Source organism: Rhizobium sp. UFLA01-1127 (genome assembly GCF_059803845.1).
Genome location: NZ_JAUQTZ010000035.1, coordinates 1 through 53,491, shown reverse-complemented (window position 1 = coordinate 53,491; position 53,491 = coordinate 1). Strand labels below are relative to the sequence as shown.

Annotated in this window: 49 protein-coding genes; 31 read left to right on the top strand and 18 right to left on the bottom strand. The window is 60.0% G+C overall.

Features of this window, described 5'->3' with window-relative positions; translation table 11 throughout:
• The 10 genes from Q4Q11_RS11565 to Q4Q11_RS11520 all read left to right on the top strand — a co-directional run.
• The coding region (locus tag Q4Q11_RS11565; RefSeq protein WP_498569554.1) for a M81 family metallopeptidase at window positions 1-1,155 on the top strand (1,155 nt) is incomplete at its 5' end.
• Between the two features lie 181 nt (window positions 1,156-1,336).
• Window positions 1,337-2,074, top strand: coding sequence for a FadR/GntR family transcriptional regulator (locus tag Q4Q11_RS11560; RefSeq protein ID WP_112512655.1), 738 nt, complete (start codon window positions 1,337-1,339; stop codon window positions 2,072-2,074).
• 87 nt (window positions 2,075-2,161) lie between these two features.
• Window positions 2,162-3,670, top strand: a complete 1,509-nt coding sequence (locus tag Q4Q11_RS11555; protein WP_498569553.1) for an ABC transporter substrate-binding protein — start codon at window positions 2,162-2,164, stop codon at window positions 3,668-3,670.
• A 62-nt stretch (window positions 3,671-3,732) separates the two neighbouring features.
• Window positions 3,733-4,680 carry an ABC transporter permease gene (locus Q4Q11_RS11550; RefSeq protein ID WP_498569552.1) on the top strand — a complete coding sequence of 316 codons (948 nt, stop codon included), beginning with the start codon at window positions 3,733-3,735 and terminating at the stop codon, window positions 4,678-4,680.
• On the top strand, window positions 4,677-5,555 hold the full coding sequence (locus tag Q4Q11_RS11545; protein WP_498569551.1) for an ABC transporter permease: 879 nt from the start codon (window positions 4,677-4,679) through the stop codon (window positions 5,553-5,555). Before Q4Q11_RS11550 ends, Q4Q11_RS11545 begins: the two co-directional genes overlap by 4 nt.
• A gap of 22 nt (window positions 5,556-5,577) precedes the next feature.
• Window positions 5,578-7,365, top strand: a complete 1,788-nt coding sequence (locus tag Q4Q11_RS11540; protein ID WP_498569550.1) for a gamma-glutamyltransferase family protein — start codon at window positions 5,578-5,580, stop codon at window positions 7,363-7,365.
• Window positions 7,366-7,370: 5 nt separating this feature from the next.
• The gene (locus Q4Q11_RS11535) at window positions 7,371-8,123 is read left to right on the top strand and encodes a DUF1028 domain-containing protein (protein ID WP_112512660.1); all 753 of its coding nucleotides are present in this window, start codon (window positions 7,371-7,373) and stop codon (window positions 8,121-8,123) included.
• A gap of 13 nt (window positions 8,124-8,136) precedes the next feature.
• On the top strand, window positions 8,137-9,987 hold the full coding sequence (locus tag Q4Q11_RS11530; protein ID WP_498569549.1) for an ABC transporter ATP-binding protein: 1,851 nt from the start codon (window positions 8,137-8,139) through the stop codon (window positions 9,985-9,987).
• A 74-nt stretch (window positions 9,988-10,061) separates the two neighbouring features.
• A complete protein-coding gene (locus Q4Q11_RS11525) occupies window positions 10,062-10,613 on the top strand; it encodes a glutathione peroxidase (RefSeq protein WP_498569548.1) in 552 nt (183 codons plus the stop codon).
• Window positions 10,614-10,792: 179 nt separating this feature from the next.
• Window positions 10,793-11,854 carry a class I SAM-dependent methyltransferase gene (locus tag Q4Q11_RS11520; RefSeq protein ID WP_112512663.1) on the top strand — a complete coding sequence of 354 codons (1,062 nt, stop codon included), beginning with the start codon at window positions 10,793-10,795 and terminating at the stop codon, window positions 11,852-11,854.
• A 40-nt stretch (window positions 11,855-11,894) separates the two neighbouring features.
• On the opposite strand, the gene Q4Q11_RS11515 is transcribed toward Q4Q11_RS11520, so the two are convergent.
• The 4 genes from Q4Q11_RS11515 to Q4Q11_RS11500 all read right to left on the bottom strand — a co-directional run bounded on the left by Q4Q11_RS11515 (window position 11,895) and on the right by Q4Q11_RS11500 (window position 16,153).
• Complete coding sequence (locus tag Q4Q11_RS11515) at window positions 11,895-12,980, bottom strand: ATP-binding cassette domain-containing protein (RefSeq protein WP_112512664.1); 1,086 nt, start codon at window positions 12,978-12,980, stop codon at window positions 11,895-11,897.
• 3 nt (window positions 12,981-12,983) lie between these two features.
• Window positions 12,984-13,892, bottom strand: a complete 909-nt coding sequence (locus Q4Q11_RS11510; protein ID WP_112512665.1) for a carbohydrate ABC transporter permease — start codon at window positions 13,890-13,892, stop codon at window positions 12,984-12,986.
• Window positions 13,892-14,758, bottom strand: coding sequence for a carbohydrate ABC transporter permease (locus tag Q4Q11_RS11505; protein ID WP_498569555.1), 867 nt, complete (start codon window positions 14,756-14,758; stop codon window positions 13,892-13,894). The genes Q4Q11_RS11510 and Q4Q11_RS11505 overlap by 1 nt, the downstream gene beginning before the upstream one ends.
• A 147-nt stretch (window positions 14,759-14,905) precedes the next feature.
• Window positions 14,906-16,153 carry an ABC transporter substrate-binding protein gene (locus Q4Q11_RS11500; RefSeq protein WP_498569547.1) on the bottom strand — a complete coding sequence of 416 codons (1,248 nt, stop codon included), beginning with the start codon at window positions 16,151-16,153 and terminating at the stop codon, window positions 14,906-14,908.
• A 676-nt stretch (window positions 16,154-16,829) separates the two neighbouring features.
• Here Q4Q11_RS11500 and Q4Q11_RS11495 point away from each other — a divergent pair.
• The gene (locus tag Q4Q11_RS11495; RefSeq protein WP_498569546.1) at window positions 16,830-17,624 is read left to right on the top strand and encodes an SDR family NAD(P)-dependent oxidoreductase; all 795 of its coding nucleotides are present in this window, start codon (window positions 16,830-16,832) and stop codon (window positions 17,622-17,624) included.
• Between the two features lie 62 nt (window positions 17,625-17,686).
• On the opposite strand, the gene Q4Q11_RS11490 is transcribed toward Q4Q11_RS11495, so the two are convergent.
• The 3 genes from Q4Q11_RS11490 to Q4Q11_RS11480 all read right to left on the bottom strand — a co-directional run bounded on the left by Q4Q11_RS11490 (window position 17,687) and on the right by Q4Q11_RS11480 (window position 21,084).
• Window positions 17,687-18,682 carry an aldo/keto reductase gene (locus Q4Q11_RS11490; RefSeq protein ID WP_498569545.1) on the bottom strand — a complete coding sequence of 332 codons (996 nt, stop codon included), beginning with the start codon at window positions 18,680-18,682 and terminating at the stop codon, window positions 17,687-17,689.
• A 171-nt stretch (window positions 18,683-18,853) separates the two neighbouring features.
• On the bottom strand, window positions 18,854-20,074 hold the full coding sequence (locus Q4Q11_RS11485) for an MFS transporter (protein ID WP_498569544.1): 1,221 nt from the start codon (window positions 20,072-20,074) through the stop codon (window positions 18,854-18,856).
• 362 nt (window positions 20,075-20,436) lie between these two features.
• Window positions 20,437-21,084, bottom strand: a complete 648-nt coding sequence (locus Q4Q11_RS11480; RefSeq protein ID WP_498569543.1) for a hypothetical protein — start codon at window positions 21,082-21,084, stop codon at window positions 20,437-20,439.
• A gap of 21 nt (window positions 21,085-21,105) precedes the next feature.
• On the opposite strand from Q4Q11_RS11480, the gene Q4Q11_RS11475 reads away from it, so the two are divergent.
• Window positions 21,106-21,255, top strand: a complete 150-nt coding sequence (locus Q4Q11_RS11475; RefSeq protein ID WP_498569542.1) for a hypothetical protein — start codon at window positions 21,106-21,108, stop codon at window positions 21,253-21,255.
• A 151-nt stretch (window positions 21,256-21,406) separates the two neighbouring features.
• Here the strand turns inward: Q4Q11_RS11475 and Q4Q11_RS11470 are convergent, their stop codons facing one another.
• Both Q4Q11_RS11470 and Q4Q11_RS11465 read right to left on the bottom strand, forming a co-directional pair.
• Window positions 21,407-22,198, bottom strand: coding sequence for an aldolase/citrate lyase family protein (locus Q4Q11_RS11470; protein ID WP_112512670.1), 792 nt, complete (start codon window positions 22,196-22,198; stop codon window positions 21,407-21,409).
• A gap of 312 nt (window positions 22,199-22,510) precedes the next feature.
• On the bottom strand, window positions 22,511-22,909 hold the full coding sequence (locus Q4Q11_RS11465; RefSeq protein ID WP_498569541.1) for a VOC family protein: 399 nt from the start codon (window positions 22,907-22,909) through the stop codon (window positions 22,511-22,513).
• 100 nt (window positions 22,910-23,009) lie between these two features.
• Here Q4Q11_RS11465 and Q4Q11_RS11460 point away from each other — a divergent pair, with 100 nt between their 5' ends.
• Window positions 23,010-23,720, top strand: coding sequence for a helix-turn-helix transcriptional regulator (locus tag Q4Q11_RS11460; RefSeq protein ID WP_112512672.1), 711 nt, complete (start codon window positions 23,010-23,012; stop codon window positions 23,718-23,720).
• A gap of 42 nt (window positions 23,721-23,762) precedes the next feature.
• Here Q4Q11_RS11460 and rhaI read toward each other — a convergent pair whose 3' ends face one another.
• A complete protein-coding gene (gene rhaI, locus Q4Q11_RS11455; protein WP_498569540.1) occupies window positions 23,763-25,055 on the bottom strand; it encodes an L-rhamnose catabolism isomerase in 1,293 nt (430 codons plus the stop codon).
• A gap of 228 nt (window positions 25,056-25,283) precedes the next feature.
• The gene (locus tag Q4Q11_RS11450) at window positions 25,284-27,380 is read right to left on the bottom strand and encodes a bifunctional rhamnulose-1-phosphate aldolase/short-chain dehydrogenase (protein WP_112512674.1); all 2,097 of its coding nucleotides are present in this window, start codon (window positions 27,378-27,380) and stop codon (window positions 25,284-25,286) included.
• A gap of 207 nt (window positions 27,381-27,587) precedes the next feature.
• Between Q4Q11_RS11450 and Q4Q11_RS11445 the strand changes: the two genes are divergently transcribed.
• The 7 genes from Q4Q11_RS11445 to Q4Q11_RS11415 all read left to right on the top strand — a co-directional run bounded on the left by Q4Q11_RS11445 (window position 27,588) and on the right by Q4Q11_RS11415 (window position 34,896).
• On the top strand, window positions 27,588-28,400 hold the full coding sequence (locus tag Q4Q11_RS11445; RefSeq protein ID WP_112512675.1) for a DeoR/GlpR family DNA-binding transcription regulator: 813 nt from the start codon (window positions 27,588-27,590) through the stop codon (window positions 28,398-28,400).
• 55 nt (window positions 28,401-28,455) lie between these two features.
• Entirely contained in the window at window positions 28,456-29,451 is a 996-nt protein-coding gene (gene rhaS / locus Q4Q11_RS11440) for a rhamnose ABC transporter substrate-binding protein (RefSeq protein ID WP_112342357.1), read from the top strand.
• Window positions 29,452-29,525: 74 nt separating this feature from the next.
• Window positions 29,526-31,061 carry a sugar ABC transporter ATP-binding protein gene (locus Q4Q11_RS11435; RefSeq protein WP_498569539.1) on the top strand — a complete coding sequence of 512 codons (1,536 nt, stop codon included), beginning with the start codon at window positions 29,526-29,528 and terminating at the stop codon, window positions 31,059-31,061.
• 112 nt (window positions 31,062-31,173) lie between these two features.
• Window positions 31,174-32,178, top strand: coding sequence for an ABC transporter permease (locus Q4Q11_RS11430; RefSeq protein WP_498569538.1), 1,005 nt, complete (start codon window positions 31,174-31,176; stop codon window positions 32,176-32,178).
• Window positions 32,175-33,191 carry an ABC transporter permease gene (locus Q4Q11_RS11425; protein ID WP_112512677.1) on the top strand — a complete coding sequence of 339 codons (1,017 nt, stop codon included), beginning with the start codon at window positions 32,175-32,177 and terminating at the stop codon, window positions 33,189-33,191. The genes Q4Q11_RS11430 and Q4Q11_RS11425 overlap by 4 nt, the downstream gene beginning before the upstream one ends.
• Window positions 33,188-33,514 (top strand): L-rhamnose mutarotase, encoded by a 327-nt coding sequence (gene rhaM / locus Q4Q11_RS11420; protein ID WP_112512678.1) that lies wholly within the window; start codon window positions 33,188-33,190, stop codon window positions 33,512-33,514. Before Q4Q11_RS11425 ends, rhaM begins: the two co-directional genes overlap by 4 nt.
• Window positions 33,511-34,896 (top strand): FGGY-family carbohydrate kinase, encoded by a 1,386-nt coding sequence (locus tag Q4Q11_RS11415; RefSeq protein ID WP_112512679.1) that lies wholly within the window; start codon window positions 33,511-33,513, stop codon window positions 34,894-34,896. The genes rhaM and Q4Q11_RS11415 overlap by 4 nt, the downstream gene beginning before the upstream one ends.
• 47 nt (window positions 34,897-34,943) lie before the next feature.
• On the opposite strand, the gene Q4Q11_RS11410 is transcribed toward Q4Q11_RS11415, so the two are convergent.
• Both Q4Q11_RS11410 and Q4Q11_RS11405 read right to left on the bottom strand, forming a co-directional pair.
• On the bottom strand, window positions 34,944-35,771 hold the full coding sequence (locus Q4Q11_RS11410; RefSeq protein ID WP_112512680.1) for an aminoglycoside phosphotransferase family protein: 828 nt from the start codon (window positions 35,769-35,771) through the stop codon (window positions 34,944-34,946).
• Window positions 35,772-35,780: 9 nt separating this feature from the next.
• Entirely contained in the window at window positions 35,781-36,200 is a 420-nt protein-coding gene (locus tag Q4Q11_RS11405; RefSeq protein WP_162701528.1) for a hypothetical protein, read from the bottom strand.
• Window positions 36,201-36,234: 34 nt separating this feature from the next.
• Between Q4Q11_RS11405 and Q4Q11_RS11400 the strand changes: the two genes are divergently transcribed.
• Window positions 36,235-37,341, top strand: a complete 1,107-nt coding sequence (locus tag Q4Q11_RS11400) for a branched-chain amino acid ABC transporter substrate-binding protein (protein WP_112512681.1) — start codon at window positions 36,235-36,237, stop codon at window positions 37,339-37,341.
• A 776-nt stretch (window positions 37,342-38,117) separates the two neighbouring features.
• On the top strand, window positions 38,118-38,627 hold the full coding sequence (locus tag Q4Q11_RS11395; protein ID WP_162701538.1) for a L,D-transpeptidase: 510 nt from the start codon (window positions 38,118-38,120) through the stop codon (window positions 38,625-38,627).
• An 85-nt stretch (window positions 38,628-38,712) separates the two neighbouring features.
• Here the strand turns inward: Q4Q11_RS11395 and Q4Q11_RS11390 are convergent, their stop codons facing one another.
• Both Q4Q11_RS11390 and Q4Q11_RS11385 read right to left on the bottom strand, forming a co-directional pair.
• On the bottom strand, window positions 38,713-39,324 hold the full coding sequence (locus Q4Q11_RS11390) for a Pr6Pr family membrane protein (RefSeq protein ID WP_498569537.1): 612 nt from the start codon (window positions 39,322-39,324) through the stop codon (window positions 38,713-38,715).
• Window positions 39,325-39,503: 179 nt separating this feature from the next.
• Window positions 39,504-40,511 carry a GntR family transcriptional regulator gene (locus Q4Q11_RS11385; RefSeq protein WP_498569536.1) on the bottom strand — a complete coding sequence of 336 codons (1,008 nt, stop codon included), beginning with the start codon at window positions 40,509-40,511 and terminating at the stop codon, window positions 39,504-39,506.
• 103 nt (window positions 40,512-40,614) lie between these two features.
• Between Q4Q11_RS11385 and Q4Q11_RS11380 the strand changes: the two genes are divergently transcribed.
• The 9 genes from Q4Q11_RS11380 to Q4Q11_RS11340 all read left to right on the top strand — a co-directional run bounded on the left by Q4Q11_RS11380 (window position 40,615) and on the right by Q4Q11_RS11340 (window position 49,969).
• Window positions 40,615-41,751: a mannitol dehydrogenase family protein gene (locus tag Q4Q11_RS11380; protein WP_112512685.1), complete on the top strand. Its 1,137-nt coding sequence runs from the start codon at window positions 40,615-40,617 to the stop codon at window positions 41,749-41,751.
• A complete protein-coding gene (locus Q4Q11_RS11375) occupies window positions 41,748-42,431 on the top strand; it encodes an amino acid ABC transporter permease (protein WP_112512686.1) in 684 nt (227 codons plus the stop codon). Before Q4Q11_RS11380 ends, Q4Q11_RS11375 begins: the two co-directional genes overlap by 4 nt.
• 11 nt (window positions 42,432-42,442) lie before the next feature.
• Complete coding sequence (locus Q4Q11_RS11370) at window positions 42,443-43,096, top strand: amino acid ABC transporter permease (RefSeq protein ID WP_112512687.1); 654 nt, start codon at window positions 42,443-42,445, stop codon at window positions 43,094-43,096.
• Complete coding sequence (locus Q4Q11_RS11365) at window positions 43,080-43,808, top strand: amino acid ABC transporter ATP-binding protein (RefSeq protein ID WP_112512688.1); 729 nt, start codon at window positions 43,080-43,082, stop codon at window positions 43,806-43,808. The genes Q4Q11_RS11370 and Q4Q11_RS11365 overlap by 17 nt, the downstream gene beginning before the upstream one ends.
• A gap of 44 nt (window positions 43,809-43,852) precedes the next feature.
• On the top strand, window positions 43,853-44,656 hold the full coding sequence (locus tag Q4Q11_RS11360; RefSeq protein WP_498569535.1) for a transporter substrate-binding domain-containing protein: 804 nt from the start codon (window positions 43,853-43,855) through the stop codon (window positions 44,654-44,656).
• Between the two features lie 102 nt (window positions 44,657-44,758).
• A complete protein-coding gene (locus Q4Q11_RS11355) occupies window positions 44,759-45,769 on the top strand; it encodes a zinc-binding alcohol dehydrogenase family protein (RefSeq protein ID WP_112512690.1) in 1,011 nt (336 codons plus the stop codon).
• Window positions 45,770-45,773: 4 nt separating this feature from the next.
• Window positions 45,774-47,297, top strand: a complete 1,524-nt coding sequence (locus Q4Q11_RS11350) for an altronate dehydratase family protein (protein WP_112512691.1) — start codon at window positions 45,774-45,776, stop codon at window positions 47,295-47,297.
• Between the two features lie 647 nt (window positions 47,298-47,944).
• Window positions 47,945-48,343, top strand: coding sequence for a hypothetical protein (locus tag Q4Q11_RS11345; protein WP_498569534.1), 399 nt, complete (start codon window positions 47,945-47,947; stop codon window positions 48,341-48,343).
• Window positions 48,344-48,751: 408 nt separating this feature from the next.
• Window positions 48,752-49,969, top strand: a complete 1,218-nt coding sequence (locus tag Q4Q11_RS11340) for an SfnB family sulfur acquisition oxidoreductase (RefSeq protein ID WP_112679290.1) — start codon at window positions 48,752-48,754, stop codon at window positions 49,967-49,969.
• A gap of 81 nt (window positions 49,970-50,050) precedes the next feature.
• Here the strand turns inward: Q4Q11_RS11340 and ftsZ are convergent, their stop codons facing one another.
• The 3 genes from ftsZ to Q4Q11_RS11325 form a co-directional block, all read right to left on the bottom strand.
• The gene (gene ftsZ / locus Q4Q11_RS11335; RefSeq protein WP_498569533.1) at window positions 50,051-51,058 is read right to left on the bottom strand and encodes a cell division protein FtsZ; all 1,008 of its coding nucleotides are present in this window, start codon (window positions 51,056-51,058) and stop codon (window positions 50,051-50,053) included.
• Between the two features lie 369 nt (window positions 51,059-51,427).
• Entirely contained in the window at window positions 51,428-52,633 is a 1,206-nt protein-coding gene (locus Q4Q11_RS11330) for an acyl-CoA dehydrogenase family protein (protein WP_113214620.1), read from the bottom strand.
• A gap of 185 nt (window positions 52,634-52,818) precedes the next feature.
• Window positions 52,819-53,491: substrate-binding domain-containing protein (locus Q4Q11_RS11325; protein WP_498569532.1), on the bottom strand; the 673-nt coding region annotated here is incomplete at its 5' end.

Sequence of the window (53,491 nt, the reverse complement as noted above, 5' to 3'; positions counted from 1 at the left end):
TATGTCGAGGGCATGGAAGACGCCGAAGGCGACTGGATCAGTGCGGCGCGCGCCGTCGTCGGCGATGACTGTATGGTTTCGGCGAGCTATGATCTGCACGGCAACGTCACCCAGCGCATCATCGACGCGCTCGACATGTACTCGACCTATCGCACGGCGCCGCATATCGATGTCGAGGAGACCATGCGCCGCGCTGTCAAGATGCTGACGGAAAGCCTAAAGACCGGCGTAAAGCCGATCCTGCTTTGGGCGCCTATCCCCGTGGTTTTGCCCGGCGAACGCACCAGCACCGTCGATGAACCGGCCAAGAGCCTTTACGACATGCTGCCTGCAATCGATGCGATCGACGGCGTTTGGGATGCATCGCTCATGGTCGGCTATGTCTGGGCCGACGAGCCGCGCGCAACGGCCGCCGCCATCATGACCGGCACGGAGCGCACGGTGCTCGAGCGGGAAGCAAAACGCCTGGCGCAAGCCTATTGGGACGCGCGTAAGGATTTCATTTTCGGCTCTGAGACCGGCTCGATCGAGGGATGCGTCGCAAAAGCGATTGCTAGTTCGACCGCACCGGTGGTTCTGGCGGAATCCGGCGACAATCCGACAGGCGGCGGTGTCGGCGACCGGGCCGATGTGCTGGCAGAACTGATTTCCAAAGAAGCCGATGGCGTAATCTTCGCAGGCATTGCCGACAAGGCGGCCACGCAGGCCTGCTATGCTGCCGGCGTCGGAGCCACCCTCGATCTTTCCGTCGGCGCATCGCTGGACACCAAGGGCAGCAAGCCGGTAAAGGGCAGCTTCACCGTCAAATTCCTGCTCGATGCAGCAGAGGCGAGCGATGCGCAAGCTGTCGTATCCATCGGCGGTATCGACCTTGTTCTGTCCGCCAAACGCCGCCCCTATCACAACATCGCCGATTTCACCCGCCTCGGTCTCGATCCGCATGAGGCGAAGATCATTGTCGTCAAATCGGGTTATCTCTCGCCGGAATTGGCGCCGATCGCCAACCCGAACCTAATGGCGCTGTCGCCCGGCGTCGTTGACCAGTTCGTCGAACGCCTGCCGCGACTGCGCAAGCAGAAGCCGACCTACCCCTTTGATAAGGATTTCGATTTCATCCCCGTCACGGGCATTTCGGCTCGCGCCATCGGTCGCTGAACGTCCCGGGCGAGCGACCAAAAGCCGGTTCAAGATTCCGAGGGCGGTTCGTTTTTTCACGGGCCGCCTTATACATCGCGCACAAACATTGTGCATCGCCAAAATTGCACAAAAAAGCGCTTGACGCTGTGATCGAGTTAATTTTCTATTGAACCAATCAAAAATTGGTTCACTCCTTATCATGACAGCCAGCAACCTTCCGGAGAATTCGGTTCACGCCCTGGAAAGGCTCCGCGTGCTTTTGAATTCCGCCGATCTGCCAGCGGACGGAAAGCTGCCGACCGAGAGGGCGCTTTCGGAAACGCTCGGCGTCAGCCGGCGCGCGATCCGAAGAGCGCTCGAGGTGCTGGAAGCGGAAGGCCGCGTCTGGCGACGCCAGGGGTCCGGAACCTATGTCGGGCAACGCCCGGACGATTGGAGCCGGCATGTCAGCTCGCTTGTCGCCGGCACGGATCTCATGGAGGTCATGGAAGTCCGCCTGCGCATCGAGCCGCAGCTCGCCCAGCTCGCCGCCATGCGCGCCAAGCCCGACGACATCGACCGCATGTACGAACTGGCAAGAAAAATCACCGCCAGTGACGATGCCGACAGCCGGGAACTCTGGGATGGTGCATTGCACCGGCTGATTGCGCAAAGTGCCGGGAACCAGTTCTTTCTGACCATTTTCGACGTGATCAATCATGTCCGCCAGGACGAATCCTGGCAAACCATTCGCGAATTGGCCCGCAGCATCAACAAGACCCGCCCGGTCTCCTATGCGCAGCATAGAGCGATCATCGATGCGATTGCGGTGCGCAACCCGCTGAAAGCGGCAGAAGCCATGCGCGAACATCTTCTGATGCTTCAGGAAAGTCTGATCCGCATCACCTCGCTCGACGGACAAACCTCGCAACGGCAATTGTCCGAGGAGGTCGGCTGAGCATCCGCACGACACCGTGATGAATAACGGCCGAAGAGGAAAACGGTCGAGGACGCGGTGAACGACAATGATAAACAGGAGAACGAGATGAAGATCGCCAAATTCGTGACATCGCTTGCCGCCGGCGCCCTGATCGCGCTTCCGTCCCTAGCCGTCGAGCTGAAGATCGGCCTGCAGGACGACGCCGACGCGCTGGACCCCGCCCAATCCCGCACCTTCGTCGGCCGCATCGTCTATACCGCGCTCTGCGACAAGCTCGTCGACGTGACACCGGACCTGAAATTCGTGCCGCAGCTTGCCACCTCCTGGAAATGGTCCGCCGACGGCAAGCAGCTGGTCATGGAGCTGCGCCAGGGCGTCAAATTCCAGGATGAAACACCATTCAACGCCCAAGCCGTCGTCGACAACATCCAACGCTATCAGACCATGCCGGAATCGCGCCGCAAGAGCGAGCTTTCCTCCGTCGCCAAGGTCGAAGCGACAGGCGAATACGAAGTCACCTTCACCCTGAAGGCACCTGACGTCACGCTGCTTGCCCAGCTTTCCGACCGCTCCGGCATGATGGTCTCACCGGCAGCCGCAAAGGCTGCCGGCGCCAAATTCGGCGATCATCCCGTCTGCTCCGGTCCATTCAAATTCGTCGAGCGTGTGCAGCAGGACCGCATCGTGCTGGAGAAATTCCAGGACTACTGGAACAAGGACAATATCTTCATCGACAAGGTGACCTACCTGCCAATCCCCGATACGACGGTGCGCCTCGCAAACCTGCGTTCCGGCGATCTCGACATGATCGAGCGCGTCGCGGCATCCGATGCCGGCACGGTCAAGAACGATCCCAGTCTCGTCTATGCCGATGCTGTCGGCACCGGCTGGCTCGGCGTCTACGCCAATATCGGCAACGGTTCGCGCGCCGACAATCCGATCGGCAAGGACAAGCGCCTGCGCCAGGCCTTCTCGCTGGCAATCGACCGTGAAGCCGCCATGCAGATCGTCTTCGACGGCACCGGGCTTGCCGGCAACCAGCCTTTCGCACCGAACAGCCCCTGGTTCGACAAGAATATTCCGGTGCCGGCCCGCGATCTCGACACGGCCAAGGCGCTGGTGAAGGAAGCCGGTTTCGACCGCATCCCGGTCGAGCTCGCCGTCACCAACAATCCCGTGTCGATGCAGATGATGCAGATCATCCAATCGATGGTTGCCGAAGCCGGCTTCGATGTGACGCTGAAGACCACCGAATTCGCAACCCTGCTCGACGCGCAGTCGAGCGGCAATTACCAGCTCAGCCGCTCCGACTGGTCCGGCCGCTCCGATCCCGACGGCAATATCCAGCAGTTCGTGACGACTGGCGCCGGCCTCAACGATTCCAAATACAGCAATCCGGAAGTCGACAAGCTGCTGCTCGAGGCGCGTCAGTCGCAGGACAATGCCGTTCGCAAGCAGAAATACGACGCTGCCGAGGCAATCCTCAACCAGGATTTGCCGATCATCTTCCTCGGGCATCAAGCCTGGATCTGGGCCTATAACAAGAAAATATCCGGCTTCGTGCCCTCCCCCGACGGAATGATCCGCCTCGTGGGCGTCAAGAAGAGCGGCTGACCGACCAGCGCCATGCGGGTTCCTTCCCGCATGGCCCTTTTTCCTTCGGCAAGGATCTGCCCATGTATAGCTATATCGGAAAGAGGCTGCTCGTCGCCATCCCGACGCTGCTGATCATTTCGATCTTCGTCTTCTCCCTGCAGAAGCTTCTGCCCGGCGATCCAGTACTTGCCATGGCCGGCGAAGAGCGCGATCCGCAAGTCCTGGAGCAACTCCGCGAGAAATATCGGCTGAACGACCCAGTCATCTATCAATATGGCTATTGGCTGCAAGGTGTCGCCAAGGGCGATCTCGGCGTTTCGCTACGCACCAATCAGCCGGTTCTGACGCTCATTGCCGAAAAGCTGCCGGTGACGATCCAGCTCGCCGTCATGTCGATGATCTTCGCTTTCGCAATCGGCATTCCCATGGGCATCCTGGCCGCCGTGAAGAAGAACACCTTCATCGACTTTCTCGCCAATATCGTCGCCCTGTGCGGGCTGTCGGTGCCCAACTTCTGGCTCGGCATCATGCTGATCCTGCTGGTCTCGGTGAAGCTCCATTGGCTGCCGGCCTCCGGCTACCAACCGTTCTTCAACGACCCATGGCGTTCGATCCAGACGATGCTGATGCCATCCTTTGTCCTCGGCAACGCGCTGGCGGCGACCTTGATGCGCCACACGCGGTCTTCGATGCTGAGCGTGCTGAGCGCGGACTATATCCGCACAGCCCGCGCCAAGGGCCTGCCGGAAACCGCCGTCGTGCTTCAGCATAGTTTCCGCAACGCCATCCTGCCCGTCGTCACCGTCAGCGCCCTGCTGTTCGGCGAGCTTCTGGCCGGTGCCGTGCTCACCGAGCAGATATTCACCATCCCGGGTTTCGGCAAGCTGATCGTCGATGCGGTCTTCAACCGGGATTACGCCGTCGTCCAGGGCGTGGTGCTCTGCACCGCCATCGGCTTCATCGCCATGAACCTCATCGCCGATATTCTCTACGTCCTCCTCAATCCGCGCATGAGGGCAGCCCTATGAGCACGATCGTTCAGGCGACTGCCGCAGACGCTTCCGCAAAACGCGCTCCCAACCGCGCCTGGCGCAAGCTGCGAGCCAACAAGGGCGCGCTGGTCGGGCTTGCGATCATCCTGTTCTTTACCGCACTCGCCGCGCTGGCATCGCTCCTTCCGATTCCTGATCCGATCGCGACCAGCTGGTCGGCGATCCGCAAGGCGCCGTCGGCCGCCCATTGGCTTGGCACCGACGATCTCGGCCGGGACATTCTCTCCCGCATGATATGGGGTGCGCGAGCGTCCTTGATGGCCGGCATCTTCTCGGTCGCCATCGCGGTTGCAATCGGCGTGCCCTTCGGCCTGATCTCGGGTTACTACGGCGGCTGGATCGATCAGATCATCTCGCGCATCACCGAAGCCTTCCTGGCGATGCCTTTCCTCATCACCGCCATTGCGCTTGCCGCCTTCCTCGGCCCAAGCCTCACTAATGCGATGATCGCGATCGGCTTTTCGGCAACGCCCGTCTTCGTGCGGCTGACGCGCGGCCAGGTGCTGGCGATCAAGACGGAGGATTATGTCGAGGGTGCCCGGTCGATCGGTCTGCGCCACTTCAGCATCATCACCCGCTATATCCTGCCGAACGTGTTTGCGCCGATCCTCGTTCAGGCCACGCTCACCATCGCGACGGCGATCATCGCGGAGGCGAGCCTCTCCTTCCTCGGCCTCGGCCAGCAGCCACCTGCCCCAAGCTGGGGCTCGATGCTCAATGTCGCCAAGAACTATCTCGAACAGGCGCCCTGGATGGCCATGTGGCCGGGGGCTGCCATTTTCCTCGTCGTGATCGGCTTCAATCTTCTCGGCGACGGCCTGCGCGACGCGCTCGACCCGCGCGAAGCATGAATAAACTGAAAAGGATGCCCCAATGACCGCATTCACCACCCGCCCCGAAATCCTAGGTACTTTCGGCGTCGTCACATCGACGCACTGGATCGCGTCCGCCGTCGGCATGAGCATTCTCGAAAAAGGCGGCAACGCCTTCGACGCCGCAGTTGCGACCGGTTTCGTGCTGCAGATCGTCGAGCCGCATCTTTGCGGACCTGGCGGCGATATGCCCGCCATCCTCTATTCGAAGAGGAAGGACAGGATCGAGGTCATCTGCGCCCAAGGACCGGCGCCGGCCGGCGCGACGATCGAGCGCTATGCACGCGAAGGGCTGAAGCTAATCCCTGGTGATGGCCTGCTTGCGACAGTTATCCCCGGAGCCTTCGATGGCTGGATGCTGATGCTGCGTGATTATGGCCGGCTGACGGTCCGCGACGTTCTCGAACCGGCAATCCACTATGCCGAAAACGGGCACCCCGTTCTGCCGCGCGTTTCCGCGACCATTGCAGGACTTGCCGATTTCTATCGCAAGGAATGGCCGACCTCCCACGAGACCTGGCTTCCCGGCGGAGCAGCTCCCGAACCCTGGTCCAATTTCAAGAACCCCGTTCTCGCCGAAACCTGGAAACGGGTCGTTGCGGAGGCGGAAAGCAAGAGCGATCGTGAGGCACAGATCGAAGCGGCGCGCGATGCCTATTATCGCGGCTTCGTCGCCGAAGCGATCGACACCTATGTCAGCAAGGCGGAGGTCATGGATGCGAGCGGGGCGCGTCATAAAGGCGTGCTGACGGCCAATGACATGGCCAACTGGAAAGCGACGATCGAAGAGCCGCTGACCTACGATTATCACGGCTGGACAGTCGCCAAGATTGGTCCCTGGGGTCAAGGACCCGTCTTCCTGCAGGCGCTGTCGCTGCTCAAAGGTTTCGATCTGGCCAGCATGGCCCCCGCCGGAGCCGAGTTCGTCCACACCGTCACCGAGGCCATGAAGCTCGCCTTTGCCGATAGAGAAGTCTATTACGGCGACCCGAATTTCACGAATGTACCGCTCGAAACCCTGCTGTCGGATGCCTATGCCGATGAGCGGCGCCGGCTGATTTCGCCGGAAGCATCGCTCGCCTTGCACCCGGGCAAATTGGCCGGCTTTGAAGATCAGTACGACCTTACAATGAAGATGCTCGAAGCACCGGAGGCCAAAAGCGGCGCGGTCTACGAGCCGACAATGGCGCATCTCACCGAGAAGCGCGGCGATACCGTCCATATCGATGTCATCGACCGCGAGGGCAACATGGTGTCGGTGACGCCCTCCGGCGGCTGGCTGCAGTCCTCGCCGATCATTCCCGGCCTCGGCTTCTGCCTGAACTCGCGCGCACAGATGTTCTGGCTGCGGCCGGGCCTGCCCTCCTCGCTTGCACCAGGCAAGCGGCCGCGCACGACGCTAACCCCGACGATGGCGCTGCATGAGGGCCGCCCGACCCTTGCTTTCGGCACGCCCGGTGGCGATCAGCAGGAGCAATGGCAGCTCTCCTTCTTCTTGCGCTATGTCCATCACGGGCTGAACCTGCAGGAGGCGATCGATAAGCCGTTGTTTCACAGCACGCATTTCCCGAGCTCCTTCTATCCGCGCACGCGCGAGCCCGGCGGCCTGACGGCGGAGGCGAATTTCAGCGCAGACGTGCTCGAAGCGCTCCGCAGGAAGGGCCACAAGCTGACCGTTGCGCCGGAATGGACTGTCGGCCGGCTGACTGCCGCGCGGCGCGACGCCGACGGCCTGTTGCGCGCTGCGGCGACACCGCGTTTGATGCAAGCCTACGCTATCGGGAGATAGAACCGATGACGTGGTCCATCGTCGCCCGCGAGCCGGAAACGGGAAACCTCGCCATCGCCGTCGCCACCCGCTTCTTTGCCGTCGGCAGCATCGTGCCGCATATTCGCGGCGGCATCGGCGCAGTTGCAACGCAGGCCTTCGCCAGCCCGCTTTACGGCATCGACGGACTTGCCATGCTGGCCGCTGGGCATGCGCCTGACGAAATCGTCGAAGCACTGAGTGCCCGTGACGAAGGCCGCGAACAACGCCAGTTCCATCTGATCGACAGCAGCGGCAGCAACGTTGCCTTTACCGGCGCGAAGTGCATCGATTGGGCCGGGCATCTGGTCGATGACAATGTTTCGGTCGCCGGCAATATGCTGGCGGGTCCGCAAGTGATCGCCGAGACGCTCGCAACGTTCAAGAAAACGAAGGGAAAGCCGCTTGCCGAGCGTCTGCTCGAAGCAATGCGAGCGGGCGAGGCAGCCGGTGGCGACAAGAGGGGCAAGCAATCGGCCGCGCTGGTCATCCATCGTGATCAGGACTATGCATGGCTGAACATCCGTGCAGACGATAGCGCCGACCCGCTTGCCGAGCTCGAACGGCTCTATGCAGTCGCGCAGGAGCGCTACCTGCATGTCGCCGAAACCATGCCGACACGGGAAAACCCCAGCGGCATGACCGACCGGCGCGAGATCGACGAAAAGATTGCCGCGCTGGAGGCCAGGAGGATTGCCGAAGGCCGCCTTTCCGCATCTTATGCCACGATGGCAGAATGAAAAAGGGGACACCATGCCGATCACTGCAGCGCAGGCCACCGATCCGGATGCTCAGTCCATTCTCTCCGTCGCCGATCTGACGACCTCGTTTCTCGTCGACGGAGAATGGCGCCCGGTGGTCAAGAATATCTCCTTTGACGTCATGCCGGGAGAAACGGTCGCCATCGTCGGCGAAAGCGGCTCCGGCAAGAGCGTGACCTCGCTCTCGATCATGCGCCTGCTTGCCAGGGGCAGCAGCCGCATCGAAGGCTCGATCCGGCTGAACGGCCGCGATCTCCTTGCTTTGCCGGAGACGGAAATGCGCAAGGTGCGCGGCAAGGACGCCGCGATGATCTTCCAGGAACCGATGACTTCTCTCAATCCGATCTTCACCATCGGCCGGCAGATTTCCGAGGCACTGACCTGCCATGGCAATATTTCCAAGGCTGAAGCGAAGGCGGAAACGATCCGCCTCCTGGAAAAGGTGCGCATCCCCAATGCATCCTCCCGTTTCGACGAATATCCGCACCAGTTTTCCGGCGGCATGCGACAGCGCGTCATGATCGCCATGGCGCTTGCCAGCCGTCCGAAACTGCTGATTGCCGACGAGCCGACGACCGCGCTCGACGTGACGATCCAGGGCCAGATCCTCGACCTCATCAAGGTCCTGCAGGAAGAGGAAGGCATGTCGGTGCTCTTCATCACCCACGACATGGGCGTCGTCGCCGAGATTTCCGACCGCACCATCGTCATGTATCGCGGCGAGGCGGTGGAGACCGGCAGGACCGACGATATCTTCCATCGCGGCAGTCATCCCTATACCCGCGCGCTACTGTCGGCCGTACCGCGGCTCGGCTCGATGAAGGATCAGTCGCAGCCGCTGCGCTTTCCGACCGTCGACGCCAGCACCGGTGAACGCAGCGAACCGAAAGCGCTTGCCGATACCGTCGATCACGGCAAGACGCCGGTACTGGAGGTCAAAAACCTCGTTACCCGCTTCGACCTCCATGGCGGCCTGCTCGCCCGCCCGACCGGCGCCATCCATGCTGTCGAGAATGTCTCCTTCAATCTTGCCCAGGGAGAAACGCTGTCGCTGGTCGGAGAATCCGGTTGCGGCAAGTCAACGACGGGCCGTTCCATCATGCGCCTCATCACGCCAAAGTCCGGCGAAGTTCGGCTCGACGGCTATGATGTGATGAAACTGGGCTCGCTCGAACTGCGCCGGATGCGCCGCAGTATCCAGATGATCTTTCAGGACCCGTTTGCCAGCCTCAACCCGCGCATGACGATCGGCGCCGCGGTTGCCGAACCCTTCATCGAGCATCGCTTGGGCTCGCGCGCCGAAGCCCGGGAGAAGGCCGCCGATCTTCTGGAGCGCGTCGGCCTGAAGGCGGATATGATGAGCCGCTATCCGCATGAATTTTCGGGCGGCCAGCGCCAGCGCATCTGCATTGCCCGCGCGCTCGCGCTCGATCCGAAGGTGATCGTCGCTGACGAGAGCGTCTCGGCGCTCGACGTGTCGATCAAGGCGCAGGTCTGCAATCTGCTGATGGACCTGCAGCAGAGCCTCAACCTCTCCTATCTCTTCATCTCGCACGACATGGCTGTGGTCGAGCGCGTCAGCCACCGCGTCGCCGTTATGTATCTCGGCGAAATCGTCGAAATCGGACCGCGGGCATCCGTGTTCGAAAATCCGCAGCATCCCTATACCAGGAAGCTGATCGCAGCGGTTCCGGTGCCGGACCCGTCACGGCGCGGCATTCGGCGCAACCTTGCCGTCGACGAGTTGAAGAGCCCGGTGCGCCCGGTCGGATACGTCCCACCGACCCGGCAGTATCGCGAAGTGTCCCGCGGTCACCTGGTTCGGATGGAAGAAGCCGCCTGAAGCGGTTTCTGACCTTGACGCCGCCGATTTCCCGGCAAATATCGGTATCCTGTTTCCCATCTGGAGTGAATGATATGACCGATAGCGTGCTCGATATTCCGGTAAAGAGGATCGACGGCAGCGACACGACGCTTGCCGACTATCGCGGCAAGGTCATCATGGTCGTCAATGTCGCATCGAAATGCGGCCTGACGGTGCAGTACGAAGGTCTGGAAAAGCTCTACCAGGAAAAGCGCGGCGACGGCCTGGTCATCGCCGGCTTTCCGGCCAACGACTTCAAGGGCCAGGAGCCAGGCACCAACGACGAAATATTGAGCTTCTGCACCCTGACCTATGACGTGCAGTTCCCGATGTTCTCCAAGATCGCCGTGACAGGCGAAGAGCGCCACCCGCTCTATGACGAGCTCATCGCCTCCGGCGTCGAGACGATCGGAGACGGGCCGATGCGCGAACGGCTTGCGAAACACGGTCTCGAAACCGGGCAGGACGGCGGCATCGTCTGGAATTTCGAGAAATTCCTGATCGGCCGTAACGGCAAGGTTGCCGCCCGTTTTGCCCCTGACGTAACGGCGGACGATCCGCGCCTGATCTCGGTTCTCGAAAAAGAACTGGCTCACACCGACTGAAAATCGCGTCAATCCCGATAAAAACTTCAATTAATTCAGAACAATAGGCTATATCTTTGCCGGCGGGGCGAATATTACTTCGCCTTGCTATCTCGTTGCTTACCCGCACGCTCAGGAGTATTTTCAAGTTTCCGAATATATCGGACAGAACGCTACATCAATTCTGGGAGGAAGATGTCATGCGCGAACCTGATATGCAGAAACTCGATGCATTGGTTGGGCGCCTGGTCGGCGACGTCGGCGCGGCGGTTTCGGGTGTGCTGGTGACACTCGGGGATCACCTGGGTCTGTTCAAGGCCATGGCGGACGGAACGCCGATGACGTCGGCGGAGCTTGCCGACAAGGTTGGCGTAAAGGAGCGCTATGTGCGCGAATGGCTGTCGGCTCAAGCCGCGGCCGATTATGTCAGTTATGACGACGAAACCGAGCGCTTCTATCTGACGCCGGAACAGGCCATGGTATTTGCCGAGGAAAGCAGCCCCGCCTTCTTCAACGGCGCCTTCGATGTCGTCCAATCCATGTGGCTCGACGAGCCGAAGATCGCCAATGCCTTCAAGACCGGCAGCGGCTTCGGCTGGCATGAGCACAGCGCCTGTCTGTTCCGCGGCACCGAGCGGTTTTTCCGGCCAGGCTATAACAGTCATCTTGTTACGGAATGGATCCCGGCGCTGGACGGCGTGCATGAAAAGCTTCAGGCCGGTGCCGCCGTTGCGGATGTCGGCTGCGGCCACGGTGCCTCGACCATCCTGATGGCGCAGGCCTATCCGAACTCGACCTTCTTCGGCTTCGATTACCACCTGCCATCGATCGAGCGGGCGCAAGCTGCCGCCAAGCAGGCGGGCGTTGATGGCCGGATCACCTTCGAGCAGGCAAGCGCCAAGGACTTCCCGGCTGCCGGTTATGATCTTGTCACCATGTTCGATTGCCTGCACGACATGGGCGATCCGGTTGGCGCCGGCAAACACGTCAAGGAAAGCCTTGCCGACGACGGCACCTGGATGATCGTCGAACCCTTTGCGCATGATTGCCTGAAAGACAATCTCAACCCGGTCGGCCGTGTCTTTTACGGCGCCTCGACAATGATCTGCACACCGGCCTCGCTGTCGCAGGAGGTCGGTCTGGGCTTGGGCGCGCAGGCCGGCGAGCTGAAGCTGCGCAAGGTTGCCATGGATGCGGGCTATTCGCATTTCCGCAAGGCGACCGAAACGCCGTTCAACATGGTCTTCGAAGTCAGGCCGTGAAATTGCGCCGCGCGCCTTTGCGAAGGCGCGGCACGGCATCTCATAGACGCTGCCCGTCTTCGCCGAACAAAGATGCGAGCGCCGGCTGGAAATAGACCGGCTGCTCGCTGTCGAGCGCGACATCCTCGTCGGCATCGATGCGCACCGACATGGTCTCGTTGCCCACCTGCCCCCAGATCAGATTGTCCGAGCCCATGGGCTCGACAATTGTGAAGGTTGCCGGCAGATTAGAAACCCGGCCGCCTGTAGGGTGGAACTGCATCTGTTCCGGCCGGACGCCGAGCGCCGCCTTGCGGCCTTCGCCGGGCGTGCCGGAAAACTCGTAACCGTTGAGATCAATCATGCGGCCGTCGGGCAATGCAAAGGCCGGCACGCCGCCATTGCTCGTCACCTGCCCGGACAGAAAGTTCATCGAGGGTGAACCGACGAAGCCTGCAACGAAGCGATTGACCGGACGCCGGTAGATTTCCTTGGGCGTGGCGAATTGCTGGATGACCCCGCCGCTCATGACGGCGATACGATCAGCAAGCGTCAAAGCTTCGATCTGGTCGTGCGTCACATAGATCATGGTCGAGCCAAGACCACTATGCAGGCGCTTCAGCTCGACGCGGAGTTCGGTTCGAAGCTTGGCGTCGAGATTGGAGAGCGGCTCGTCGAACAGAAAGACATCGACATCGCGCACCAGGGCGCGGCCGATGGCGACGCGCTGGCGCTGGCCGCCCGACAGTTCGCCCGGCCGCCGCTTGCGCAAGGGATCGATCTGCAGGATCTGCACGGCGCGACCGACACGCTTAGCAATCTCTTCTTTCGGCATGCCGGCGATGCGCAGCCCGAAGGAGAGATTTCCTTCGACCGTCATCGTCGGATAGAGCGCGTAGGACTGGAACACCATGCCGATGCCGCGATCCTTCGGCTCCTCCCAGGTGACGTTCCTGTCGCCGATCCAGATCTGGCCGTCGCTGATATCCGTCAGCCCGGCGATGGCGTTGAGCAGGGTCGACTTGCCGCAGCCGGAGGGGCCGAGCAGCACGATGAACTCGCCGGATCGTATCTCCAGATTGAGCGACTTCAGGACGCTGACACTGCCGAAATCGATTGCGAGTTCACGAATGGAAACATTGGCCATGAGCTATCCCTTGACTGCACCGGCGGTGATGCCGCGCACGAACCAGCGACCGGAGCCGAAATAGACGATCAGCGGAACGAGCGCGGTGAGAATGGTTGCCGCCATGTTGACGTTGTAGAGCTTCTCGCCTTGGGTGGAGTTGACGATATTGTTGAGCTGCACGGTCATGGGGAAGTTCTCCCGGCCGGCGAAAACCACGCCGAAGAGAAAGTCGTTCCAGATGCCGGTCACCTGCAGGATCGCCGCTACCACTAGGATCGGGATCGACATCGGGATCATCAGCCGGAAGAAGATCTGCCAGAGCCCGGCGCCATCGATGCGGGCCGCCTTGAAGAGCTCCATCGGCAGGCTCGAATAATAGTTGCGGAATAGAAGTGTCAAAACCGGCAGGCCGAAGACCGTGTGGGTGATGATGATGCAGGGCAGCGTCGAATAGATGCCGATATCGCGATAGATCAGGACCAGCGGATAGATGAACACCTGATAGGGGATGAAAGCGCCGAGCAGCAGAATGGCAAAGAGCACGTTTGCGCCCTTGACCCGCCAGAAGGACAGCGCATAGCCGGTCAGCGACGAGATCAAGATCGACAGGATCATGCTCGGGATCAGGATCTTGACCGAATTCCAGAAACCGACGCTGATACCGCCGCATTCGAGCCCCGTGCAGGCCGTGCTCCACGCCTGCACCCAGGCATCCGCCGTCCACATCTGCGGAAAGGCGAAGATATTGCCCTGCCGGATTTCCGGCATGGATTTGAACGAGGTGACGAGCATCACGTAAAGCGGCAGCAGAAAAAATAGAGCCGCAATGACGAGAAAGAGATAGAGTCCGATGCGGCCGGGGGTCATATGCTGCGGCTTTCGCCCGGTCGGTCCCTTAATGGCACCAGTGACGGAAGATGGTATCGACATCAGTTCCCCCTCGGCTTTTCCCGGAAATATTCATAATAGAGCCAAGGCGTCACCAAGATGACCACAGTGACGAACATGACTGTCGATGCCCCGGTCGCGAGACCGATGTTGCCGCGCCCGAACAGGTAATCCATGATGAATTTGCCAGGTACTTCGGTCGATATCCCCGGCCCGCCGCCGGTCGTCGCCAAAACCAGTTCGTAAACCCTGACAACGGCAATCGCGAGAAGCACGCTGGCGGTGATGATGGTCGGCCTGAGGATCGGGATGACGATATGAAGATAGACACGCCAGCTCGGTATGCCGTCGATACGCGTCGCCTTCCACAATTCACGATCGACGCCGCGCAGACCAGCGAGCATGATTGCCATGACAAGGCCGGACGATTGCCAGATGCCGGCAAGCACGATGACGTAGAGGGCGAGATCGCTCTGAACGATCCAGTCGAAGCGGAACCAGGTAAAGCCGATGCTGTCGGCAACCTTCTGCAGGCCCAGTGACGGGTTCATGATCCACTGCCAAACGAGCCCGGTCACGATAAAGGACATGGCGAAAGGATAGAGGAAGATCGTCCGGAACGTGTTTTCGAAGCGGACCTTCTGATCGAGCGCAACGGCGAGAAGAAAGCCGAGGATCAGGCAGCCGGCAATGAACAGAATGCCGAAGACGACGACGTTCTGCAGCGACAGCAGCCAGCGTGCGGTCGTAAACAACCGCTCATATTGCTTGGTGCCGACGAAGATATTGACCGGCAGCACCTTGCTGTCGGTGAAGGATATCCAGATGTTCCATATGACGGTAACGACATAGGCGAGAAGCACAATGGCGAAAGCCGGAAACAAGGCCACATAGGGCGAAATATGCATCTTCCTGCGGCTGACGCTCGCAGGCGCAACAGCTGTCTTTACGGCAGTCGCGCTCGTGTCTTGGCTGCTCATGGGCGCGCTCCTCCTCAGCATTCATGGAAACCGGCGGCAGGAGATACCTGCCGCCGCATGGATGTCGATCGAAGCTTACTTCGCCTGTTCAATCACCTGAGCGAACTGACTGGCGAATTGGTCTGCGGTCATGCTGGGCGTCGTCCAGTATTGAGCGACCAGATCCTGTTCCGTCTGGACGATATCCTGAGCCGTAAGCACATCCGGCGCGAGGATCTGGCGGCTCGGATCCTTGAGCGCGGTCAGGCCCTTCTGGGCACAGGCGTCGAGCTTCGACGTATCGACGTCGAGACGCACGGGTACGGATCCCTTCTTGGAGTTGAAGGCAAGCTGACCTTCCTTCGACATGATGACCGTTGCAAGCAGGGTCTGCGCATCGATGGCGGCCTTGTCCTTGAGGACCGGGAAGACGAAGATGTCGCCGCCCATCATGAAATTGGATTCACCCGGCCCGAGAATGCAGCCGAAATCCTTGTCCGCAACGAGGCCGGCATGGATGAATTCGCCCTTGGCCCAGTCGCCCATGAACTGGATACCGGCCTTGCCGTCGATCAGCATGCCGGTCGCGACGTTCCAGTCGCGGTTAGGGCTGCCCGGGTCCTGATAGTTGCGCAATTTGGCGAAGACTTCCGCAACATGCTTGAACTTGTCGGATTTGACCGCGTCGGTATCGAGGTCCTTCCAGACCTTGGCATAGAGATCCTTGCCGCCTTCGCCGAGCAGAATGGCATTGAACATCGACTGCAGCTGCCAGGGCTGGCCGCCGACGGCGACCGGGATCAGGCCGGCGGCCTTGATCTTGTCGAGCGCGGCAAACATTTCGTCCCAGGTCTTCGGCTCCTGCGTGACGCCGGCCTTGGTGAAGACGGCCTTGGAATAGAAGACCCAGTTCTGGCCATGATCGTTGATCGGAGCGCCATAGATATGCCCCTGAAATTGAATGGCCTGATAGAAGGCCGGCGTCAGCACCGATTTCCAATCCTGCTGCTTGGCGATATCGTCGAGCGGTCGCAGCAGGCCCTGCTGGGCCAGTTCGTTCATCTGCGTGCCGGTATTGAACTGCATGGCCGTCGGCGGATTGCCGCCGATGATACGGTTGATCCCAATCGGACGGGCAGTCGAGCCCGAGCCGGCAATCGCCGTATCCACCCATTCACCGCCGGCGGCATTGAAAGCCTTGGCAAGTTCCTTCACGGCCGCAGCCTCGCCGCCAGACGTCCACCAATGCAGGACTTCGGCTTTCTTGCCTTCGGCAAGAGCGCCGGTCACGCTCGCTGCAACCAGCGCTGTGGCGCCGACCAATGCCATCATCAATTTGCGCATGCGTTCCTCCTCCTTTGACGGCGTCCTCAAAACGCCCGTGTTCAGCCGCCGCCGTCTCCAGACGTCGGATGCCGAATTTCCTGATCCTCCAAAAATATGCGGCAGAGCCTCCGTTCCCTACGACAGGCGAGCAATGCTTCCTCAGGCACCGCCTTTTCGTCAAGCCCGCAGTCCATAAGGACTGTATTTTCTCAATTCTATAGCGCACTCCGTGAGAAACGTCCCTCATTTATTGCGCGCGGTACCGGATCGGGGCGACCGCAGCTGCTGTGGATTGCGATCACGCCGCGCGAGCGGCCAGAGTGCCCGAATGCCGTCGTGATCTCCCGAGCATGAAAAGCCGGCCTCGACGATACCCGATGCAGCCGTCCCGAGCGAAGGGAATCCGCCATTTCGGCCGCACCCAATCCGCGCAGGTCGAGATGGCCGGGCAAAAGCAGCATGGCGGTCTCCGAGATCGTCTTGCCGATGCGTCCTTCGTCCAGCAGCCATCGCGGCGAATATCAGTGCAAAGAGACTACAGAGAAGACAATGGCCACAGCCTTTTCCTCGGAGGTGCCCGCCTCGACACCCCTAATCTTCCGGGATGTGTTCAAAGAGGAACCGCGACGATGTACACTTGCGATCTCGATTGTCCGAGTATCCGCCCCGCCATCTGCAATCGGAGAAAGATGACATGAACATCGAGCTTAAAGGCCGCAAGTCCATTGTGACGGGATCAACGGCCGGCATCGGCCGTGCTACGGCTGAGGGACTGGCTCGCGCCGGTGCATCGGTCGTCATCAACGGCCGCGGAAATGCCCGGGTCGATGAGGCCGTGCAGCAGATGCGGCGGGCCTTTCCCGAAAACGACATTTCAGGCATTGCCGCCGATCTCTCGACGGCGGAAGGCGCCGACGCCGTCTTCGCGCAGGCGCCGGACGCAGACATCCTCGTCAACAATCTTGGGACAGCGGTACCGAGAGACTTCGTCGACACGACCGATGAAGACTGGCTGAGCATTTTTGAGATCAACGTCATGAGCGGTGTGCGCATGACACGTCACTATCTGCCGAGAATGGTGCAAAAGGGCTGGGGCCGCGTCGTTTTCGTCAGCAGCGAGTCCGCCGTCAACATTCCCAAGGAGATGATCGATTATGGGATGACGAAGACGGCGCAGCTTGCGATCTCCCGAGGCTTGGCGGAATCTGTTGCGGGCACGGGCGTCACCGTCAACGCCGTCCTTCCAGGCCCCACGAGATCCGAGATCCTGTCGAACTGGATGGCCGCAAAAGCCAAGGATCAAGAGATCACGCAGGACGACGCCGAGCAGGCATTCCTGAAATCGGCCCGCCCGACGAGCCTCATCCGGCGTTTCGCAACGACTGACGAAGTCGCCAATATGATCGTCTACGCATGTTCGGAGCAGGCTTCCGCAACCACCGGCGCGGCTCTGCGCGTCGATGGCGGCGTGGTCCGTTTCGTTGCCTGAGTATGGCCTGCCTATTTCCCATCCGGATTGGACCTGAACAGGCCTCTCCGTTCAAGCTGGAGCTAAAGATCGGCGAGTACCTTATCGATCGTTGCCATCACATCGGCAGACAATGGTCCCTTCGCCAGGGCGCCGGCATTTTCTTCGACCTGGGCAACTGTACGGAAGCCTGGAATTGGCAAGGTGCGCGGCGAGCGTGCCCATAGCCACGCAAGCGCACCCTGCGTGAGCGTGCGGCCATCTTCAGTCAGCAGCTTGCGAACGGCATCCAGGCGGACGGCAAATTCAGGAGCAATCTTGCCGTCCTTGAAATAGACCATCCAGTCGAGGCTTGCGCCGCGGACGTCTTTCTCGCCGACGGCCTTGTCGGGCGTGAACTTGCCGCTGAGCAGCCCCATGGCGAGCGGACCGCGATTGATGGAGATCAAACCATTACGCTCGATGACTTCGATCATCGCAGGAACCGGCTCGAAGACATTCATCGTATGCTGGACCGAAACGAATCCCATGCGATGCACATGACGCGCGGCGCGATCCGGATGGTCCGTGCTCCAGCCGAAAGCATCGATCTTGCCTTCGGCCTTCAGCGTTTCGAGCGTCTCGAAGACCTCATCCGACGCTTCCAGCGGAAAATCGTTGAGATGGAACTGCAGCAGGTCCAAGCGGTCGCGGCGCAACCGGCGCAAAGACGTCTCGGCCGACTGCCGGATAAAGGCAGGATCGGCGAAAGCACCTGTCGCCTGTTTGGTCTTCTCATTCGTCGCGAAACCGAATTTGGTAGCGATGACGATCTCGTCTCGATTGCCGATCGCTTTGCCGACCACCTCTTCGGAGTGCCCGGCCCCATAATTAGAAGCGGTGTCGAAGAAGCGAATGCCGAGATCCACAGCCCGTTCGATAGCACGAATTGATTCATCGTCGTCGACGTCGCCCCAGCCAAGCGGCACGTCGCCGGCATAAAACGGGCCACCGATCGCCCAGCATCCCATGCCCAGGCGCGGAATTTCGCGACCGTTCCAGAGAACCATTGTCGTAGCGCTATCGGGTTTCGTCAGCATATCGTCTCTCCAAAATCGTCTGGCATTAAAGGCAGAAATAAAGTGGCGTTCCCGAGTGATAAACAGCCAAATCCGCAGAGTACTTTTCACGGATGAAAAACAGCCGTCGGTGATTATCTGAATTTCTCGAAGGGATGCCGGCGACCCCATGTTGCAATTGCCAGGTCCCGTTCAGCGGCGGGACTGCGGGGTATATTTGATACCCGTCGCCAGAGCGCCGACCGCAAATAGCGCGATGACGCAAGCGAAGACAAGGCTGGAGACGTTCGCACTGGCAATAACCGTCATCAGACCAACCCCGATTACCGGAACCGAATTGCCGAGAAACATCGCGACGTAATAGCTGGAAACGACCTCCGCCCGCCGCTCTTCAGGCGCAATTTTATTGACGACCTGAAGGCTACCGCGATAGCCGAGGGCCGCGGCGCAGCCGCTCAGCGCGGTTCCGGTGAGCAGGATAAAGGTCGAGCCAAGCACCTGCGCCAGAACGAGCAGGGCGAGACTCGGCAGAAGCATCACCAACCCGCTCAGCATTGCAAGGCGGCTTTCAATTTGCCGTGTGACGATCGTCACGAGGGTTGCGACAAGGAACAGCTCGAACACAACGGCCCCGCCGACAGCCACATTCGTCTGGTGCAGGCTCTCGGCAAGGATGGTTGGAAGGAGTGCCGCATAAAAGCCGATGACGGCGAAAGTGGCGAAGGCGGTAACGGCCGGCGCGATGAAAGAAACCCGCAATTCCGTCGGAACGCCGAGCCTCGGCCGCAAGGAAACCGCCCGCCAGCTCCGGCGCGGCATTTCCACCGTTTCCCGCGTGCGTGCGACCAGTACGCCGATGATCGCCAAGACAGCCAAATAGACCAGAAAGGAAAGATGCAGCGGCCAAGGCGCATATTGGGCCAAAGCACCCGACACCAAAGGCCCGAGGGCTATTCCGATGAAATTGGCACTCGACGTGATAAGAGTGGCGCGGGATTTTTGCTCAGCCGTATCCAGTTCCGCAAGCCACGCCGCCGCCGTACCGGAGGCAAGTCCAACACCGAATCCGCTGAGCATTCGCGCCCAAAACAGCCAGCCTGTACTCAAAGCGGCCAGGAAAATCAGCGTGCTGATGCCCGCCAGTCCAAGGCTTGTAAGCCCGATCGGTTTGCGGCCGATCTCATCGGACAACCGTCCGAATATGAGAAGGGCGACGAAATTGCCGACGGCGTAAACGGCATAAACCAGGGTCAAGATGAATTCCGAGAAGCCGAAGGCATGTCGATACAAAGCGTAAAGGGGCGTCACGAGCGTGCTGCCCATAAACATGACCGCCATCATAGCGGCGACCACCATAAAGGCGGCGGTATCGTTCGACTCTGTCTTGGTTTTTTGATCGGCAATCGTGGTCATCGCAGATATCTTCGTTTGCCTTCACCGCGAGCATGAGAGATTTGGCAAAGAACAACGCATCGGTTCGATGGCTGGCATTCATCCGGCCCTGAGCTTCCAAACCCGTGACGACACCATGAGTTCCCACCGAACTGAAGGCGCGGTCACGATCGGAGTGAAGCTGTCAGCAGGCAAACCATGCCCGCAAGCCCGAGTATCGCGGAACTCGTGCCGACGCCCGCAAAGCATGCGTCGCAAGCTGTGCAGGCGCCTTATCTCTTGCCCACACACATTCGCGCACCTGCAATGTCTGCTGCCGCAAAAGTTACCGCAATCCAGATCCCGAAAGGAAGCAACAGCCGGCACCTTTCGTGTTCATGCGTCTACTTTTCTGCTCGCTGCAAAAGGATGCGCATCTCTTCGAACCGCCGCTTGCGGTCCGCATCGCTGTCATTCGGCGTATAACACGTGCTCGATACGCAAAACTTTGCGAGATTATGGGGTTTGTCAGGCTTGTCGAATTCGCATTCGAACGTGTCGGTCATCTCGGCGGGAGACGTTCCCTGCCGGGTGGAATAGGCCATGCGCACGCCGGGCGGCTTCAGCTCCGGAAAGGATTGGACAGCACCAATCGCAAGACCGTCCGACAGGAAGAAGTTCTTGGCTACGGTTTTGCAGGTTGCTTCAAGATCGGCTGATTGCGCGAAAGCCGCAACCGGCATCACGACAAGACTGATGAATGCCAGCGATTTGATCATGACGACCTCCTTCCGCACGACTGTAGACAGATTTAGGACGCAAACGGCAAAAGCAAGCGGCGACTTGAGGATTCGCTTCAAAAGCGGGATCACTCCTTCAGCGCACGCTTGGCTGTCATAACCGAGCCATGGCAACGGTCCGCAAGGTGACGCGCCGACCCGATATCGGCATGCTTTCAAGCTGCCGATCGAATATCCAGGCCAATAAGCCAAACTGCAACCCAGGGGATTTACTTCCATAAAATCAATTATAAGCTGTATATCATTCGCCATTCTATTCCGTAGGGAAATCTCATGGACAAATATACAAAAACCGTCTTGACAATCATCGCCGTAGCACTTGCAGTGATCGCCATTCAAAACACGATCACGCCGGCACAGGCCGTCGGCGGCGGCTGCGGTTTAGAGAATTACAGGCCTTGCTACGTAAAGCTCGTGAACTAGCGACCCCACCGCTTGTCGGCCGAACTCTTTGCGCCTGCCGTTCTGGTCGATACCGATGGACCCCCCCGACACGGCAGATCAGCATCACATATGCCGCATGGGCATGCCCGGAAATGTTCCCGGGCAGCCTGTTCATCGCCAAGCCGACATTCTACGATTGAATGACGTTGCGTGCGGTCTGGATGGCGGCGCGCGCACCTGTCCGCAACTGCGCCGTTTCAGTGCCGGCGATGACCAAATCAACGCCGAGCTTCAAGTATTGTCCGGCGCGATCGCCATCGCTGCCGAAGGCGCAGATCGCCTTGCCGTGCGCGCGGCAGCGCGTGAGCACGGTCGCAAGCGCCTGATCGATTGCCGCGCTGTTAGGCGCAAGCCGCGCTCCGTTCGAAAGCGCGATGGAAAGATCGGACGGCCCGACGAAGACGCCGTCGATACCGTCAACGGCAAGAATCTCATCGATCGCGTCAAGAGCGGTTCTGGTTTCGACCATGGCGATGGTAACAGTCAGGCTATTTGCGCTTTGCAGATAATCTTCGGCTGCTAGGCCGAAATGATTGAGAGCAAGCGACGGCCCCCAGCTGCGCTCGCCGAGCGGCGGATATTTTGTCGCCTTCACCAAGGCGCGGGCGTCATCGGCAGAATTGATCATCGGCGCGATGATGGCGGAAGCGCCGGCGTCAAGAAGCCGCGATGCAGCGGCAAAATCGCCGACTGGAATGCGGGCTACTGCCGGCTTGCCGGCGAGGCGCACATAGGCGATGCCGCTTGCAGCGGTCTCCATGTCCCACATGCCATGCTGCATGTCCAAAACGACGGCATCGAAATCCTCCTGCGCCAGATGGTTGACGAGCATCGCGTCGGGTATGCCGACCCAGCCGGAGATCATGCCGCCATTCTCGCGGCGCTTCAGGCGCCCGGCAAAACCGTCAATGTCAGTCGTCATCGTCTTTCCTCACCTATCAACAAGCCCGATCTTTGAAGACAGCCTCAGCCGCCAATTCACGGCGAACCGTTGCAAGCAACAATACTCAATTCCCCTTGTCGAGCCACTCGAAAGTGCACATTCGACGGATACAAATCGGCAAAGCACAGCTCCGACAGTCTCGGCTGCCGAACCGGAAAGCGATTTCAAATCTGTCAGACGACCATGACAAATATGCAGATACTTTGATCGATTAGCCAATGAACGTATCGACAGGTGGTCGAGGCATGATTCGAGATGAACGATCCTGCCGTTTCGGCGTTGCACGAACGCTCAACGCCTCGAAAAACGCTGTTTCGCAAAATCTGTGACCGGTGTGTAGAGGCTAATGAGTGTTCCCTCGGGATCGCGGATCTGTGCCGCCCGATTGCCCCATGGCATCAGCTTCGGTTCGTGCACGACTTCCGCCTTATCCTTCAACCGGGAAAATTCGGCGTCGACATCATCGACCTGGAATTCGATGACGAGCGAGCGATTGGCTGAGGGTTCAGCGCTGCCCTCGCGGAACAGTGCAACGGTCTCGGCGCTTCCGATCGCGAGCGCAGCCGAGGGGGTGACGATCTCGGCAAAGACCGGCGCCAGCCACTCGGCTGCGTGACCCGTGACCATCTCATAAAAGCCGACCATCTTCTTGATATCTGAAGCGATCAGACGCGTGGATGCCAGTTTCATCGGAGACTCCTTCAAAGCACCCGCCAACCCCATCGTTGACGGCTCGAGGGCTCTTGTCGCATAAGGCTGTTGCCACCATACTGGCAGCAGGAGTCAGTAGATGCGTCGCGCCGACCGTTTGTTTCAAATCATACAGATATTGCGGCGCTCGAGCCGGCCGGTAACCGCCGCCACGCTGGCAGACGAGCTCGAAACCTCGAAGCGCACGGTCTATCGCGACATTGCCGATCTGATGAGCCAACGGGTCCCGATCGAGGGAGAAGCAGGGTTCGGGTATCTGCTCTCGCCGGACTATGAAATGCCGCCGCTTATGTTGACCCCCGAAGAAATCGAGGCGGTCGTCCTTGGGGCACAGTGGGTTGCGGGCCGCGCCGACAAAGCTCTTGCCAATGCCGCACGCGATGTCGTTGCGAAGATCACCGCGGTTGTTCCCGCCCATTTGCGCCCCTTCATCGTCGAGCCCAGCGTCGGCGCCAAACCGGTCATTCAGGGGACCGAAAAGGAAAACATCGATCCGTCGATGCTCCGAACAGCAATCCGCGAAGGGAGAAAACTTCGCCTGTTCTATCGCTCCGACAGGGACGAAGAAACCGTAAGGACGGTGCGGCCAGTAATCCTCGGCTATTCCGACACGAGCCGCATTCTGGTGGCATGGTGCGAACTACGGCAAGGCTTCCGGCATTTCCGCACGGAGCGAATTCTCAAGGCTGATATGCTCGATGAAAGTCATGGCTTGCGGCCAGGCGAACTGCGCCGCCGCTGGTCTGTCTGGCGAGAGGCGGAACTCCAGAAATCCGGACGGAAAGGGTAAGTATCGGGTGTTGACGCCATCATCGGCCAGCACCCGATGGTCTCAAATGATTCCGCCGCCACCGGCGACCGAGGCTGGACGTTCGGCTGCGACCTTGCGGCGATAGCCGCTCGCCCGATAGGTGGCGACCGGATCGATGGCGCCACCGGCGCGACGGCGTGCCTCGGCCAAGATCGGCTCGACATCGGCGCGATAGGCGCGCTTCAGCGTTTCCGACGCCATCAGCGCGTCATTTGCTTCCTGATAGTCGTCCAATGCCTTTCGATCGACGATCAGCGCCTGCGCATAGGCGCGGCGGATCTCGTTGGCGCTGGAAATCAGGCTCTCGATCGGGTCCGTCACGTTATGCGACTGGTCGATCATGTGAGCCGGATTGAAGTCGTTGACCCCTCGTCGTTCGGCATCGACCAACTCGTTGAAAACGAGGAACAGGCGGTAGGGCTCGATGGCACCGGCATCGAGATCGTCGTCGCCATATTTCGAATCATTGAAATGGAAACCGCCGAGCTTGCCGAACTGGATGAGGCGCGCGACGATCATCTCGATATTCGTATTCGGCGCGTGGTGACCGAGATCGACGAGGCACTGCGCCTTGGGTCCGAGCGTCTGGGCGATCAGGTAATTGGTGCCCCAATCCTGAACGACGGTCGAATAGAAGGCCGGTTCATACATCTTGTGCTCGGAAAACAGCCGCCAATCATCCGGCAACGCCTTGTAGATATCGGCCATGGCGGCGAGATAGCGCTCGAACGCCTTGGTGAAATTGGTCTGGCCAGGGAAGTTCGAGCCGTCGCCGATCCACACGGTCAGCGCCTTCGAGCCGATCGCCTTGCCGATCTCGATGCATTCGATGTTGTGCTCGACGGCCTGGGCGCGGGTCGCCGCATCGACATGGCTCAGCGAACCGAACTTGTAGGAGTGCGCCTGGCCGGGCGCATCGGAGAAGGTGTTGGAGTTCATCGCGTCGAAGCCGAGGCCGAGCGCATCGCCCTTGGCCTTGAGTTCGCGCGGATCGGACTTATCCCAGGGGATGTGCAGCGAAACCCTGGGCGTTGCCCGGGTCAGCTGCTGGATGACGGCACAGTCGTCGAGCTTGTCGAAGATGCCGCGCGGCTCGCCGCTGCCGGGGAAGCGGGCAAAACGCGTGCCGCCGGTGCCGACGCCCCAGGACGGGACGGCAACGAAGAATTCGGAAACCTTCTTGGTCACAGCTTCGATATCGACGCCGCGGCGGGCGAGCGCGGCGCCAAGCGCCTCATAGTCGGATTTCTGCGCGGCGGCGCGCTTGTCGTTTTCTGCTGCGACCAGATCGGGCGCAATTCTAAACTCGGCCATTCTTTCCTCCCGTGTACGTCATTCGAACCGTTACGGCGTTTCGATTGTCTCTTCCCCTCTTCTCCCCAGCGGGGAGAAGATGCCCAACGGGCAGATGAGGGGGTAAGGAGCACAGCGACGATCATCTTGAGCGTGAGCGAAAGATAGAATCGTGTCTGTCGCGTTTCCGCCTCATCCGACCCTTCGGGCCACCTTTTCCCCGCTGGGGAGAAGGAAAAATGCAGCTAACTACCGCGTAAAGCTCTGCGCGTTGCCGGCGTCGACGTTGATGATATTGCCGGTCGACTTGGCGGAAAGATCCGAAGCCAGGAAGTAGATCGCCTCGGCAATGTCCTCGGGGAAGACGTTCAGTTTCAGCATCGAGCGCTTGCGGTAATGTTCCTCCAGCTCGTCCACCTCGATTTTCGAGGAAGCGGCGCGCTGCTCGCGCCATTCGCCATTCCAGATCTTCGAGCCGCGCAGAACGGCATCCGGATTGACCGTATTGACGCGGATGCCGGCTTCCGCGCCCTCGAGTGCAAGGCACCGCGCCAGATGGATTTCGGCAGCCTTTGCCGTACAATAGGCGGCGGCGTTCGGCGAGGAGGCCAGACCGTTCTTCGACGCGACGAAGACGACGTTGCCGCCGAGATTCTGGCGGCGGAACAGCCGGAAGGCTTCGCGCGAAACCAGGAAATAGCCGGTCGCGAGAATATCGATATTGCGGTTCCACATCGAAAGCTCGGTGCTTTCGATCGGCGCGGACGAGGCGATGCCGGCATTCGAGACCAGAATGTCGACGCCGCCGAATTCGACGCAAGCCTCGGCAAAAGAGGAGATGACGGCATCTTCCTCGGTCACGTCGAGCTTGACGCTGCGCACTGCATCGGCACCATATCGCTTGGCGAAATCGGCCTGCGTGCTCTCCAGCGCCGCCTGGTCGATGTCTGCCAGAACGACACAGGCGCCCTCGCCTATCAGGCGGGCGGCCGTGGCGCGGCCGATACCGCCGGCACCGCCGGTCACGAAGGCCACACGGCCGGCGAGGCTCTTCGGCTTCGGCATGCGCTGCAGCTTTGCCTCTTCCAGCAGCCAGTACTCGATATCGAAAGCTTCCTGCTCCGGCAGGCCCTGATATTCGGAAACGGTGGAGGCACCGCGCATGACGTTGATGGCATTGACATAGAACTCGCCGGCGATGCGGGCGGTCGCCTTGTCGCGGGCAAAGGACAGCATGCCGACGCCGGGAACGAGGAATATCACCGGATTCGGGTCGCGCATGGCAGGCGAGTTGTCATGCTTGCAATCATTGTAATAGCGCGCGTAATCGGCGCGGTAATCTTCCAGGGCCTTGTCGAGACCGGCAATGACGGCATCGACATCGGGCTTTGCCGGATCGAAATCGACGATGAGCGGACGAATTTTAGTGCGTAGGAAGTGATCCGGGCAGCTGGTTCCGAGCGCACCGAGCGGACGAAGATTCTTGGAGTTGACGAATTCGAGCACCGCATTCTGGTCGTCGAAATCGCCGAGCTTGCGTTCAACCTTGCCGATCCGGCCGCGGATCTCGGGCATCAGCCGGGCAGCGATGGCACGGCGCTCCGCCTGCGGCAGGCTTTCGACAACGGCGCCGCCGAAAATGGTCTTGCCTTCCGTCTTGGCGGCAAACCATTCGATCGCCTTGTTGATGATGGCAAGCGTCAGTTCGTAGCAGTCCTTGGCATCATTGGCCCAGGTGAAAAGACCATGGCTTTCCAGGACGACACCCTTGGCATTCGGATGCGCCTTGACGAAGGCTTCAAGGTCGAGCCCGAGCTGGAAGCCGGGACGGCGCCAGGGAAGCCAGCCGATTTCCTCGCCGAAGATTTCACGCGTCAGCTCGCGCGAGTTCCTCGAGGCGGCAATGGCGATGATGGCATCCGGGTGCATGTGGTCGACATGCGTGAACGGCACGAAACCATGCAGCGGCGTATCGATGGACGCGGCGCGGGCGTTGAGATTGAAGGTGCAATGGGGCAGGAAGCCGACCATGCGATCCTCGTCTGAAACGCCCTGATAGATGTCCTTCAGGCTGTCCAACTTGTCCTGATAAAGTGTGGCGAAACCGTCGAGCTTGATGGTGCCGACATCGCCGCCGGAGCCCTTGACCCAGAGTACCCTCACCTTTTCGCCGGAGAGCGGATCGGTTTCCATGACTTTGGCCGATGTGTTGCCGCCGCCATAGTTGGTGATACGCTTGTCGGCACCGAGCAGATTCGACCGATAAAGCAGCTTGCCCGGCTCATCCAAGCCGGCCGCATATGCATCATCCCAACGGTTCTTCAGAAGCTGAACCTCAGCCGCCATGTCATCCTCCCTTGAAATCAAGTCTTGCGAGCGGACCGGATCATGATGGAGCCGCCCTTTGTGAGCAGGGTATCGCTCACGTATAGTCACCTTGTCAATCGAAAACGATCAAATTCGATAATGCTGCGATGCAGTATGAAAGTTTATGATCGTTTGTGATTGACACATTGTCATATTTGCGAAATAACCGCCGACAAGGAGGAGCCGATGCACGAACGTGAACGCCATCGCATTATTCTGAGCGCCGTACAGGAAAAGTCCGTCGTGACGATTCAGGATATTTCCGAGCTGACCGAGGCTTCGGAAGCGACGATACGCCGTGATATCGCCGCCCTGCATGTTCAGGGAAAGATCCGGCGCGTGCGCGGCGGCGCGGAATCGATCCATCCTCCGCAGCTCGGCAATCTGGCGGCCCGTCCGTTTCGTGTATCCGAAGCGGTCAATATCGATAGGAAGCGCGCAATTGCGCGCAAGGCGGCCGAACTCTGCAATCCCGGCGACGCCATCATCATCAATGGCGGCACCACCACGTTCCAGCTCGTGCATTATATCTCGGCCTTCCGGCTGCAGGTGATGACCAACTCCTTCGCCATCGCCGAACATCTGGTCAAGCATTCGAAGAACACGGTGACGGTGCCGGGCGGCGCGATCTATCGCGAACAGAGCCTGATCCTCTCCCCCTTCGACAACGATACGATCCGGAATTTCTATGCGCGGCGCATGTTCATCGGCGCCCAGGGCATCGGCCCTCTCGGCGTCATGGAAGCCGATGCGCTGGTCATCCAGAGCGAACAGAAGCTGATGCGCCAGGCCGACGAACTCGTCGTGATGGTGGATTCGAGCAAGTTCCGCCAGCGCTCCAGCCTGATCCTTTGCCCGCTCGAACAGGTCTCGACCATCATTACCGATGACGGCATTTCGGCCGAGACCGTGCGGATGATCGAAGATGCGGGCATTTCGCTTGTTATCGCAAATGTTTCGGCTGAGGCCGAGGAGGAAGATTCCCCGTCGGTCGCATAGGAGACATGGCTCAGACGGGGTGAGCATAGCCTAATCAACTTTGGGAGGAACTGACATGAATATAGCAAAGAAACTGGCGATCGGCGTTGCGCTCGCCGCCACGCTTTTCGCCGGCGCGGCAAGTGCAAAGGACGTCAAGATCGGCCTCGTGGTGAAGTCGCTGGGCAACGGCTTCTTCGAGGCCGCCAACAAGGGCGCCCAGGAAGCAGCCAAGGATCTTGGCGGCGTGCAGGTGATCTACACCGGCCCGACCTCCACCACGGCCGAAGGCCAGATCGAAGTGATCAACTCGCTGATCGCACAGGGCGTCGATGCCATCGCGATCTCGGCGAATGATCCCGACGCGGTCGTCCCGGCCCTCAAGAAGGCGACGCAGCGCGGCATCAAGGTGATCTCCTGGGATTCCGGCGTTGCCAAGGCCGGCCGCATCCTGCAGCTTAACCCTTCGTCCAACGAGCTGATCGGCAAGATGTGCCTGACGCTCGCCAAGGATCATCTCGACGGCGGCAAGGGCAATTTCGCCATCCTGTCGGCAACGACCACATCGACGAACCAGAACATCTGGATCGGCGAGATGAAGAAGCAGCTGAAGGACTTCCCGGGCCTCAACCTGGTCACGACGGTTTATGGTGACGACCTCTCGGACAAGAGCTATCGTGAAGCCCAGGGCCTCCTGACCTCGCATCCGGAAGTCAAGGTCATCGTCGCTCCGACGACCGTCGGCGTGCTGGCCGCTTCGCAAGCCGTCAAGGATGCCGGCAAGATCGGCCAGGTCTATGTGACCGGTCTCGGCCTGCCGTCCGAAATGGCCGGCGCCATCAAGTCCGGCGCGACGAAGGAATTCGCGATCTGGAACCCGATCGATCTCGGCTATTCTGCAACGCAGATCGCCTACCGCCTCGTCAAGGGTGAGACCGACGGCAAGCCGGGCAGCGAGATCAATGCCGGCCGCATGGGCAAGATCAAGGTTGGCGAAAACGGCGAAGCCGCCATGGCCGATCCGTTCGTCTACAACGCTTCGAACATCGATCAGTTCTCCAAGGTTTTCTGATCGAAGACAAGCATCCGCAGCTCTCCGGCGGCGTCAGCCGCCGGACCTGGTTTCATTGATCCGGTACATTGCTGATGACCACAGTCCTTCAACGTTCCCTAGCGGGCACACCAGCCGCGAGCAATCAGGCCATCCTGGAGATGCGCGGCATTTCCCAGATCTTTCCAGGCGTCAAGGCGCTGGATGGCGTCAGCATTTCGCTTTATCCCGGCAAGGTCACAGCCCTGATCGGCGAGAACGGTGCGGGCAAATCGACCCTGGTCAAGATCCTGACCGGCATCTACCGTCCGAACGAAGGCGAAATCCTCGTCGATGGCAAACCGACGGCTTTTGCCCATGCGCAAGCCGCCATCGATGCCGGCGTCACGGCCATCCATCAGGAGACGGTACTCTTCGACGAGCTGACCGTTGCTGAAAACATCTTCCTCGGCCATGCGCCGCGCACATCCTGGCGCACCATCGACTGGAAGACGATGAACAGCCGGTCGAAAGAACTCCTGCAATCCCTTGAAAGCGCGATCGATCCGACAATCCGATTGAAAGACCTCTCCATCGCGCAGCGCCACCTCGTGGCGATCGCACGCGCTCTGTCGATCGAGGCCCGCATCGTCATCATGGACGAGCCGACTGCAGCCCTTTCCCGCAAGGAGATCGACGATCTCTTCCGCATCGTCGAAGGCCTGAAGGCAAGAGGAAAGGCAATCCTGTTCATCAGCCACAAGTTCGATGAACTCTACGAAATCGCCGACAATTTCGTCGTCTTCCGCGACGGCCGCGACGTTGGTCACGGCGATCTGAAGGCGACGCCGCAGGACGAAATCGTCCGGATGATGGTCGGACGGGACGTCAAGGATGCCTTCCCGAAAGTGCCCGTCACGATCAGCGAAACCGTTCTCGAGGTGGACAAATATTGTCACCGCACGGAATTCCGCAATATTTCCTTCAAGCTCAGGCGCGGCGAAATCCTTGGCGTCTACGGGCTGATCGGCGCCGGACGTTCCGAGCTTTGCCAATCGCTCTTCGGCATCACCAGGCCGCTCTCCGGACGCTTGACGCTCGACGGACAGGAAATCCACGTGCGCTCGCCGCAGGATGCCATTGCCGCCGGCATCGTCTATGTGCCGGAAGAACGCGGTCGCCATGGCCTGGCGCTACCGATGCCGATCTATCAGAACATGTCGCTGCCCTCGCTCGGCCGCACCTCGCGCAAGGGTTTCCTGAAGGCTGCCAATGAATTCGCACTCGCCCGCAAATACGCTGAAAGGCTCGATTTGCGCGCCGCCGCCCTTTCCGTGCCAGTCGGCACGCTGTCCGGCGGCAACCAGCAGAAGGTCGTCATCGGCAAGTGGCTGGCGACGCAGCCGAAGATCATCATTCTGGACGAACCCACCAAGGGTATCGACATCGGCTCGAAGGCGGCCGTCCATGGCTTCATCAGCGAGCTCGCGGCCGACGGTCTCAGCATCATTATGATCTCTTCCGAACTGCCCGAGATTCTCGGCATGTCGGATCGTGTACTGGTCATGAAGGAAGGCCTTTCCGCGGGCCTGTTCGAACGCGAAGGGCTGACGCCGGAAACCTTGGTGCGCGCCGCCACGGGCAACGCATAAAGCGTCATGGCTTTTCTCCGATCGGCCGGAACGCTCGCTCTGTTTGTTTTTGCCGCATTTTTGCGGCGCCAGGTGAGAACACCTGGCTGCAAGATGCTCTAGGGAGGACGGGATGCCACGCATCCTCAAAAAGCGCGAAACTCTGCTCGCCATCATCATCGTCGTGATGATCGCCAGCTTCGCAACGCGTGCGGCCGGCTTTGCCGAGCCTGCCAATCTCGCCAATATCTTCAACGACACATCGATCCTCATCATCCTGGCGCTTGCCCAGATGACCGTCATCCTGACAAAATCGATCGATCTTTCCGTCGCTGCCAATCTGGCGCTGACGGGTATGGCGGTTGCGATGCTGAACGCAGCCTATCCCGGCATTCCGCTGGCCGCACTCGTCATCATGGCGATCCTGATGGGCGCGGTCCTCGGCGCCATCAATGGCTATCTCGTCTGGGCGCTCGAAATTCCGCCGATCGTCGTCACGCTCGGCACCCTGACGATCTATCGCGGCATGGCCTTCGTGCTGTCGGGCGGCGCCTGGGTCAATGCGCATCAGTTCACGCCGATCTTCCTGAACGTGCCGCGCACGCCGCTTCTTGGCCTGCCGGTGCTTGCATGGATCGGCATCGCGATCGTGCTGATGATGTATCTGCTGCTGCGCTACACCCAGTTCGGCCGCTCGGCCTATGCCAGCGGCGGCAATCCGGTTGCCGCCGTCTATGCCGGCATCGACGTCGGCTGGACGCGCTTCCTCGCCTTCGTTCTGTCGGGCGCGCTCGCCGGGCTAAGCGGTTACCTCTGGGTTTCGCGCTATGCGGTGGCCTATGTCGATATCGCCAACGGCTTCGAGCTCGATAGCGTGGCGGCTTGCGTCATCGGCGGCATTTCGATTGCCGGCGGCGTCGGTTCCGTCGCCGGCGCCGTGCTCGGTGCCCTCTTCCTCGGGGTCATCAAGAATGCGCTCCCGGTCATCGGCATCTCGCCGTTCACGCAGATGGCGATCTCAGGCACCGTCATCATACTTGCCGTCGTCTTCAATGCCCGCCGCGAACGTAACCGCGGCCGCATCATCCTGCGCGATCAGGCCGCAAAGGACACCGCCAGTGAGGGAGCACACGCATGAGCAACGGTTCGCAAGCGGCAACGGCGGAAAAGCGCGCCATTCCGGATCGCCTCGGCACCCCCTTCAAGCGTATCCTGTCGAGCTGGGAAACGCTGCTCTTCGGCGTCGCGGTCGCGATCTTCATCTTCAATTCGCTGGCTTCGCCCTATTTCCTTGATCCCTTCAATCTGTCGGACGCCACCTTCAACTTCACCGAAAAGGCGATGATCGCCTTTGCCATGGCGCTGCTCGTCATATCAGGTGAAATCGACCTCTCGGTCGCAGCGATCATCGCACTCGCCTCGACGGCGATGGGGGCTGCGGCTCAATTGGGCGTCGGCACGCCCGGCCTTGTCGCGATCGGCCTCGGCGTTGGCCTGGTCTGCGGCATCTTCAACGGCTTCCTGGTTTCCGTGATGAAGCTGCCGTCGATCGTCGTCACCATCGGCACGATGAGCCTGTTTCGCGGCATCTCCTACATCGTGCTTGGCGACCAAGCCTATGGCAGCTATCCGGATAGTTTCGCCTATTTCGGCCAGGGCTACGTCATCTGGGTCTTCTCCTTCGAATTCGTGCTCTTCATCGTGCTGGCGATCGCTTTTGCGATCCTGCTGCATGCAACGAATTTTGGGCGCCAGGTCTATACGATCGGCAACAATGATTTCGCCGCGCGTTTCTCCGGCATTCCGGTCGAGCGGGTGAAATTCATCCTGTTTCTCCTGACGGGCATCATGAGCGGCATTGCCGCCGTCTGCCTCACCTCGCGCCTCGGCTCCACACGTCCCTCGATCGCGCTCGGCTGGGAGCTGGAGGTGGTGACGATGGTCGTGCTCGGCGGTGTGTCGATCCTCGGCGGCTCCGGCACGATCGGCGGCGTCGTCATCGCCGCCTTCGTCATGGGCCTCGTGACCTTCGGCCTCGGCCTGCTCAACGTTCCCGGCATCGTCATGTCGATCTTCATCGGCCTCCTTCTCATCATCACCATCGCGCTGCCGATCGTCGCCCGGCGCATCAGGACCATGAGCTCCAAATGACCGCTGCTCTCGAACGCCACGCTTTCAAGATGACGCTCAATCCGGGCATGGAAGCGGAATACAGGAAGCGCCACGACGAAATCTGGCCCGAACTTGTCGACCTGCTGCATCAGGCCGGTGTCAGCGATTATTCCATCCATCTCGACCGTGAGACGAACACACTCTTCGGGGTCCTGACGCGGCCGAAGCATCACGGCATGGCAAGCCTGCCCGAGCACCCCGTCATGAAAAAATGGTGGGCGCATATGGCCGACATCATGGCGACCAATCCCGATAATTCGCCCGTTCAGAGCGATCTCGTCCCGGTCTTTTATCTGCCATGAGCAACGAGACAGCGTACCGCCACATCGCCGTCATCGATATCGGCAAGACCAACGCCAAGGTCGTCGTGCTGGATGCCGTGACTGGCGCCGAGGTTGCCGCCGTCAAGACCGCGAACAGCGTCCTGAGGTCAGGCCCCTATCCGCATTATGATATCGAAAGGCTGTGGGGTTTCATTACTGCAGCTCTCGAGGGTTTTGTCCGCACGCCTGGATTCGATGCCATTTCGATCACGACGCATGGCGCCTGTGTGGCGATGCTCGCGGGCGACGGTAGCCTGGCCATGCCCGTTCTCGACTATGAGCATGGCTATCCGCAAGCCGTTCAGGATGCCTATGCGCAATTGCGGCCGGGCTTCGCCGAAACGTTTTCACCTGGATTGTCGGTCGGGCTCAATGTCGGCGCGCAGATCCACTATCTGAAAAGCACCTTTCCCGCCGATTTCAACCGCGTCGCCACGATCCTGACCTATCCGCAATACTGGGCATTCCGCCTGAGTGGCGTCGCCGCCAATGAAGTGACCTCGCTCGGCTGCCACACCGATCTGTGGAACCCGACCACGCAAAGCTACTCCTCGCTCGTCGACACGCTTGGTCTCCGCGCACTGATGGCGCCGGTGCGCTCAGCTTTCGATGCGCTTGGACCGATCTTGCCGCCGCTCGCCGCAAAAATCGGCTTGGGGAAAGCCGTGCCCGTCTATTGCGGCATTCACGATTCCAACGCCTCGCTTCTGCCGCATCTGGTAGAGAACGAAGCTCCCTTTGCCGTCGTCTCGACGGGAACCTGGGTGATCAGTTTCGGTGTCGGTGGCGATCTGGATCATCTCGATCCCGAGCGCGATGCGCTAGCAAATGTCGATGCCTACGGCCGCGCCGTGCCGTCGGCACGTTTCATGGGCGGCCGCGAGTTCGAGATTCTGTCTGCAGAAATCGGCATCGCATCATCCGATGCGGTCGAAGCCGCTCTTGAGGCCGTGATCAGGAAAGGTCTCATGCTGCTGCCCAACGTCGTCGAAGGGTCCGGCCCATTTCCGGGCAGGAAAAGGCGATGGGTCGGCGCTTCCGAAGCCGATGCCGCCGAACGTCTGGCGGCCGTCAGCCTTTACCTATCCATGATGACGGAAGCTTGCCTTGATTTGATCGGAGCCAACGGGCCGACCTTCGTCGAAGGTCCGTTTGCTCTCAACCGTGCCTATCTCGTTGCGCTGGCCGCGCTAACCGGCCGGAGCGTCATTGCCTTGCCGGGGTCGACGGGGACAAGCCAGGGTGCAGCCCTGCTGACGGGAGTTCGGCCATTTTCCGCGACGGAAAATGAATCGATCCTCGCGGATTTTCCGGGATTGCTGCACTATAAGCAAGCCTGGCGTCGCGCTTTGGACGGTTAGGCGATCAGCGGTTCAATGGATCGCCCAATCGCTTCATCCAGTCGCCCCTATGCAGCTCCGACCGCATCGAGTTCGGCCGCAGCGATGTCCGCGACGTAGATTGCGGCGGGGACATGCTGGTCGAAACCGTCCTCAATCAACCACGCAGCCGAGAGGCCTGCCCATGCAACGATCCATTGCAGGAGGCGGAAGCGATTCAGCCCCGCCGCCTCCGAGACGACACTGACCTGCCGCGCAAGGCGGCCGGGGGATGTGGCGACGGCATGGTCTGGATTGCAAAACAGATTGGCGTAGTCGAAGCCGCGGTCGCCCAGCAGGCCCTTCGGATCGATCGCGAGCCAGCCTCGCTCCGCGAAATCGAGAATATTGCCGTGATGAATATCGCCGTGCAGAGGCACGATGTCTCTGGGTTCCGACAGCAGCATGCGGGCGGCAGCGGCGGACCGCACGAAAGGACCACCTTCGCGCTGAGCTGCTATCTCGAGCGAGCCGAACCGATCCGATAGCGGGATGAGTGACGGCAAGGCCATCCCACGCGGCGCGTGGAGCCCGGCAACGGCCTCGCAGATGATGCGGCTTGCCTGGTCGTCTCTGCCATTCCTTGCCATATCGGCAAGGGAACGCCGGCCTGTCGCCCGCTCAAGCAGGATGGCATCGTCCTTATGCTCAAAGACGCGCGCGGCGCCGACGCCGCCCCACCAGACCATAAGTCCGGCTCCCCATTTTTCTTCCGGTACGGTGGCAAGCTTGAGCATGGCCGGTTCGCCGTCCCGGCGCACCGGAAAAAGCCGGCTGGAATGGGTCACGATCGGATCGCCGTCCGGGATCAGGCGCCAGAGATCGAAATAGGCCTTTGGTCCATCATTCACCGTCATGCGGTTCCTCTAAACAAACGGCCCGTAACAGCAAGCAGCACGCATGGTTGAAAACCGGGATATGCCGCCTTGACACCAATTGCCCTGCATGCGGTTGCCGGAGCCGACGGGCGGCGCAACCATGCCGCCGCCTCGGCGGCAAATCCGTCTTTGCCCCTTCCGTACTGTCGTATCACTTAGGCTTTGGCGGCTTAAATACAACAACCATCCCTCGTTGAAGGCTCGTGAAAAATCGTCAAAATTGTCTTTGCGGCGGTTATTTTCTTGCGGAATCGTCGCAATATTCCTACACAAAATACCCTCATGAGCGCTTTCGAGATCAAAAAATGTCCGAAGGCGATCATTCGCTTCGATATCAGCTCTGTCTTTTCCAAAACAACGCCTCACGGCAGTTTGCGCATCGAGACAGGCGATTGCAGGCGGGTTCAAAGGGCGCTGCCGCGCCCATCCAAGGAGAGCTAAAATGAGTCTCAAGACATTGACGGCCGCGACCTTCGTCGCTTCACTGGCCTTCGCACCTCTCGCGCATGCGGACATCACTATCGGCCTCATCGCGCCGCTGACCGGCCCGGTCGCGGCCTATGGCGAGCAGGTCAAGAACGGCGCGCAGACCGCCGTCGACGAAATCAACAAGAGCGGTGGCGTTCTCGGCCAAAAGCTCGTTCTGAAGCTCGGCGATGACGCCGGCGATCCGAAGCAGGGCGTCTCCGTCGCCAACAGCTTCGTCGGCGAGAGCATCCGTTTCGTCGTCGGCCCGGTCACGTCGGGCGTTGCCATTCCGGTTTCCGACGCGCTTGCCGAAAACGGCATTCTGATGATCACGCCGACTGCAACCGCCCCTGGTCTCACCAACCGCGGCCTGACCAACGTCTTTCGCACCTGCGGCCGCGATGACCAGCAGGCTGTCGTTGCCGGCGAATATGTCGTGAAGCACTTCAAGGACAAGAAGATCGCCATCCTCAACGACAAGGGCGCCTACGGCAAGGGTCTTGCAGACGCCTTCAAGGCCGCCATCAACAAGGGCGGCATCACCGAGGTCGTCAACGACTCGCTGACCCCAGGCGAAAAGGACTACAGTGCCCTGACTGCGAAGCTGAAACAGGCAGGCGCCGAAGTCATCTACTTCGGCGGCTATCATCCGGAAGCGGGTCTACTTGCCCGCCAGCTGCACGACATCTCCGTCAAGGCGCAGATCATCGGCGGTGATGGCCTCTCCAATACCGAGTATTGGGCAATCGCCAACGATTCCGCTGCCGGCACGCTCTTCACCAACGCCTCCGACGCCCTGAAGAACCCGGATTCGCAGAGCGCCGTTGCAGCCCTAAAGTCACGCAACATCCCGGCGGAAGCCTTCACGCTGAACGCTTATGCCGCCGTGCAGGTCCTGAAGGCCGGCATAGAGAAGGCTGGCAAGGCAGACGATGCGGAAGCCGTCGGCACCGCACTGAAGAAGGGCGAGCCGATCGACACCGCCATCGGCAAGGTCACCTACGGCGAAACCGGCGACCTCACCTCCCAGAGCTTCTCGCTCTACAAGTGGGAAGGCGGCAAGATCGTTTCGGCCGAATAAGCCGTCGCGTCAGCGCTTAAAGATAGAGCCGGGTCGGGAAGCAGCCCGGCTCACACATTGGAAGGCCGGAGCAGTCGTTAAGATGGTCCGGCCTCTTTCGTGAGAGAAGTGACTGCAACGCCGCCATGTGCCGCGCAAAGCGGTTATTGCGGTGACGAAGCGGAGGGGCCGTCATCAAGGGCGATTATCTGCGCCATCCGCGGAAGCCCGCAAGAATGGCGGCTTCCCATGCAGCTGCCATGCGCCCATGGCTGCCCAGCCCACTCCGCTCCATATTGCGCAGGATATGCGCTCTCGATCTTGCTCCCGACGCAGGCTTGCAAAGGAAGCTGTTCGTGCGCATCCCGAATCTCTGTGCCGAGCCTTAAAAACAGGTCGGAAAATCACGACTTTCGACCGTGACTGCCACAATTACGCCCGCCGTTTCCGGAATTGTCCGCGCCACACATGCCCCGTCGATGCGGGCGCGCAGTCCGGTGCGTTCTCCGGGAAGTATGGTTTGCGACATGAAGATTGTAAGATTATTGATTTTACCCGTCATGGCTGTGCTGACTGGCATTGCCGCGCATGCTCAGGAATGGAGATACCTGCCGGATTATGGCGACGACCTGGACGGCGGCTATATTGCTCCGCGCTATTCGCGGCAGGCGCCTCCACGTTACCGCGACGATCCGCGTCTCGACGATGGCTATTACTATCGGGGCGACCCCTATGGCTATTATGACGACGAAGACGGCGATCTACCGCCCCGCCGGCGTCCACAGCGGCAGGCTTCGATCGATCCCGGCGCAGTTTCTCCGCAATTCAATTCCGGCATTAAGGACGACAGGCTGGCCAGCCTGGCCCGGTCGCCGATTCCGCGCACGGTTGTGCCCTTTTCCGGCTACGAACCCGGTACAATCGTGATCTCCACCAAGGAAAAGCGCCTCTATCTGGTGCTTAACGACGGAACCGCTCTCAAATACGGCATCGGCGTCGGCAAGCAGGGCTTCTCCTGGAAGGGTACGCAGACGATCAGCCGCAAGGCAGAGTGGCCGGATTGGACTCCGCCCAAAGAGATGATCGCTCGCCGGCCGGAATTACCAGACCACATGGATGGCGGCCTCAACAATCCTCTCGGAGCAAGAGCGCTCTATCTCGGCTCCACCCTCTACCGCATCCACGGCACCAATGAACCTAACTCGATCGGCAAGGCGGTATCTTCCGGCTGCATCCGCATGGCAAATCCCGATGTGATGGATCTCTACGGCAGGGTCGGCGTGGGAACAAAGGTCGTCGTGCTCTGATTGTGCCCCGCGGCCGCAGTAGCCTGCCAGGATCAGACTATTTGCCGCTTTCTCCATGAATGGGCCAAACCTCGATATGGCGCATTCATCCGGTTTGCCGCGAGCCAAGCCTTGCCGCCATGCGATCAAGAAAAACGATCGTCTCTCCAAGAACCAGGAACACCGCGCCCAAAAGCGCCATGTTGGCGAGAACAGCATGCGGACCGATGTCGCCCACGTCCAAAAACGGATAGGGATAAAATCCCGAGAAATAACCATGGGCAAACGAGTACACCGCGTAGAGCACGGGAAACAAAAGCCACCAGATCGCATCATGCCAGGAAAGTCTGCCACGCTCGACGAGAAACAACCAATCCAGCGCGGCGAATAACGGGATCCAATAGTGGAGTATCTGATCTCCCCACAACTGCCAGCCTCGCGGATGCCAGACATCTTTCAGCAGCCATAGGTAGACTGAGCCCGCGACACAGACGTAAATGAGCAGCGCTGTTTTCGTCGTAGAACGTCCGGCCCATCGCCCAATCGCCGACGACGGTGCGATTTCCGCCGACAGTAACGCAACAGCAAGCAGGGTGTTTGCCTGGATCGTAAAATAGCTGAGAAAATTTGTCGTCAGCCTCAATCGGGAGACATGGGCTGCCGGTATGATGGCGGTATAGGAGATGACGATGCCCGCAATCGCCACCAGCGCAATCATCCAACGGTAGAACCGAACCGAATTTCTCATGACATCACAGACCCGCGGCGCTTTAAGACAACCGACTGACACAGACGATGCGGGTCAAATCGGCACGGCCTGTCTTTAGCGCATCAAACCAAAAACCGGAACGGGTTCCTGAGTCGATCATTTCGAACCGGCGAAAAGAGATCACGTTATTAAGATGTGATCGCAGGAGTGCCGGTCACCTTGAACGGACCCAGCTCGATCGACTTCATCAATGTCGTCCTCGCACTATCGAGGTGCGATTTCAGGCTGGCGTTGACTGCGTGCATGTCACGATTGCGCAAACCGGCGATATAAACAAGATGCTGCTTCAGCGCCCTGGTATTTCGCTCTTTTTCGTCATCGCGGTTCCATTGATAGGTATAGTGGAAGATTGCCGAGGCAATATTGTAGAATTCGATCACATATCGATTACGCGATGCGTCGTGTACCAGCCGATGCAAGCGCTCATCCAAAGCGGGAAACTCTTTATATCTGACATCAATATCGGCGAGTATGTCATGATGCTGCGCTTCGATCTCAGCAAGTTCGCGCCAGCAAGGAGCGCTTTTGGGCATCTGGATCAGGTGCGAGGCTGAACGCATCTCGAACATTTCGCGGACCTCATAGACTTCCTCGGCAAAATCCGCCGTGATGCCTCGAAAGACCCAGGCGCTGTTCGGCCGGCGCTCGATCAGCCCGAAATGATGAAAGTGGGTAAGATATTCACGGATCGTCGTGGTCGAAGTACCGAATTGACGCGCGAGTTCCGAACTGTTCAGCAACTGTCCGGCACGAAAGTCTCCCTGCAGAATCCACTCCATGAACCGACGTTCGACGGCCGCGGCCGCGGACATGGTCTGCTTTTCGGGGAAGTAATCGCCAGCTTCCGGCGCGCGCTGCAGTGAGTGACCGATTTCATCGAGCCGTAAAACTCCGGCACTTGTCAGAGACACCAAAACCGAACGCGCCGTTGTCCGGCTAACCGCCAGTCTTGATGCCAGCTCCGACGTGGATGGCAGTTTCTCATCAATCGTCATATCGGCCAGATAGTCCAGACAGCGATTATAGGCACCTTTGTAGACTGCATTCCCCTTCATTCGAGATTGCCCCTCTGCGATCCATCCATCATATATAGCCGATTTATTTATATAAAAAACAGTTGACTTGCAAAATCGCAACTGTCTTATGTATATAAGAGACAGAGAGGGAGGATTGAAGCTTGTCCGGGATTGACCTTGCCAACAGCGCTCAGCATCGCGTCTTCATCGGAAAGACAGACGCGTGAGCGGCCGCATCATCCAATTCGGGACCAGTCGCTTCCTGCAGGCTCATGCGGCATTCTTCGTTCACGAGGCCGCCGAAGCCGGCCAGACGGTCGGCCCCATCACCGTTGTTCAAACCTCGGGAGACAGCAGCCGAAGCGGCCGCGTCGCGGCTTTCGGCCGGCCTGAAGGCTATCCTGTCGTCATCCGCGGCATGTCGGACGGCAGAACGATCGATCGTACCGTACATGTAAAAAGCATCGACCGCGGCCTGTCTGCGGCGAGCGATTGGGCCGAGATCCTCAGGCTATTTACTCACGAAGCGGAATTCGTTGTCTCCAATACGGGCGACACCGGCTATCGGACCGTACCAGCCGAGGACCGGTTCTCATCGACCGGTGACGCCCCAAAATCATTTCCGGCAAAGCTGGCATTCCTTCTCTTTCGCCGCTGGCAGGCGACCGCGCGCCCGCTCGTCATATTGCCTTGCGAACTGGTGACGGGTAATGGCCGGCTTCTCGAGACGGCGGTCATCGAAAGCGCGCGGCTGAACGATGTGCCGGCAGAGTTCTTCGAATGGCTCGACCGCGAGGTCACCTTCGCCGATACGCTTGTCGACAGGATCGTTTCCGAACCCATCGAGCCGGTTGGCGCCGTTGCCGAACCCTATGCGCTCTGGGCGATCCGGCAGGCACCGGGCGTGCGGCTGCCATGCGCGCACGAGCAGATCGTGCTTACGCCCGAACTCGAATCCTACGAACGCCTGAAGCTTCATATCCTGAACCTTGGTCATACCTATCTTGCAGAGATCTGGCAGACCGAGGGCCATGCGAGCGACCAGACGGTGCGCGGCATGCTTGCCGATCCGGCCATCAGGCGGCGGCTCGAAGCCCTTTACGACACCGAGGTCGTCCCGGGCTTCGCCTCCAAGGGCATGGGCGACGAAGCACGGTCTTATGTCGCGACCACGCTCGATCGCTTCTCCAATCCGTTTCTCAACCACCGCATGGCCGATATCGCGCAGCACCATGCTCAGAAGGTCGAACGCCGCATCACCGCCTTCCTGGACTGGGTTGAGAAAACGCCCATGGACTATGAAACTCCGATCCTTCGGGCGATAGACTCACGCTACCCGGCACCCGGAGAGGCCGTATGAGCTACCAGTTCGATTTTGCATCGCTCCTTCCCTATTGGAAGGAGTTCGCGCTCGGCGTCCGGCTGACACTGCAGCTTTCCGTCGTCTCCACCGTCATCGGCTTCGTTCTCGGCACGCTCTGCGCCATTGGCCGTGCCGATGGAGGACCTTGGGTTCGCACCATCGTCGCCTCCTACGTCGAGGTCATCCGCAATACGCCGCTGCTCGTGCAGGTCTTCCTTGTCTATTTCGGCATAGCCACCCTTGGCGTCCATGTTTCGGCCAATCTCGCCGCCGTCATCGCCCTCGTCGTCAATGTCGGCGCCTATACATCCGAGATCGTCCGTGCCGGACTACAGTCCATCCACAAGGCACAGCTCGAAGCGGCGGAATGTCTTGGGCTGTCGCGCGGCCAGACCTACTGGCATGTGATCATTCGTCCTGCCATCGAGCGCGTCTATCCGGCACTGACCAGCCAGTATGTCCTGTTGATGCTCGCTTCCTCGATCACCTCGCAAATTTCCGCCGAGGAGCTGACCGCCGTCGCCAACCGCATCCAGTCGGACACGTTCCGTAGCTTCGAGACCTATATCGTCGTCGGCATTCTCTATCTCTTCCTGTCCTTCGTCGTGCGCATCGCCCTCTGGCTCCTCGGCCTTGCGATCTTTGTCCGCCGGCGCAGGCTCGGCACGGCACTTTAAAGGACGCGACGATGACAGCATTCGGTTTCGTTCATCTGGAATTTCTGGGCTGGGCGGCGCTGTGGACGATCGGGCTTTCAGCGATCGCCTTCGTCGGCGGCGGCATTCTCGGCTTCCTCGTCGCGCTGGCGCGCGTCAGCAGCCTCGGCGCTTTGCGGATGGCGGCGGCCGGCTATATCCAGCTCGTCCAGGGCACGCCTCTGCTCGTTCTGCTGTTCCTCATCTATTTCGGTATTGCAATCCTGGGCTTCGATCAGGTTCCGGCAATCGTCGCGGCCGCCGCTGGCCTGACGATCTACTCTTCCGGCTTTCTCGGCGAGATCTGGCGCGGCTGCATCGAGTCCGTGCCGAAAACACAATGGGAAGCAGCCGAATGCCTGGCTCTGTCGCGCTGGCAGCGCATGACCAGGGTCATCCTGCCGCAGGCGATGCGCATCGCGACGCCGCCGACCGTCGGCTTTCTCGTACAGATCGTCAAGAACACTTCGCTCGCGTCGGTCGTCGGCTTCGTCGAGCTGTCGCAGGCCGGCAAGCTCATCAACAACTCGATCTTCGAACCCTTCACCGTCTTCATCGTGGTAGCAGTATTTTACTTCGCCATATGCTTTCCGCTCTCTCTGTGGAGCCGCAACCTGGAGAGGAAGCTCAATGTCATCCATCGTTAGACTCGCAAACGTCCACAAAGCCTTTGGTGCCGTCAAGGTTCTGAACGGTGTGTCGTTCGAGGTCGGGCGCGGCGAGGTTGCCGCCGTCATCGGGCAGTCCGGCTCGGGAAAATCGACGGCGCTGCGCTGCATCAATGCGCTGGAAACCATCGAGAGCGGCACGATCGAGGTCTGCGACCACGCGGTCCATGACCCCAAGCTTAACAAGAGTGCGCTGCGACGCGATGTCGGTATCGTCTTTCAAAGCTACAATCTGTTCCCGCACCTGACGGCCGAGCAGAACATCATGCTCGCGCCGACCTGCGTAAAGAAACTCGGAAAGGCCGCCGCCCGTGACCTGGCGCGCGAGGTGCTGAGCCGCGTTGGCCTCGAGGCCAAGGCCGAGCATTATCCGGAGCAGCTTTCCGGCGGTCAGCAGCAGCGTGTGGCGATCGCCCGCTCCCTGGCCATGAAGCCCAAGCTCATGCTCTTTGACGAAGTGACGTCCGCTCTCGATCCACAGCTGACCGGCGAAGTTCTGAAGGTCATGGAGGACCTTGCCCGTGGCGGGATGACGATGATCCTCGTCACGCATGAAATGGCCTTCGCCCGCAAGGTGGCGTCGAAGGTCGTCTACATGCATCAGGGGCAGGTCTGGGAAACCGGACCGGGCGCGATGCTGGACAATCCGCAGACCAAGGAGCTGCGGGACTTCGTGGGCAGCGGTCTCTGAGATCGGGAAGAGATTTTTGTGAAAAGGACAAAGGGATGGAGAATATGAAACGCAGAACTTTTCTTGCAGGTGTAACCGGCGCACTGGCCGGCGCGACATTCCTGGGCGGCCATGCGCGTCAGGCCCTGGCCGATACGCTTGAGACCATCAAGACGCGGAAGAAGCTCCTGATCGCGGTCGACCTCGGTTCGCCGCCGTTCGGTATGAGCGATGCGGCGATGCAGCCGACCGGCTCAGACGTCGAGACCGCCAAGCTGCTTGCTTCGGATCTCGGCTATCCGCTGGAAATCGTTCAGGTGACCAGTCCGAACCGCGTGCCCTTCCTCCTGACCAACAAGGCTGACATCGTCATGGCGTCCTTCAGCGTCAACGAGGAACGCAAGAAGGTCATCGACTTCACCGATGCCTACGGCGTCATCCAGATTGTGGTCGCCGCGCCGAAAAGCACCGAGATCAAGAGCCTTCAGGATCTCGTCGGTCAGCGGGTCGGTACCACCCGCGGCTCGACCAATGACAAGGAAGCGACCAATCAGGCCAAGGATGCCGAAATGGTCCGCTATGACGATGACGCAACGCTGATCACCGCCCTGGTTTCCGGCCAGGTCAACATCATGGCGTCCTCGCCGCAGATCATGGCCGCCGTCAATCAGCGCCGGACGAACGACCCGCTCGAGGTCAAACTGGTCCTCAAGACCAATCCTTACGCGATCGGCCTGCGCAAGGGCGACGACGCACTGAAGACGACATTGAACGAGTGGATCGCGAAAAACCTTGCCAACGGCAAGCTCAGCGCGATTTATCAGAAGTATAATGGCGTCGCGCTTCCGGCTGAAATGCCGAAGACGTGAGGCCGACGACTATCCTGAAAAACCCGAGCGCCGCCCGTGCGGCGCTCCCTGCGATCCGAAGAAGCGGTTCAGCGGGCTGACCCTACGGACGAGGAGTGAATGATGAAAGCATTGATCTGCCATAAACCAGGCCGGCTGTCATTGATCGAGCGGGATATTCCTGTTCCCGCCGATGGAGACGTACTGGTCCGCATCAAGCGCGTCGGCATATGCGGAACCGACTTTCATATCTTCCAGGGCAAGCATCCCTTCCTCGAATATCCGCGCGTCATGGGTCATGAACTCTCGGGAACGGTCGAGGACGCGGGCGGATCGACGCGGCTGAAACAGGGCGACAACGTCTATATCGTCCCCTATCTTTCCTGCGGCAAATGCGTGGCCTGCCGCCGCGGCGTAACCAATGCCTGCCAGAACATCGCCGTGCTCGGCGTGCATCGGGACGGCGGCATGTGCGAATATCTCTGCGTTCCCGAAGGGAATGTCATCTCGGCGGGCAAAGCTTCACTCGACGAGGCCGCCATGATCGAATTTCTGGCGATCGGCGCCCATGGCGTCAAGCGTAGCGGTATCCAGGCTTCCGATCGCGTTCTCGTCGTCGGCTCGGGACCGATCGGCATGTCCGCCATCATTTTTGCCAAAGCCCGCGGCGCCGATGTGACCGTCATGGACGTGCGCGAGGACCGCCTCGCCTTCACGATCGACGCACTCGGCGCGAACAGGATCCTCCTCGCCAATGAAGACGCCGAAGCGCAGGCCAAACGCCTGACAGATGGCGATTTCTTCGATGTCGTCATCGACGCCACGGGCAATGCCGGTGCCATGCAGCGCGGCTTCGGCTTCGTTGCCCATGCCGGACGCTATGTTCTCGTCAGCGTCGTTCGTCAGGATATCACCTTCTCCGACCCGGAATTCCATAAGCGCGAGACGACGCTGTTTGCCAGCCGAAATGCCCAGCCGGACGACTTTGCCGAGGTCGTGAGGCAGATGGAAGCGGGCCGGGTGCCGACCGCTGCCCTCAATACCCATCGCGGTCCCCTTTCCGACGCTCCCGGGCTGTTCACCGAATGGCTGCGCCCCGAAGCCCGCGTCATCAAAGCCATTCTGGAGGTGTGATTGCATGGCCGCACCGCGCACGCTTCGCCTCCATGATGCCGACAATGTCGTCATTGCGATCGAAAGCCTTTCGCGGGGCAAGATGATCGATGGCGGCATTACCGTCGCAGCAGCCGTTCCTCGCGGCCATAAGGTCGCCGTCCAGCCGATCGCAAGCGGCGAGCCGATCCGCAAGTTCGGGCAGATCATCGGCTTTGCCAAAAGCGATATTCAGCCGGGTGACTGGGTGCACGAACATAATGTCGCGATCCATGATTTCGAGCGCGACTATGCCTTCAGCTCCGAGGCGAAACCCGATGGCGGGCTTTTGCCGGGCGAGCGTCCCGCGACGTTCGAGGGCTTCCGTCGGGCGGACGGCCGCGTCGGCACACGCAACTATATCGGCATCCTGAGCTCTGTGAACTGTTCGGCCACCGTTGTCGATTTCATTGCCGACGAGATCATGCGCTCCGGCATTCTGGCCGATTATCCCAACATCGACGGTGTCGTTCCCTTCACCCATGGAACCGGATGCGGCATGGGCAGCAAGGGTGAGGAATACGACCTTCTGGCAAGGACCCAATGGGGCTATGCCAGCCACCCGAATTTTTCAGCCGTCCTCCTGATCGGGCTCGGCTGCGAGGTGTTTCAGATCCCGCGCCTGAAGAAGACCTACGGCATTGCCGAGGGCGACCATTTCCAGAGCCTGACGATTCAGGAGGTCGGCGGCACGCGTAAGTCGGTCATGATGGGTGTCGAGAAAATCCGAGAGATGCTGCCGCTTGCCAACAGATCGGTGCGCGAGACGGTTCCAGCCTCCGAACTGATGCTGGCGCTGCAATGCGGCGGCTCGGATGGCTATTCCGGCCTGACGGCCAACCCGGCGCTCGGCGCGGCTGTCGATATTCTCGTGCGCCATGGCGGCACCGCTATCCTGTCGGAAACGCCGGAAATATATGGGGCCGAGCATCTCCTGACGCGGCGGGCGGAAAGCCCCGAGGTCGGCCGGAAGATTGTCGACCTGATCGACTGGTGGCGCGATTACGCCGCGAAAACGGGGGGCGAGCTGAACAACAACCCCTCGCCCGGCAACAAGGCCGGGGGCTTGACGACCATTCTGGAAAAATCCCTGGGCGCCGTCGCCAAGGGCGGTAATTCCACATTGCGCGGCGTCTATCGCTATGCCGAGCGCATAGACCGCAAGGGCTTCGTCTATATGGATACGCCGGGCTACGACCCCGTCGCCGCCACGGGCCAGGTGGCCGGCGGCGCCAATGTGCTCTGTTTCACCACCGGCCGCGGCTCGGCCTATGGCTGCAAGCCGACCCCATCCCTCAAGCTTGCCACCAATTCCGAACTGTTTGCCCGCATGGAAGAGGATATGGACATCAATTGCGGCGACATCGTCGAGGGCGTATCCATCGAGGAAAAGGGGCGTCAGATTTTTCAGGCCATACTTGACACCGCCTCGGGCAAGCGTTCAAAATCCGAACTGCTCGGCTACGGTCGCCATGAATTTGTCCCCTGGCAGCTCGGAGCCACGATGTGACCCGCCCCTGATCTATCGCCCTTGGTCTGTCGAAAGCAGCAATGCGGCTCCCGCGCACTCGAAGCCATTCGCCTGCTGCAGAAGGCCAGTCCACACAGGCGGGCCAGATCGGACGAACATGAAAATGAACGAAGCGCTGTTTTAAACGGCGCTTCGTTCATTCAAACGTCACAAGCTAAACATCTGTAATCTTGAACTCATTAGCGTTCTCCACGGAACGCAAGACATCCGCTCGGGAAGCCTCCGACCCATTGAAGAATTCCTGCAGGAGCCGGGTGATGCGCTCTGGCGACGTACCCTTGGCATATTCTTCCTGCATCCGGCGTCTGACTAATATTTCCAAGACTGACATGTCTTTCACCTCATACTTCCGGCGCAAGGGGAAATGTCGCTCTCTATGTCGCGGGAGGCAAGTTACAGTTTTTTCATGGTCTTGGCGTTTTTGTGGCAAGGCGCTGGCATCCGGCCACCGCTCCCCGGTCGGATAGGGCGCTGACCGAAGCGCGATCGATCTTTCCCTTGCCAAATGTCGGCGCATCGTAGAATTGAAAGCGGCCAATCGGTCGGTTGTTTGCGCTTCGTTAACTTCCGTGCTTTAGCGGGCCACACCCCGACCTTTGGATAATGTCGCATGCAAGGAATGAATAATGCCTATAAAGAAAAGCTCTGCCTCTGATGTTTTCCAGCGCAAGATTTCGGATTTTTGCGATATGCGGCTCAAGCCGCTGCTTCAGCCGCGTAGCTTCGAGAATATCAAAGGCTTCATGATCGGCCTGATCGTTTTCCAGTCGCGTCCCCCTCTTCGCGCAGGGCGCGTGGACTTCCAGGAAATTGCCTCGCTCTGCGGCATGGACGAGGAAATGAGCACGGAATTCAGGCGGGCTGCCCAGCCGGGCTTCGACGCGATTCTTCGCTGGCTGGGAGCAACCAAAACCAATACGGTCCGCATTTCGCCTGCCGTCTCCCGGACCGCTGCAAAAGCCCCTTTGCGTGTTTCCGGCAAAGCCATGCCGACACAGACGGAGCGCCGCGCTCTGGCCTCCTAATATAAACGGCATACCGGTCCGTCCTTGGCGGGCCGGCATGCACCTAACCTGCCTCAAAGCCCTTCCCGGCGCCACGCTGGGATCCGAGCGCGGTTCTCATCGGCAACCGATTTTGATGGCCGTGCGAGCCCGCCGTCGGCAACCAGCCGGAAGATCGATCTCTATCATCACTAAATTCCAGGAATAGTGCGCGGTTTTCCCTCCGGAATTGCGCAAAAACAAACGGATAACGTTTTCGCAATTCGAAGAAAGCGGAAAGGCTCCAATGCAGCTTCAGGCAGCAATTGACTATTAATTCTATAGATAAAGGAATGAAGACGCGACTGCAGCTCCAAAAACGAAATGCCCTTCCTCGAAGCCCGGCTTTGAATGCTGCATCGTGGCGGCGATCGAAATCGGAGCCTGCCTATGAACGCGCAATTGCACCATATCAACGCCACGCACCCCGAGGCCGCCTTGCTGGAGACCGAGCAACAGGCGCTGGCTGTCGCGCAGGAGCTTGCCGCACGCTTTGCAGCCAGAGCCTCCGAGCGCGACAGCGAAAGACTGCTCCCCTTTGCCGAAATGGACGCGCTGGCGCAATCCGGATTGCTGGCGATTACGGTTCCCGAGGAATATGGCGGCCTCGATGTCTCGAATGCGACGCTGGCGGAGATCACGGCAATCCTGGCCGAGGCCGACGGTTCGATCGGACAGATCCCGCAGAACCATTTCTATATTCTCGAAGCCCTGCGCATCGACGGTTCGGAAGATCAGAAGCGTTATTTCTTCGGTCGTGCACTGGCAGGCGATCGTTTCGGCAACGCACTGTCCGAGCGCGGCACAAAGACGGTCGGGCACTACAATACCCGCGTCACCCGCGACGGTCCCGGCTACCGTATCAATGGCCGCAAATTCTATTCGACAGGTGTTCTCTTTGCCGATTGGGTGACGGTCTTCGCCCTGGATGAAGCCGACAAACTGGTCATGGCTTTCGTTCCGAAAGGAACCGAAGGCGTCGAAATCATCGACGACTGGGATGGCTTCGGGCAACGCACGACGGGCAGCGGCACGACGGTCCTCAACAACGTCTATGTGAATGCCGATCATGTCGTCCCGCATCACAAGGGCTTCGAGCGGTCGACGACGATCGGCTCGGTCGGGCAGATCATTCACGCCGGCATCGATCTGGGAATCGCAAGAGCCGCCTTTGCCGAGACGCTGGATTTCGTGAAAACCAGATCACGCCCCTGGATGGATAGCGGCGTCGAACGCGCGAGCGACGATCCTCTGACGATCGCCAAGGTCGGACAGGTCGCCATCCGGCTCGAGGCCGCGGCCGCGACCATCGAGCGCGCCGGCCGCAAGGTCGATGCGGCTCAGGTCGAGACGACGGAAAAGAGAGTGGTCGAGGCAACGCTGGCGGTGGCGGCCGCCAAGGTGCTGACAACAGAAATCGCCATCGAAGCGACAAACACATTGTTCGAACTTGCCGGCACCGCATCGGTCAAGCTCGACCTCAATCTCGACCGGCACTGGCGCAATGCCCGCACGCATACGCTTCACGATCCGGTTCGCTGGAAATATCACGTCGTCGGCAATTACTTCCTCAACGACGTCATCCCGCCGAAGAACGGCGCGCTTTAACGGATAAATGAAAGCCTCGTCATGAGCGCCGGGGCTTTCATACTACCAAAGGCAAAATCAGCAGCACCACGCTAAAGCCAGCTAGTGCCGGTCCATAATCATCTCCGCAGACTGACCAGCCGATGGCGCAAGACTTTCCAGGCCGGTTGCCACGACCGATACCCTGAATACGCCGTCGAGATTCTTGTCGAAGATCGCGCCGACGACGATATCGGCATCGGCAAAGACTTCGTCGCGGATGCGGCTGGCGGCTTCATCGACCTCGAACAGCGTCATGTCGGACCCGCCGGAAATGGAGATCAGCACGCCTCGCGCGCCCTTCATGCTCATGTCGTCCAGAAGCGGGTTGGACACGGCGGCATCTGCCGCTTTCAGCGCCCGACCCGGCCCTGAAGCCTCGCCAGTTCCCATCATCGCACGTCCCATTCCCCGCATCACGGATTTGACATCGGCGAAGTCAAGATTGATGAGACCTTCCTTGATGATCAGGTCCGTAATGCAGCTTACACCCGCATAAAGAACGCGGTCCGCAGTCACAAAAGCATTTGCGACGGTGGTCGTGGCATCCGCAATGCGAAACAGGTTCTGATTGGGAATCACGATGACGGTATCGGCACTTTCGCGGAGCCGCTCGATGCCCTCGTCGGCCGTGCGCATGCGCCGGTTGCCTTCGAACGTAAAGGGCTTGGTGACGACGCCGACCGTTAGGATGCCCGCCTGCCGCGCGGCCTGAGCGATGATCGGGGCAGCACCCGTCCCCGTGCCGCCGCCCATTCCGGCAGTTACGAAGCACATATGCGTGCCGTGGAGGTGGTCCATGATCTCGTCGATGGATTCCTCGGCGGCGGCTCGTCCGATGTCTGGTAGCGAGCCTGCTCCGAGCCCCTCCGTCACCTGTGCGCCGAGTTGAATGCGCCCAGTCGCTTTGGATGTCGCTAGCGCCTGGGCATCCGTATTTGCCGCGATGAATTCAACGCCCTGAAGTTCCTGCACAATCATATTGTTGATCGCGTTACCGCCACCACCGCCGACACCGACAACGGAAATCTTCGGTATCACCCCTGAAAGCGGTGCGCGCATGTCAGCCATGAAGGACTCCATTGGATCAATTTCATTCTCAATCGAGATCGCCTGCCCTTCTGGACGTTGAAAACGATTCGTGAGCGAAGAGATCCTATTGAGGAACGTGTGCGCATTGCGGCACGCGCCGGCAACCCTCCACAGAATAATGAGTTGAGCACAGGATTTGTGAGCCGGGCATTGAAACATCATTCATCCAGCATCGTGCGAGGGCCACAATCGGACGAGCCCGCTAGAGGCTGTGGTGTGTTCCAGGCTGGCACACACCACACCAGATACCGATAACGCTGACCGATCTTGAGTACGGGTGAAGTTACCGCTAGCTCAAGTTACGACCCTACGGCCTTTTAGCCTACGCGAGGTCCTTGACCCTGGTGTTCAGCTGTAGAGACTGACCTCGGGAATCCGGTCATTCAGAACGAACTCACCCACTTCCTTGGCCTTGTAGAAGACCGGATCATGCAGAGTGTGCGTCCGCACATTGCGCCAGAAACGATCGAAGCGGTATTTCTCGGCGGTCGAGCGCGCACCGGTGAGCTCGAAGACGCGTGAGGTGATATCAAGCGAAACGTGGGTCGCGTGCACCTTCGCCGCATAGGCTTCGGCCGCCGCCTCGCCGCGCTCGCGCGCCGTTGCCTTATGTCCCTTGGCAAGCGCGTCCTGGACTGCCGTTGCAGCACCATCGGCCAAGGCGGCGGACGCCTTCAATGCTGCGGTGAACTCGCCGACACGCTCGAGAATATAAGGATCGTCCGAGGCTCGCTCGACACCGGAGGTAACCCATGGCCGTGTCGTGGCGCGGACATAACCGACGGCCTCGCGCAATGCGCCCTCGGCCGTGCCGAGATAGAAATTCACGAAAACCAGTTGAATGAGCGGCGTATTGAATGTCGCAAGCACCGGCGCCTCGCCGCCGATCGTTGCCGCCCGGTCCAGATCCTCCTCATAGACAGGGAAATCATGGAACTCGACGCTGCCGCTGTCGGACAGGCGCTGACCGAAATTGTCCCAGTCGTCATTGGCCTTGTAACCTGCCCGGCTGGTCGGGACGGCAAAGCCGACGATCCTGTCATCGAGCGCGGCATTGGCATTGATGTAGTCGGAGACGTGCGCGGCCGTGGAAAAGGATTTGCGGCCGTTCAGAACATAGCCATTGCCGCGCCGCGTCAGCACGAGGCCTGGATCGCGCGGATTGACGGCCGCCCCCCAATAAAGGCTGTTGGCTACCGTCTTGCCGGCGAGTTCCTGCGCGCGCGCCTCATCGAAAGCCCAATAGACATATTGGCTGTTGACGTAGTGATAGCCGACAAGCTGGCCGATGGAGCTTTCTCCGCGCGCAAGGATGCGCACCAGCCGCAAGCCATCCACCCAATCAAGACCGCCGCCACCGCTCTGCGATGGATGCAGGGCGTTCAACAATCCCGCATTCTTCAACTTGACGATTTCGCCGAGCGGTGGCCGACCTTCACGGTCAAGCTCTGCGGCGCGCGTGGAAAGATCTGCGGAAATCTCTTCCGCTCTGGCAAAGAGGTCTTCTCGCGTGGCGTTTCGATTGCCCGCAAAGACGACGTTGGACTGGCTCATGATAGGAACTCCGGTTCAGTGACGTAGTCCGGCCGGATCGATAGACCCAGCCGGCAGATCGAAGTCGGCTGTCCAGAGCCGGATGATTTCAGGTCTGTTCGACCTGAAATCTGAATCCGCCTCTAAATCAAAAAGTTGGAGCGGGATGTCGCCCGAAATCCCCTGACACTTTTCGGCATTCCGCTCTAGAAAAGCTTGTCCGGTATCCAGCTTGCGGTCACCGCATCGCTGGTGCTGAAGGCGGGGATTTTCCGCGCCAGTTCCTCGATCGTCCGGACCTTGGCCGTGCGAAGCTCCTCCTGCGTCAATAGCGTCGGCTTGACGGCGATCTGATGCGGAACCTCCTGCCCTGCGATCTGCAGAGCGGCGGCGCGGATGGAGACGGCGCCGACAACGGCCGGATTGGTCGCGACCGTCGCCACCCAGGGACTGTCAGGCTCGGCAATTTCCTGAATGTCCGCCGTCGATACGTCGGCAGAGTAAATCTTCAGCTTGTTCACGATGCCGAGATCCGTGGCGGCAAGCTTCACGCCACGCGCAAATTCGTCATAGGGAGCGAAGACGACTGATATATCGGGATTGGCCGCAAGTGCGGCTTTCGCCTGATCGGCCGTAGAGGTCGCCGTCGTATCGCTGACATTGCCGAAGCGGGCCTTCTCGACCACGCCGGCATTCTGCTTTTTGAACGTTTCCCAGACCTCGTTGCGGCGGTCGAGCGGCGCAAACCCGGCGACATAGACATAGCCTGCCTTGAAGCTGTCGCCATTCTCCTTGACGGCCTGCTTCAAGGCGAGATCGGCAAGCTCGTGATCGCTCTGCTCGACCTGCGGGATCTTCGGATTGTTGAGATTGACGTCG

What these genes read in the sequence shown, in the direction of transcription:
- Q4Q11_RS11560 (WP_112512655.1), top strand. Translation starts at nt 1,337, where the DNA reads ATGACAGCCAGCAACCTTCCGGAGAATTCGGTTCACGCCCTGGAAAGG.
- Q4Q11_RS11555 (WP_498569553.1), top strand. Translation starts at nt 2,162, where the DNA reads ATGAAGATCGCCAAATTCGTGACATCGCTTGCCGCCGGCGCCCTGATC.
- Q4Q11_RS11550 (WP_498569552.1), top strand. Translation starts at nt 3,733, where the DNA reads ATGTATAGCTATATCGGAAAGAGGCTGCTCGTCGCCATCCCGACGCTG.
- Q4Q11_RS11545 (WP_498569551.1), top strand. Translation starts at nt 4,677, where the DNA reads ATGAGCACGATCGTTCAGGCGACTGCCGCAGACGCTTCCGCAAAACGC.
- Q4Q11_RS11540 (WP_498569550.1), top strand. Translation starts at nt 5,578, where the DNA reads ATGACCGCATTCACCACCCGCCCCGAAATCCTAGGTACTTTCGGCGTC.
- Q4Q11_RS11535 (WP_112512660.1), top strand. Translation starts at nt 7,371, where the DNA reads ATGACGTGGTCCATCGTCGCCCGCGAGCCGGAAACGGGAAACCTCGCC.
- Q4Q11_RS11530 (WP_498569549.1), top strand. Translation starts at nt 8,137, where the DNA reads ATGCCGATCACTGCAGCGCAGGCCACCGATCCGGATGCTCAGTCCATT.
- Q4Q11_RS11525 (WP_498569548.1), top strand. Translation starts at nt 10,062, where the DNA reads ATGACCGATAGCGTGCTCGATATTCCGGTAAAGAGGATCGACGGCAGC.
- Q4Q11_RS11520 (WP_112512663.1), top strand. Translation starts at nt 10,793, where the DNA reads ATGCGCGAACCTGATATGCAGAAACTCGATGCATTGGTTGGGCGCCTG.
- Q4Q11_RS11515 (WP_112512664.1), bottom strand. Translation starts at nt 12,980, where the DNA reads ATGGCCAATGTTTCCATTCGTGAACTCGCAATCGATTTCGGCAGTGTC.
- Q4Q11_RS11510 (WP_112512665.1), bottom strand. Translation starts at nt 13,892, where the DNA reads ATGTCGATACCATCTTCCGTCACTGGTGCCATTAAGGGACCGACCGGG.
- Q4Q11_RS11505 (WP_498569555.1), bottom strand. Translation starts at nt 14,758, where the DNA reads ATGCATATTTCGCCCTATGTGGCCTTGTTTCCGGCTTTCGCCATTGTG.
- Q4Q11_RS11500 (WP_498569547.1), bottom strand. Translation starts at nt 16,153, where the DNA reads ATGCGCAAATTGATGATGGCATTGGTCGGCGCCACAGCGCTGGTTGCA.
- Q4Q11_RS11495 (WP_498569546.1), top strand. Translation starts at nt 16,830, where the DNA reads ATGAACATCGAGCTTAAAGGCCGCAAGTCCATTGTGACGGGATCAACG.
- Q4Q11_RS11490 (WP_498569545.1), bottom strand. Translation starts at nt 18,682, where the DNA reads ATGCTGACGAAACCCGATAGCGCTACGACAATGGTTCTCTGGAACGGT.
- Q4Q11_RS11485 (WP_498569544.1), bottom strand. Translation starts at nt 20,074, where the DNA reads ATGACCACGATTGCCGATCAAAAAACCAAGACAGAGTCGAACGATACC.
- Q4Q11_RS11480 (WP_498569543.1), bottom strand. Translation starts at nt 21,084, where the DNA reads ATGGCGAATGATATACAGCTTATAATTGATTTTATGGAAGTAAATCCC.
- Q4Q11_RS11475 (WP_498569542.1), top strand. Translation starts at nt 21,106, where the DNA reads ATGGACAAATATACAAAAACCGTCTTGACAATCATCGCCGTAGCACTT.
- Q4Q11_RS11470 (WP_112512670.1), bottom strand. Translation starts at nt 22,198, where the DNA reads ATGACGACTGACATTGACGGTTTTGCCGGGCGCCTGAAGCGCCGCGAG.
- Q4Q11_RS11465 (WP_498569541.1), bottom strand. Translation starts at nt 22,909, where the DNA reads ATGAAACTGGCATCCACGCGTCTGATCGCTTCAGATATCAAGAAGATG.
- Q4Q11_RS11460 (WP_112512672.1), top strand. Translation starts at nt 23,010, where the DNA reads ATGCGTCGCGCCGACCGTTTGTTTCAAATCATACAGATATTGCGGCGC.
- rhaI (WP_498569540.1), bottom strand. Translation starts at nt 25,055, where the DNA reads ATGGCCGAGTTTAGAATTGCGCCCGATCTGGTCGCAGCAGAAAACGAC.
- Q4Q11_RS11450 (WP_112512674.1), bottom strand. Translation starts at nt 27,380, where the DNA reads ATGGCGGCTGAGGTTCAGCTTCTGAAGAACCGTTGGGATGATGCATAT.
- Q4Q11_RS11445 (WP_112512675.1), top strand. Translation starts at nt 27,588, where the DNA reads ATGCACGAACGTGAACGCCATCGCATTATTCTGAGCGCCGTACAGGAA.
- rhaS (WP_112342357.1), top strand. Translation starts at nt 28,456, where the DNA reads ATGAATATAGCAAAGAAACTGGCGATCGGCGTTGCGCTCGCCGCCACG.
- Q4Q11_RS11435 (WP_498569539.1), top strand. Translation starts at nt 29,526, where the DNA reads ATGACCACAGTCCTTCAACGTTCCCTAGCGGGCACACCAGCCGCGAGC.
- Q4Q11_RS11430 (WP_498569538.1), top strand. Translation starts at nt 31,174, where the DNA reads ATGCCACGCATCCTCAAAAAGCGCGAAACTCTGCTCGCCATCATCATC.
- Q4Q11_RS11425 (WP_112512677.1), top strand. Translation starts at nt 32,175, where the DNA reads ATGAGCAACGGTTCGCAAGCGGCAACGGCGGAAAAGCGCGCCATTCCG.
- rhaM (WP_112512678.1), top strand. Translation starts at nt 33,188, where the DNA reads ATGACCGCTGCTCTCGAACGCCACGCTTTCAAGATGACGCTCAATCCG.
- Q4Q11_RS11415 (WP_112512679.1), top strand. Translation starts at nt 33,511, where the DNA reads ATGAGCAACGAGACAGCGTACCGCCACATCGCCGTCATCGATATCGGC.
- Q4Q11_RS11410 (WP_112512680.1), bottom strand. Translation starts at nt 35,771, where the DNA reads ATGACGGTGAATGATGGACCAAAGGCCTATTTCGATCTCTGGCGCCTG.
- Q4Q11_RS11400 (WP_112512681.1), top strand. Translation starts at nt 36,235, where the DNA reads ATGAGTCTCAAGACATTGACGGCCGCGACCTTCGTCGCTTCACTGGCC.
- Q4Q11_RS11390 (WP_498569537.1), bottom strand. Translation starts at nt 39,324, where the DNA reads ATGATTGCGCTGGTGGCGATTGCGGGCATCGTCATCTCCTATACCGCC.
- Q4Q11_RS11375 (WP_112512686.1), top strand. Translation starts at nt 41,748, where the DNA reads ATGAGCTACCAGTTCGATTTTGCATCGCTCCTTCCCTATTGGAAGGAG.
- Q4Q11_RS11370 (WP_112512687.1), top strand. Translation starts at nt 42,443, where the DNA reads ATGACAGCATTCGGTTTCGTTCATCTGGAATTTCTGGGCTGGGCGGCG.
- Q4Q11_RS11365 (WP_112512688.1), top strand. Translation starts at nt 43,080, where the DNA reads ATGTCATCCATCGTTAGACTCGCAAACGTCCACAAAGCCTTTGGTGCC.
- Q4Q11_RS11360 (WP_498569535.1), top strand. Translation starts at nt 43,853, where the DNA reads ATGAAACGCAGAACTTTTCTTGCAGGTGTAACCGGCGCACTGGCCGGC.
- Q4Q11_RS11355 (WP_112512690.1), top strand. Translation starts at nt 44,759, where the DNA reads ATGAAAGCATTGATCTGCCATAAACCAGGCCGGCTGTCATTGATCGAG.
- Q4Q11_RS11350 (WP_112512691.1), top strand. Translation starts at nt 45,774, where the DNA reads ATGGCCGCACCGCGCACGCTTCGCCTCCATGATGCCGACAATGTCGTC.
- Q4Q11_RS11345 (WP_498569534.1), top strand. Translation starts at nt 47,945, where the DNA reads ATGCCTATAAAGAAAAGCTCTGCCTCTGATGTTTTCCAGCGCAAGATT.
- Q4Q11_RS11340 (WP_112679290.1), top strand. Translation starts at nt 48,752, where the DNA reads ATGAACGCGCAATTGCACCATATCAACGCCACGCACCCCGAGGCCGCC.
- ftsZ (WP_498569533.1), bottom strand. Translation starts at nt 51,058, where the DNA reads ATGGCTGACATGCGCGCACCGCTTTCAGGGGTGATACCGAAGATTTCC.
- Q4Q11_RS11330 (WP_113214620.1), bottom strand. Translation starts at nt 52,633, where the DNA reads ATGAGCCAGTCCAACGTCGTCTTTGCGGGCAATCGAAACGCCACGCGA.